Origin of the sequence: Petralouisia muris, assembly GCF_004793545.1 — a bacterium.
Lineage (GTDB): Bacteria > Bacillota > Clostridia > Lachnospirales > Lachnospiraceae > Petralouisia > Petralouisia muris.
Window position 1 is genome coordinate 1 of the sequence record NZ_SRYA01000031.1, and the last position, 56880, is coordinate 56880.

Below are 56880 nucleotides of genomic sequence, written 5' to 3' on the forward strand. Positions count from 1 at the left end.
GGTTTAGAGCGGGGGAAAATCCGGAGATAACATCAAAGGATTACCTATCGCTATTTCTCTTGAAAGAGGAACAGACCGCCGCGTACAGCGTGGAGATTTGGAAGCGTTTCCGTAAATGGGGCGGCATACCCACAGCCATTACGCAGAACGTCAAAGATTTGCTTGCTTCCCGCGAAGTGGAGAATATCTTTGAAAACTCTGATTTTGTCCTCATGCTCAATCAGGCGGCGGGCGACCGGGCTATCCTTGCAAAGCAGCTCAACATTTCCCCGCAGCAGATGAAATATGTCACCCACACCGAAGCGGGCGAGGGGCTTATCTTCTACGGGAACGTGGTGCTGCCCTTTGTAGACCGCTTCCCGAAAGACACCGAGCTTTACCGGGTAATGACGACGAAGCCGGAGGAAGTGGGCGAAGCATGATAAAAAACGAAAAAAATATAAAACCACTGACACATTTAAGCCTGTTTACCGGGATAGGCGGCATAGACATAGCCGCCGAAGCCGCAGGCTTCACAACCGTCTGCCAGTGCGAATGGGCGGATTACCCAACCGCAGTATTGGAAAAGCACTGGCCGGACGTTCCACGTTTCAGAGATATACACACTCTGACAAAGGAGGCTTTCTATGAACGGACAGGAAAAAAAGAACTCACGCTGCTCTCCGGCGGCTTCCCATGCCAGCCCTTTTCCAGTATCGGGCCAAAAAAGGGGTTTGAGGACACCCGCTACCTCTGGCCGGAAATGTGCCGCGTCATTAACGAACTCCGGCCCCATTATGTGCTTGGCGAAAATGTTGCTAACTTCATCAATATGGGGTTCCACAAAACGCTCATTGACCTGGCAAAAGCGGGATATGCTGTTTGGACATTCGTACTTCCTGCTTGTGCCGTCGGCGCATGGCATGAACGCAAGCGAACTTTTATCGTGGGGATTGATGTTTCCTACTCCCCTTGCCGCCGACACAGGCTCAAGGACAAGGACGGAACGGATAAGCATATCCCCAAACGGGGCGTTCCGCCGGAAGAAGCGGGACGGGAGGTACTGGTCGGCGGGGCTTTCGGAAACAATCTATTTTCTGACGCCGGTAACAGACCCGTCCCTGCGCTTCAACCCGGAATGGGTGGAATGGCTGATGGGCTTCCCACAGGGGTGGACGGAAATATCCTCTGGTGCATAGAGCCTACGGATATTCCCCGGCTGTCCCCGAACACAAAGGACAGGTCAAAACGCCTAAAAACGCTTGGGAACGCCGTAGTGCCGGCACAGGTTTACCCAATCTTAAAATATATCGCGGACATGGAAACCGGGAAATGTTCGGAATGGTGCGTCTGGGAAAAGGAGGTGGCAGACCATGAAACAGTATAAATCCAGTGACAAGACCATGCTGAAAATGACCCGCGAGGGGGCTGTCGAGGTAAACGCCGCCACCGGGAAAAAGAAACGTATCAGCAAGCGGATAAGGGACGCGGACTTTGCAAAGACCGAGGCACCGCAGCCGCCGGAACAGGCAGCGCAGCCCCTACCGGGCGGCACAGCTCCCGCGCCCACAGCCGACGCGCCGCCGCTTCCCCATGCGCCGGGGGCAGAACGGGAACAGGACACCGCAGCAGCCGAGCGCGTCTTGGAGCGTATCGACGGGGCGCGTACCAGAAAGGCGAGTAAAAAAGCGGCGAGGAAAGCACAGGCAGAAGCCACAGCAAAAGAAAAATCTTCCCGTTTGCAGTTTACCGACGAGGAACGGGCAACGCCGGAGCTTGAAAAATATATCCGAAAATCGGACAAAGCAGCCGACCGTCTGGACGCAGCAAAGGCGGCTATCCCCAAAGAAAAGAAACTTGTACGGGAGCGCACCTTTGATGAAGCCACCGGGAAAGGCAAGACCCGCCTACATTTTGATGAACGGGAAAAGCCCATAGGAAAGAATAAGCCCCACAATAACCCGCTATCCCGCCCCGCACAGGAAGCGGGTATTTTCGTCCACAACAAGATACATTCCGTTGAAAAGGACAATTCCGGCGTTGAGGGGGCGCACAAATCCGAAGAACTGGCAGAGCGCGGCGTAAAGTACGGGGCGCGGAAAGTCAAGGAGGGCTACCACAGCCACAAGCTGAAACCTTACCGGGCGGCGGCAAAGGCAGAGAAAGCGGCGTTCAAGGCGAATGTGGATTTCCAGTACCATAAATCCCTACATGACAATCCGCAGATTGCGGGCAATCCCCTTTCCCGCTTCATGCAGAAGCAGCAAATCAAGCGGCAGTATGCAAAGGCGGCAAGGAAAGGCGGCGCAAAAACGGCGCAGAAAGCCGCAGAGAACACCCGCAAAGCGGCAAAAAAGACCGCCGAGGAAACAAAAAAGGCAATCGCTTTTGTAGGGCGGCACCCGGCGGGCGTATGTATCGCCATTGCCGCGCTGCTCTTATTCATCATGGTATCGGCGGGGCTTTCCTCTTGCGGCTCCATGTTCTCCGGCTTGATGAACGGCATACTTGGGACTTCCTACACGTCGGAGGACAGCGACCTTGTGGCGACGGAAAATAATTACGCCGCAAAGGAAAACGAGCTTCAGCAGCAGATTGACAATATCGAAAGCACCCACCCCGGCTATGACGAATACCGCTATGACCTTGACAGTATCGGGCATAACCCCCATGAGTTAGCGTCCTACCTCACCGCACTTTTACAGACCTATACCCCGCAGAGCGCACAGGCAGAGCTAAACCGCGTCTTTGCCATGCAGTACACTTTGACGCTGACGGAAGAAACGGAAATCCGCTACCGCACAGAAACAAGCACAGACCCGGAAACCGGGGAAACGACCACCGAGGAAGTACCCTACGAGTACCATATCCTCAACGTGAAGCTGACGAACAAGCCCATTTCCGAGATTGCGGAGGAACTTCTAACGCCACAGCAGCTTGAAATGTACCGCGTCTATCTGGAAACAAGCGGCAACAAACCGCTGATTTTCGGCGGCGGCTCCCCCGATATGGGCGCGTCCGAGGATTTAAGCGGCGTACAGCTTGTAAACGGCACACGCCCCGGCAACACTGCCGTTGTAGACCTTGCGAAGCGGCAAGTCGGCAACGTAGGCGGGCGACCCTTTTGGAGCTGGTACGGATTTAACAGCCGCGTCGAATGGTGCGCCTGTTTTGTTTCATGGTGCTACAATCAAGCCGGGAAAAGCGAGCCGCGCTTTGCCGGGTGCCAGTCACAGGGCGTACCCTGGTTCCAGTCACGCGGGCAATGGGGCGCGAGGGGCTATGAGAATATCGCCCCCGGCGACGCTATCTTTTTCGACTGGGACGGGGACGGGAGCGCAGACCATGTGGGGCTTGTTATCGGGACGGACGGGGAGCGCGTCTATACCGTCGAGGGCAATTCCGGCGACGCCTGCAAGATAAAGAGCTACCCCGTCAATTACTCCTGTATCAAGGGCTACGGGCTGATGAACTGGAACTAAAAACAAACATAACACTGAAAATCTGAAAGGAGAAATTGATTTATGGCTATGAACAAAATTGAACGTATCGACAAGGAGATTGCAAAGACCCGCGAGAAAATCACCGAGTACCAGAACAGGCTGCGGGGGCTTGAAGCGCAGAAAACCGAAGCGGAAAACCTGCAAATCGTACAGCTTGTGCGCTCCATGCGCCTTTCCCCGCATGAGCTTTCCGCTATGCTTTCCGGGGGCGGTATTCCGGGCATGGAAGCCGCGCCGGGTTACCCCGCAGAACCCGCAGACCACGACACCGAAGAAATGGAGGACACCGAGAATGAATAAAAAAATCCTTAGAACCTTGACCGCACTTTGCGCCGCCCTCATGCTGACGGGCGGCTTTTCCGTCACCGCCTTTGCACAGACCCCGGAGGGACAGGACGCTACTGACGACAGCGGCGTTGTCTACGAGGAACCCCAAAAGGAAGAACCCCTTACCCCGGACGGGAACGCGACCCTTGTAGACGATTTCGGCGGCAACAAGCAGCTTATCACCGTAACGACCAAAAACGGCAATTACTTTTATATCCTCATTGACCGGGACGACGAGGGCGAGGATACCGTACATTTCCTTAATCAAGTGGACGAAGCCGACCTTATGGCACTTATGGAGGACGGAAGCACCGAAGCAGCCCCGCCCGTCGTTTGCAGTTGCACCGATAAATGCGAAGCCGGAAAGGTAAATGTGAGCTGCCCCGTCTGCAAGGACAACATAACCGCTTGCAGCGGCAAGGAAGCGGAGCCGGAAACCGAGGAACCGACGGAGCCGCCCAAAGAAAAAGGCAATGCGGGCGGGCTTGTGCTTTTCCTTGTCGTGGCACTTCTTGGCGGCGGGGGCGCGTTCTATTATTTTAAGTTTATGAAGCCGAAGCAGAGCGTCAAGGGCGGCACCGACCTTGAAGATTTCGATTTTGACGACTACGACGAGGACGAGCCGGAGCCGGACGAGGGGGACGGGCTTTGTGATGAAGAACAGGAGGACGAGGAAGCATGACCCTGTTTACCGACAATCCCTTTGAAAAGATGATGATACAAAGACCGGGCGGGCGGCGTGACAATGCGCCGCCCGTTCCCCATTCCCCGGCTTGCGCTTCCTGTCCGTACAAAGGGCAGCTCCCTTGTGTGGGCTACTGTCTGAAACAGGTACAGGAGAAAAAGGCAAGCGAGCCGGAACGCTGAAAGGAAATGTGGAAAAATTCCTTTTTGTATGGTAGAATGTTTACCATATAGCAAAGGAGATGATGAAATGGGAAATAAATTAACAGACGCTTTAATTGCAACAGGAAAGGGAGCTGTATCATTATTCCCCGGAGGTGGTTTTTTAGCCGAATATATAAGTTTGGCACAAGGATATATTGCTGACAAGCGAATGAATGAGTGGAAGTTAAAAGTTGAGGAAGTATTAGAAAAAATACCACGTTCAATAGATGAATTAGCACAAGATGAGGCTTTCTATTCTTGTATTCAAGTTGCTACTATGGGAGCAATGAGAGCATATCAGAAAGAAAAGCAAGAACTTTTTGCTAATGCACTTTATTCTTCTGCAAATAACATAGACATATCAACGGATAAAAAACTTTTTTACTTGTCATTGCTTGACAGCTACACATTAAGCCATATCATGTTACTAAAATACTTTTCACAAAATAATTACAATGAGAATGACAATGTTATTAGGAGAGGTATGGTAACAACTCGTGTAATTGGCGGAACAGAACACCCTATAAAGGGAATTGTTGAGAAAATGCCCTGTTTTGCAGATGATACTATATTTGTAAAGCATATTACAGGACAACTTTGTTCAGACAGTTTAATAAGCATAATAGATTTTGACACACCCGTTTCAAAAGAACGTGCAAGAGCAAAAAGAACTACAAAATATGGAGATGAATTTTTAGTATTTATTCAAGACTATCAATAGACAATCCATTTAAAGAGTAGCCGAAAATGGCTACTCTTTTATTTTACCCCAAAGGAGGATTTTTATTTGATTTTAATTATCGCAGAAAAGCCGAGCGTGGCGCAGACTATCGCCGCCGCGCTTGGCGTTAAGGAAAAGAAAGACGGATATATCGAGGGCGGCGGCTACCTCATTTCATGGTGCGTCGGGCATTTGGTACAACTTGCGGAAGCTGCCGCCTACGGGGAGCAATATAAAAAATGGAGTTTTGAGAGCTTACCCATTCTGCCGGAGGAATGGCAGTACACCGTTGACCCGGACAAGGGGAAGCAATTCAAAACCCTAAAAGAGCTTATGCACCGCGCCGACGTTTCCGAAGTGGTAAATGCGTGTGACGCGGGGCGCGAGGGAGAATTGATTTTCCGCTTTGTCTACGAAGCGGCGGGCTGCAAGAAGCCCATGTGCCGCTTGTGGATTTCCTCAATGGAGGACGGGGCAATCAAGGCGGGCTTTGCTTCCCTCAAAGACGGGCGGGACTATGACGCGCTCTTTGCGTCTGCCCTCTGCCGCGCAAAGGCTGACTGGCTTATCGGCATTAACGCCACCCGGCTTTTCTCCTGCCTGTATGGAAAGACTTTGAACGTGGGGCGCGTCCAGACCCCGACCTTAAAAATGCTTACCGACCGGGACGCGGCTATCTCCCATTTCCAGAAAGAAAAATATTATCATGTGCGCCTTGATTTATCCGGCGCGGAAGCGGCAAGCGAAAGGATTTCAGACAAGGCAGAAGCCGCCGCGCTGAAAGGGGCTTGCGAAACACAAACGGCGGTATGCGTTTCCCTCACCAGAGAGAAGAAAACCGCAGCCCCGCCGAAGCTCTTTGACCTTACCTCTTTGCAGCGGGAAGCGAACCGCATTTTCGGCTACACCGCGAAGCAGACCCTTGACCTTGCACAAGCCCTTTATGAAAAAAGACTGCTTACCTATCCGAGGACGGACAGCAGCTTTCTTACTGACGACATGGGCGGCACCGCAGCGGACATTATCGCGCTGCTCTGCGAAAAGCTCCCCTTTATGGCGGGCGCGGACTTCACGCCGGAGGTTGCAAAGGTATTAGACAGTAAAAAAGTATCAGACCACCACGCAATCATTCCCACTATAGAGCTTGCAAAGGCTGACCCGGACGCGCTGCCGGAAAGCGAGAAAAATATCCTCACCCTTGCGGGAGCGCGTCTGCTTTTTGCCACCGCCGAGCCGCACGTCTATGAAGCGGTTACGGCGGTTTTCTCATGCGCTGATACAGAGTTTACGGCGCGGGGAAAGACGGTACTTTCGGAGGGTTGGAAAGAGCTTGAACGCAGATACCGGGCGACGCTGAAACAAAAGCCCGACCCGGAGGACGGAGAAAATGAGGGCGTGACGCTGCCGGAGCTTTCCGAGGGACAGGGCTTTGAAAACCCCGCCGCAAAGGTAACGGAGCATACCACAACGCCGCCGAAGCCCCACAGCGAAGCGTCGCTTCTCTCTGCTATGGAGCGAGCCGGGAACGGGGACACCGACCCGGACGCGGAACGCCGGGGGCTTGGCACCCCCGCCACCCGCGCCGCCGTCATTGAAAAACTGGTAAAGGGCGGCTTTGCGGAGCGCAAGGGCAAGCAGCTTGTCCCCACGCAGAACGGAGCCGCCCTTATATCAGTGCTGCCGGATATGCTGACTTCCCCGCAGCTTACCGCAGAATGGGAAAACAATCTGACGCAGATAGCAAAGGGAGCCGCAGACCCCGGCGAATTTCTGTCCGGCATTGAAGCTATGGCGCGGGAGCTTGTGCAGACACACGCCGCCGCACTGGACGGGAAAAAGGGCTTGTTCAGAGAGGAAAAGCCATCTATCGGCAAATGCCCCCGTTGCGGTTCCCCCGTCCATGAGGGGAAGAAAAACTATTATTGCAGCAACAAAGAATGTGCCTTTGTCATGTGGAAGAATGACCGCTTTTTCGAGGAACGCAAGACCGCTTTTTCCGCGAAGATTGCCGCCGCGCTCCTTAAATCCGGCAAGGCGAATGTGAAGAAGCTCTACTCCCCGAAAACAGGCAAGACCTACGACGGAACTATCGTTTTAGCCGATACTGGCGGGAAATACGTCAACTACCGTATCGAAGTACAGAAGAACTAAAAACTTGAATAGCAAGCATAGGAAGCGGGTACCCACTTCCGTAAATCCCTGTCCTGCCGCTGACGCGCCGGACGGGGATTTTGCTTGTTGGGAAGTTTCCCAAACCCTCTTTTTGCGGAGGGCTTCACCCTCTGAAAATTTTCATAAATCTTTGGCAGAAATGCGGGTGTACCGTAGTAGGCTATGCAGCCAAAAAATGCAGCTTGTGACGCTGACGCAGAGAAAGGAGGTTTTCATTTATGGCAAGTTTACGGGACACCGTAAAGGACTATCAAGACGAGCTTAGGGACGGTATCGCATGGGTGGCGTTCTGGAAACAGGGACGTTCATGGAACGCGGAATATTTTCATCTTGATATGGACGACACCCTCTACCCGGAGGACAGGAGCCGGTTAGAGGAAATCAAAAGCACCGACCCCGCCGCCGTTATCTTAAACGGCTATTACTGCGGGCATTTAGGCGAGGACATGAGCCTTGACGAGCTGACCGCCGGAGTGCGCTACCACTATGAAAACAGCATGAACGACATTGACGGTTTTATCGGGGCGCATGACGACAGGCTTCCCCCGGAGGTTATCGAGGAAGCGAGGGCAGCCGCCCATGAAGCGGGGCTTCCCTTTTCCGAAAAGCCCTACCGGGACGGGGAGGATTTTAACCCCTATGTATTTGACGGGAGCATGAGCATTGAGGATTTTGAGCTTATGCACCGCATGACTGAAAAAGAAAGGAGCGAACAAATGGCAGAACCGATTTTAAGCGGCTATCTTTCCAATCTTGGAAAGTACACCGAGGGCAGACCCGCGGGCGAATGGGTGACGTTCCCCACGACTGCTGAACATCTGAAAGAAGTCTTTGACCGTATCGGGATTGACTTCAAGCACTATGAGGAATGGCATTTCACAGAATTTCAATCCACTATCCCCGGCTTGACGGAACATTTAAGCGAGTATTCCCACCCCGACGAGCTGAACTATTTAGGAAAGCTCTTGGAAATGCAGTTTGACGACGACCGGGAGAAATTCATTGCAGCCATTGAATACGGCGACCATGCCGACAGTTTACAGGACATCATCAACCTTGCACAAAACCTTGACTGCTACTGGCTTTATCCGTCCGTCCACAACGAAGAAGAATACGGGCATTATCTGGTTGATGAACTGGAAGAACCGGAGCTGTCCGACGAAGTGAAACGGTATTTCATGTATGAGGAATACGGGCGGGACGCTTCCATTAACGACGACGGTATGTTTACCGAAAAGGGCTATATCTACAACAACCGCAACACCTTTACAGAATGGTACGACGGGCGCGACGTTCCACAGGAATACCGGGTAACGCCGCAGCCCCCGCAGCGGTCACGCCCCGACCCGGAAAAGGTAGAAATGGACGCAGCCGCGCCGGGACAGAGAACCGCACAGACCGCAGAGCAGCCACAGGAGCCGCGCCCGGTTATCCCTATCGTGTTGACGAGCGAGAAGCCCGCCGAGAAATTAAAAGAGATTACCGACCGTCTGGAACAGGGTATTACGGAACTCTTTGACAGCGAGCGTTACAAGGAATATCTGAAAGTCATGTCAAAATTCCATAATTACAGCTTCCGAAACACCGTCCTTATCGCCATGCAGAAGCCGGACGCTTCCCTTGTGGCGGGCTTTTCCGCTTGGAAGAACAACTTTGAGCGAAACGTGATGAAAGGGCAAAAGGGAATTAAAATCATTGCCCCGTCGCCCTATAAAATCAAACAGGAAATGCAGAAAATCGACCCGCACACACAGAAGCCCATAATCGGCAAGGACGGAAAGCCCGTCACCGAGGAAAAGGAAGTCACCATACCCGCCTACAAGGTGGTATCAGTCTTTGACGTTTCCCAGACCGAGGGAAAGGAGCTGCCGGATATTGCCGTTGACGAGCTGACGGGCGACGTTGACCGCTACAAGGACTTTTTCGCAGCCCTTGAAAAGACTTCCCCCGTTCCTATTGCCTTTGAGAATATCGGGGGCGGCTCTCATGGCTACTACCACTTGGAGGACAAGCGCATTGCTATCAACGAGGGCATGAGCGAATTGCAGACCTTAAAGACCGCCATTCACGAAATCGCCCATGCGAAGCTGCACGACATTGACCTCAACGCGCCAAAGGACGAGCAGCCCCGCGTTGACCGCCGCACCCGCGAAGTCGAAGCGGAAAGCGTCGCCTATACCGTCTGCCAACATTACGGGCTTGACACGTCGGACTACTCTTTCGGCTACGTCGCCGGGTGGAGCAGCGGGCGGGAGCTGTCCGAGCTGAAAAGCTCCCTTGAAACGATACGCAGCGCAGCCGCCGAGATTATCAATTCAATAGACGAAAATCTTGCGGAGCTGCAAAAGGCACAGGACAAGGAGCAGACCGCCGGACAGGAGCAGCCCACCAGAGAGGAAAAGGCAGCCCCGAAAGAACAGCCGCAGCCGGAAGCCCCGGCAAAGGCAGATACAGCCGGGAAAGAGAAGCCGGAAGCAGCCGCACCGGGAAAATCCGGCGCACAGGAAAAGGCGGGCGCAGCCCCGAAAGAAGCCTTTACCCCGGAAACGATTTACAGAGTGCGCCGAAACCCTTACAGCGACAGCCGGGAAAACAGCTACCTCTTGCAAGCCTATGTGACACAGGAGAACGGGCGGGCGAAAATGGGCGACGTGCTTTATACGGGAACGCCGGAGAAATGCCGCGAGCTTATGGGGCAGCTCAAAAGCGGCGAGCTGACCGAGGGCGACGTGAAGCAGCTCTACGCAAAGGCACAGGAAACGGCGCAGACCGCCGGACAGGACAAAGACACCTTTTCCATTTACCAGATAAAGGGCGGGGACGAAACAAGGGATTTCCGCTTTGAGCCTTACGACCGCCTGCAGGCGGCGGGGAATGTGGTTGACAGGGCGAACTATGAGCTTGTCTATTCCGCACCCCTTGCGCCGGAAACTTCCCTTGAAGATATTTATACCCGCTTCAATATCGACCACCCCAAAGATTTTAGGGGACACAGCCTTTCCGTTTCGGACGTGGTAGTGCTTCATCAGGACGGACAGGACGCGGCGCATTTCGTTGACAGTGTAGGCTTCCGGCAAGTGCCGGAGTTTTTACAGGAGCAGAAACAGCTTACCCCGGACGACTTGGAAACGGGCGAAACCGTCAAGACACCGAGGGGGACGTTCCATGTAACCGCCATGAGCCGGGAGCAGATAGAAGCCGCCGGATATGGCTTTCACCACCAGTCGGACGACGGAAAGTATCTGATTATGGGGAATGGGACGCGGGCGTTTGCCGTTGCCGCAGAACAGGCGCAGCGGGACAATCCCTTGAAAACCGCCGAGCAGACCATAGAGCAGAACGGAAACATGATTGACGGTATCATCAACAACACCCCCACCGTTGACGAACTGGAAGCAAAGGTAAAGGCGGGCGAGCAGATTTCCCTTGTTGACCTGGCTAACGCTGTCAAAGCCGACAAGGAGCGCGGCAAAGGGGCGAAGCCGGAAAAGAAACCCTCTATCCGGGCGCAGCTTAGAGCCGACAAGGAAAAGGCGCAGAAGAAAAACGCAAAGCAGAAGTCACAGGACTTGGAAAGGAGCTGACCCATGCCGGAACAGAGTAAATTTGAAAACGTGGATTTGTTCGCTTCCCTTGAAGCGATTATGAAGCAGAACACAGGCTTTTACCAGAGCGACTTAGACATTGACAAAGAGATTATCGCAAAGGCGGCGGCAAGCCCCAACAGGGAGGACAAGACCCTTTTGTGGTTCTGCCGCCCGTCCGGGACGCACTGTTTCCGGGAGCGCGACGTTTTCCTCAAAGACACCGCGCCCCACAACACATGGCGTTTCTACATGGAGCAGACAAGCGACCGCGTCCTTGCCTATGCAATCGAGCTGACGGGAAAGGAGCGCGGGAAAATTAAGGGCAATCTGTACGAACTGGACTACGCTAAACATTATGAGCGCGTCAAGGAAAATGAGCTGCCCGCCGATACGGTGAAGCTGATTTATGAGCGAGGGGAAAGGGAGATACCCGCCGGACGGTTCTTCAACGGCAACCCAGACCCGCAGCTTGGGAAGTTTGAACGCTTTGAAGCCCTACCCGACGACCCGGACGCGCTGCAATCACTCTTACAGGAAGAACGGCGCAGCCGGGAGCAGCTTCCACCGGGGGACTTCAAGGCGCATATCACAGCCTTGCGGGACGGGCTGATTGAAACGGAAGCGCGGCGCATTGTGCGGGAAATGAAGCGGCACTATGAGCCGAATAGCCCGAACAAGACCCATTTCATGGCAGAGCTTTCCCCGGCGTTCATGCGGCTTGCAGCCACAAAGGACACTGACCGCCTTTTCTCCATGCTGCCCTACAAGACACTTTCCTTTTCCAAAATCGAGGGCAGACATGGGACGTATGCGCTGATTGACAAGGGGGAGAACCGGGACAGGGAGATAAGGAAGCCCCGCCCCTCTATCCGGGCGCAGCTTAAAGCGGACAAGGCAAAGACCGCCCCGAAAAAGGCGGCGGCGAAAACAAAAAATCACGATATGGAGGTATGAGCATGATTAGACTGACTGTTGAAGAAACAAACCTTTTGAGCATTTACAACGAGGGCGGCAAGCGGGCTTTGATTGAGAATGTCAACGCCGCGCTGCCCTACATGGACGCGGATATGCGGGAGCTTGCAAAGCGCACCCTTTCCAAAGTGGACGCTTTGACCGAAGCGGAATTTGCGGAGCTTCCCATTTACGCCGCTGATGAAGTATGAACGGGGTTAAGCGGCTGACGCCGCCCCAGAGCCGGAAAGTCAACGCCCTTGTGCGCCGGACGTGCTGCAACTATGATAACGGGAACTGTATCTTACTGGACGACGGGGACGAGTGCGTATGTCCGCAGCTCATTTCCTATTCGCTTCTCTGCAAGTGGTTCCGGGTTGCGGTGCTTCCCGCCGACAGGCTGCTCTATGCGGAGCTTTACCAGACAGGGGATAAGAAGAAATGTACCGAGTGCGGCGCGTTCTTTGCGTCAACCTCTAACAGTGTCAAATACTGCCCCGTCTGCCGGAAGCGTATCACCCGCAGACAAGCCGCCGAGCGCATGAGGAAAAGACGCGCCCCTGTTACGCAGTAGGTGCGGAAAATCCCTTGATTTACAGGGCTTTCCGGGCGTGAAAATCGGACAGGCGATACTTTATACCTTTACCCCCGAAAATGGCGTTCTACTGCGTAACATTCACGAAAGCAGCACCCATAAAAAGACAGGGCGCGGAAGTCATATACTGGCTTCCGCGCCCTGTTCTTTTTTTGCCTATCTGACATTTCCCTTTTCCATTTCTTCAAGCGGGAACTGCGGGAGGGCTTCTATCAACTTCTTTGTGATAGACTGGCGCATATCTTCGTTGATTTCCTGTTTCGTGCTTCCGTCCGGCTGTCTGACCGCTACCGTCGATAGCCTGTCGATTTCGTCCTTGTAGCACTCCACGACTTTCTCCACCGCCCATTTTTCCCCGGCGACGGCGGCGCGTATGGTTTCATATTCCGGCATTTTCTGGTTTTCCATGCTTCAACGCTCCTGTCTGTATTTGATAGCCTTATCATAGCACAGCGGCGGGGATTTTGCTATCCTTATCCGCGCTCTGTTCCCTTTTCACGTTCCGGCTGCCTGTCTGCCTGTAAAATGCTGTCAATGTTCTGCTTGATAATATCATATTCCCGGACTTTCTTTTTCAGCTTCCCATAGTCGGCGTAAAGGGCTTCTTTCTGCGTTTGGAGGGCTTCATACTCCGCTTGCAGCGCGGCGAGGTTCGGGAGCTTCGCAATGCCCGCCGCTTTCAGCGACCTTGCGGCGGCTTCATGGAGGATAATTGCCTGTTCCTGTCCGGCGCGGTATTTTTCCCTGTTTTTTGCCTTGCGGTATGCGTCATAGACGGGCTTTGTCTTTTGGTAGGTGGAAACATTCTTGATAAGCACCGCCATATCCGCAAGCCGCTTTTCGGCGTTCTTCAATGCGTCTGCCGCCTGTCTGCTTTCCGCTGCCATTTCCTCAATCCGGCTGACTAAATCTGCGTACTGCTCAATCTTATGTTCCGTCAAGAAATTCATTGTTTTAGCTGCCTGTTTCAGATTATGGATTTTCGCCCACTGTTCATAGCCCTTGCTCTGCGCCGCCTTGATACTGTTCTCAATGTCGATAAGCAGCGACACGCCGCGCTGTTCTCTGGGAGCTTTCACCGCTTTTGTCCGTCTGCCCGCTATCCGTTCCCTTATGGCTTCCTCTGTATAGTCTGCGCCGAGGGTTTTAAGGCGGGTGAAGCGTTCCTGTCCGGGGGCGCGGCATGATACATATTTCCCCGGCTTTATCTCATAGCCCGCCGCCTGTAACCGCTGCAACAATTCCTCAAAACTGGAAACTTGGGGGATAAGCGCGTCAAGGGCGGTTTTTAGCTTGCCTTTCCAACTTGTACCCGTCTTTTCTGCCTGGTACTCTGCATAGCTTTTTCCCTTGCTGCCCTTGCCGGGAACAACGACGGACAAGCCATTTTCCCGGCACAGCTTGTCGCTCATGTTCCGTATGCCGTAATAGCTCCTTTTGTTGGAATTGTATTTGTGGTGGTCTACGAAATTTACGGCGCAGAAAATAATGTGATTGTGGACGTGTCCTTTGTCAATGTGCGTCGTGAGTACATATTCATGCTGCCCCTTTGTTACCGCGTCGGCAAGCTGCTTCCCGATTTCGTGGGCTTTCTCATAGTCCACTTCCCCCGGTGCAAAGGACTGTATCAAGTGAAAGGCTAAATTGTTGCCCTTATCCAGTGCTTGCGACAGGGTATAGCCGAACTCAATATCTGCCGTTTCATAGGAGCAGCCGAAAGAGGATATGAGCATTTTCCCGTCCGTCTTGTCCGGGTTTTCGATATAGTCAAGGGCTTTGCTTAGGGTGCTTTTAACAGGCTTAATCTTTGTAACCGCCATATCTCCGCAAGCACCCCCTTTATTTCCTCTATGTCCTCTTGGTATGCGTTCCCCGTCGCGTTTACGCGGCGTGCTATCTGGTTGACGTTGACACCGATTTTCTGTATCTCTACGGTCATTGCCTTTATATCGGCATGGTCTATCTGAATGATATACCCGTCAATGGCAATCTTCCGCAGATATGCCGCCATGTTCCGGGTGGGTACGAGCTTCATTTTTTCCAGTATTAAATCCCGTTCCGCTTCCGTCACTCTGAATTTGATTTGCACCGTTCTTTTGCGTCCGTTCATGTATTCGCTCCTTTCCGTTCCGAGGGTTTGGGACACGTCCCAACAAGCAATTTTCAACCGACGCGCCGCAGCGCGGGAGGGGGAAAATACGGAAGTGGGTACCCGCTTCCTATGCTTGCTACGAATGTTTTTATCCCTTATGCCTTACTACGGAGCTATGCCCGGTTTTGCCAAACTTCCGCAAAAGAAAAACGCTGCAATCCTCAAAAAAAGATTACAACGCTCTCTAAACCTTATTCAATTCTGACGGACACCTCTTATCTGCCCTCTGTTTCGACTTCCGCTATCTCCTTTGCCGTTGCGCTCACAATCCGTATGCCTGTATCGCTCATACCGTCAAGAAGCGCGTCAAGCTGCCGCCGCTGCGTGTTCTTCTCTGGCGGCGTTTCCAAAAGAAACTGGTCTACGGATATATTGTAGCGGAGCATAAGCTCAAAGAAAATCTGTAAACTTGGGTGCTGCCCCTTGTTCTCAATGTTCGCAAGGTAGCGCGGCGAGATAAACATTTCGTCGCTCACTTTCTTGCGGCTCTCCTTGCGCCCTGTCCGCGCCGCCTTTATCGCTGCCCCAAAAGCCTTGAAATCGTATTTCGGTACTGGTCTTTTTGCCATAGTTATTCACCCTGTTACATTTTACTGTTCTCCTTTGCTTTTGAATATGTCTACGCAGTTCTATTAGTTAGCTAAAATAAATCATATTTTTCTGCCTTGCAATTAAATACCGGCTGAATGTATCTTGACAAGCAGACGCAAAAAGAATATAATACATACCAAACGAATGAAATGGAAGGTGGTAGATACATGGCGCGTAATAAATATCCAGAAATAACCGTTGAGAAGATATTAGAAGTGTCACAGCGGTTATTCATGGAAAAGGGGTACGACAATACAACGATTCAAGATATTGTAAATGAACTTGGCGGACTGACGAAAGGAGCAATTTATCATCATTTCAAGTCAAAAGAGGAAATTATTGACGCATTAGGGGGGAAACTCTTTTTTGACAACAATCCATTTGTTACCGTACAAAATCAGAAAAACCTAAATGGTTTAGAAAAAATGCGTGAAGTCATTAAGTTAAACCACGCAGATAATGATAGGACTGAACTTGGAAAACAGAGTATTCCTCTTTTGAAAAATCCCCGCTTGTTGGCTGAACTGGCTGATACAAACAGGAAATTGATTGCCCCTCTTTGGTTGCAGCTTATTCAAGAGGGAATAGAGGACGGCTCTATCCAAACCGAGTATGCAAAAGAACTATCTGAACTTTTGCCATTACTTACAAATTTTTGGTTAATTCCCTCTGTCTATCCTGCAACCCCGGAAGAACTGCTTTCAAAGTTTGCATTTATCAAATATTTGTTAGATAGTATGAACTTGCCGATTATTGATGATGAAATTTTCGGTATGGCACAGAATTACTTTGAACACTTAAACGTAGCCAAGTAGATAAAATTGCCTTGCAAAAGGCAGTTTTATTTTCAAACTATACATTCATTCGTAAGGTATTATTTTTAAGCATATACATACCGTCTTAATGTATGAAAGGAGAATACTATGTCAAACTTAGACCAAAAAATCGAAAATGCTGCAAACAAAATTGAAGTTGTCGCAAATGAAGCATGGAAAAAGCGGTCATTCCGCATTGTATCCAAGTCTATATCTGCTACGGCAGAAATCGGACTGATGATAGGGGCTGCACATTTATCCGAAAAAGGCTATAAATCAGCCGCCACCTGCCTGTTTGGTTTAGGGGCAGTAGGACTTGTCTGCGATTTACTTTTTAACAGAAAATAGGAGGACACCGCTATATGATACGATACTTAAAACAATACAAATTCTTGCTTTTCCTTACCGCATTATTTACTGCAATCAGTTCTCTATCTTATGTATTTATTGCTATCTTATTGCAACAAGTTATGGATATTGTAGATATGGGCGATATGGACGGCTTTATCAGAATACTACTCTTTTCTTTAGCTTACTTTACACTTATGGGAGTATTCATGTACCTGCAATCTTTGTTTAGCAAAAAATTTGTCTGTAAAATTATGAAAGCTGTCCGTTCTAAAACCTTTATAGGAATTGAACGGCACACGATTGAGGACTACTCTAAAAATAATACTGCTGATTATTTATCCGCAATTACGAATGATGTAAAAATGATTGAAGATAACTATTTACTGCCCCTGTTGCAAGTTATCCAGTATACGATTATTTTTATAGCTTCCCTTGCTGTAATGATTTACTTTGACATTATCGTTACAGTCTGCGTGATTATCGCAATCGCTATCATGCTTGTTGTACCCAGTCTATTCGGAGGACTACTCTCCAAACGACAGGATAAATATTCTGATATGCTATCCGATTTTACAAACCATGTAAAAGACCTGTTATCCGGTTTTGAGGTTATCAAGTCTTATCGAATGAAAAAATATGTTCTCTCACGATTTGAAATAAGTAACGAGGACACTATAAAAGCAAAATATTCTGTTGACAAGGCGATTGCGGCAAATGAAGCGGTTTCTATGGTGCTTGCGCTTCTTGTTCAAGTGGTTGTTGTTTTTCTTTCTGCATACTTCATTATCATTGGTCGTATCAGTGCAGGAGCCTTGTTAGGCATGGTACAGGTAAGCAGTAACCTTGCAAATCCATTATTGATTATATTTAGCAATATTCCCAAAATCAAGAGTATAAAACCAATTACACAGAAGCTAAATAACCTTTCAGATTACAAGGAACAGAACACAAATACAAAAAAATCACCCTCTTTCAAAAAAATGATTTATGTAGATGATTTGCATTTTTCCTATGATAAGGAAAACGAAGTCTTAAACGGTATTTCACTATCCATTGATAAAGGAAAAAAATATGCTTTTGTCGGCAAGAGTGGGTGTGGAAAGTCTACATTTATTAAGCTGATTGCCGGATATTACTCTAATTTCAAAGGTGATGTACTATATGACGCAGATAGTCTTTCCGTTTTGGACATTGATAAAATAACTGCGCTATCGTCGGTCATTCATCAGAATGTTTATATGTTTGATGAGAGCATTTTTGACAATATTTGCCTACACGAAGATTTCAGTAAAGAAGAATTGCAATCCGTATTGTCTGATAGTGGTTTATCACAGTTTATTGAGCAAGTACCAAACGGACTTAAATATCACGTTGGAGAAAATGGAGATAACCTTTCCGGCGGACAGAAACAAAGAATTGCCGTAGCAAGAGCCTTAATTCGTAAGAAGCCACTGTTGATTTTAGACGAGGGTACGTCTGCTATTGATATGCAAACTGCGTATGATATTGAAAGCAGGCTATTGGCAATATCTGATTTAACGCTACTTACTATCACTCATAATATGAGCAGCGATATTCTTACACTCTATGACGAAATTGTATTTATGGCAGACGGCAAAATAATTGAACATGGCACATTTGAAGAACTTATTACTAAACACGCTGCATTTTATGACTTCTATCAACTAAAGAAGTAGGTATCTTTAGGGGAAAGTTTCTTTGAACCGTACACAATCCTTAAATACTATTATCTGCTCCCCTAACGGGGAAAGAAAAAAACCGTTAGAGGAGCAGATATTTTTGTATGCCTTTTTACGCAATATCTAATCTATCGGCGGTTTTGAAATATCAAAGCCGCCGTTTCTTTTTATCTTCTCAAGAAATGACGCGGTATCACTGTTGAAAGCGGCGGCTAAAGGAGGTAGCCGCCATGAAGCACATACCATATCGACAAAATCCGACGGTCATTGACACATCAAAAAAAGCCCGACCACCGCCGGGGAAAACTACGTCTATCAATATGAACTGTCTAATCATCTGAATACCGCTTACAATACCCTTACGCCTGTCCGGGCTTTTCGGACAGGCGTATTTTGCTGCTCAAAAAATTTTTTGAAAAAAATCCGAAAATCTTCGGCGTTTTTTTCAAAAGGCAGTATTGCCCCGCGAAAAGGGGGAAGCACCACCAACTTTCCAACGAGAAAGGGGGTGAGAATGTGGAACCTAATCGCAGGGAGTTTATAAAACAGTGCGCTTTCCAGAAGTTTTGTAATACGGTACTGCACAATGAAGCGTGTGACGCTCACAAAGAGCTGCACAGGCATAAGGCAAGGGAGATTACCTTTTCCGACTTGACCTTAGAAGAAGCGCGGCAGCTTCATACCTTTGATGAATATTTCAAAGGGGAAACCGCCTTTGAAAGAGCCGGGAAGAAAATCACGCCGAAGCTGCTTCTTGAAGCAATCCGTACTTTGCCGGAAGAAAAGCGCAAAGCCGTACTCCTGTACTATTTCGAGGGAATGAACGACACCGAGATTGCGGAGCTGTTCGATACGTCGAGAAGCACGATACAGTACAGGCGGACAAGCTCTTTTGAGCTGCTAAAAAAATATCTGGAGGAAAATGCTGATGAATGGGACGAATGGTAACGAACCCGGCTACCCGGAAAAAGCCCTTGTTCCCTATCCTGTCATTTTGGCAGCGACAAAGGGCGACCCGGACGCTATGAAGATTGTCTTGCAGCATTTCAGCGGCTACATAGCCCGCCTCTCCATGCGGAAGCTGTACGACGAGCGCGGGAACGTCTATTTTGGCGTAGACCACGACATTCGGGAACGGCTGCAAGCAAAACTGATGATGGCTGTCCTCACCTTTAAGGCAGAGGAATAAACCGCAGCGGCGGGACGCTTTCTCTCTCCCCCTTTTCCGTTCCGCTGCTGACGCGGCAGCAAAGCCATTCTGAACCTTGACAAAGAAAGCGGCGCAAGATAACGGCGGCGCAGCATAGGGCAAATCGGATACGTTCCTTTTGCGCCGAGCCATACGGTGGGTGCGCCATGACGCTATCCGGGTGAGGTTATCCCCGCCCGGACAGCCGAGCGACCAACACCGCGCCGGAAAGCAAGTGTAGCGGCTTGCGGGCGACGACGCGCAGAATATACAATGATACTTCCTTACAGCCACAGTCCGAGCGTTAAGAGCGTCGCAGGCAATGGGTAGGGCTGCATGAGAACCATGCGGGGGTGCAATTCCCATGAGGTTATGCTGATAACCGTCCGATTAAAGCCTTTGTTTTCTTGAATAGTGGACTTGCTGCTATTCATAGACTGTATTATATGTTTGCGAAAGAAAGGGGGATTTTCTTTGACGCAAAACCAAACGCCCGTTACCACAACGGAGCATAAAATCGGAAAAGTTACTTACCTTGTATGTTCGTCCGCAAGTGAACGCGCAACGGACACACTGGATAAAAAGATAAAGAAGCTCATTCGCAAAGACATGGAGCTGAACCCCGCAAACGCCCGGAAATAGGGCGTTTCTTCACATTTTATACATGACACAGGCAGCGGTATGTGGTATAATATAGACAGTACAAATACCATGCTTGTCTGTCGTCGGAAAGGAGGACAAAATGTTACAGACAGACAAGATTACCGCTTTATATTGCAGATTGAGCCAGGAAGATATGCAAGCCGGGGAAAGCGAGAGCATACAGAACCAAAAACTGATTTTACAAAAGTACGCTGACGAACACCACTTTTTCAACACGCGCTTTTTCGTAGACGACGGATTTTCCGGCGTGAGCTTTGAGCGTGAGGGGCTTCAAGCCATGCTGCATGAGGTTGAAGCCGGGAACGTGGCAACCGTCATAACAAAAGACCTCTCCCGTCTGGGACGTAATTATCTGAAAACCGGGGAGCTGATAGAGATTATCTTTCCCGAATATGAAGTGCGCTACATTGCCATTAACGACGGTGTAGACACAGCGAGGGAAGATAACGAGTTTACCCCTCTGCGGAACTGGTTCAACGAGTTTTACGCCCGCGACACTTCAAAGAAAATCCGGGCAGTCAAACAGGCAAAGGCGCAGAAAGGCGAGCGCGTCAACGGCGAAGCCCCTTACGGCTACCTTATTGACCCGGATAACCGCAATCATCTGATACCCGACCCGGAAACGGCGCACGTTGTAAAACAGATTTTTGCAATGTATGTACGGGGCGACCGTATGTGTGAAATCCAGAACTGGCTGCGGGACAATGAGATATTGACCGTCGGGGAACTGCGCTACCGCAGGACAGGGAGCAAACGCCACCCCCGCCCACAGCTCAACGCATGGTACAACTGGCCCGACAAGACGCTGTACGACATTCTGACAAGGAAAGAGTATTTAGGGCATACCATAACCGGGAAAACCTACAAGGTATCTTATAAGTCGAAAAAGACGAAGAAGAACCCGGAGGAAAAACGGTATTTCTTCCCCAACACTCACGAGCCTTTGATTGATGAAGAAACCTTTGAACTTGCACAGAAGCGGATTGCCACCCGGCAACGCCCGACAAAGGTTGATGAAATTGACCTGTTTTCCGGGCTGCTCTTTTGCGGGGACTGCGGCTACAAAATGTATGCGGTACGCGGAGCCGGGACGCTTGAACGGAAACACGCCTACACTTGCGGCAACTACCGTAACCGGGCAAGAAATGATATGCTCTGCACTACGCATTATATCCGCAAAAGCGTATTAAAAGAACTTGTCCTTGCAGACTTGCAGCGCGTAACGTCTTATGTGAAAGAGCATGAACAGGAATTTATTCAGACCGCCAACGAGTGCAGCGCAAAGGCAGTACAAAAGACACTGACGCAACAACGGAAAGAGCTTGACAAGGCGCAGAACCGTATTAACGAGCTGAACATCTTATTCCGCAAGCTCTACGAGGACAACGCTTTAGGGAAACTTTCAGATGAACAGTTTGCTTTTCTGACTTCCGGCTATGATGAAGAAAAAAAGACGCTGACCCGGAGGATTGCGGAGCTGTCACAGGAAATCGACAACGCCACCGAGCGCAGCGCGGACGTGAAAAGGTTTGTCGCACTGGTACGCAGATACACCGCCATTACCGAACTGACCTACGAAAACGTCCATGAATTTATTGACCGTATTCTTATTCACGAACTGGATAAGGAAACGAACACCCGCAAAATCGAAATCTTTTATAGCTTTGTCGGCAGAGTTGATACAGGCGACAAGCCTACCGAAAGTATCTCCTATTTCAGACAGATAGGAGCCGACGTAAAGAGTTATGCTATCTAACATACAGAGTGGTCTCGGAAAGTAGGTGGATAAATCGACAAACAGGGGTAGCCAAGTAAAAAAATGAGAAGAGAATGATCAGAATGACAGCGTGCCCGACATTGCGGTGAAAAGATACGATGGAGGGCATGGCTTCAAAACCTCCCCTGTGGCAGGTTTTGAAAAGGAGCCGGTAAGATTCCAAAAGCTATATTTATGATTTCAGCTTTGTGCGCTTCTTCAGCCGTGCGTCCAGATGGATGCAGACGCAGATAATCATAGTGAAGAAGGAATATCGCTTCCTTGTGTGGATGCCCATATCATGAAGATGGTAGTCATTCAGCACCCGGTTGTTCACCCTTTCACAGGAAGTGCGGTTATTGTAGATTTCCTTATATTCCTCCGTTCCCCGGGGGACAGGGGTGTAGAGACGGATGTCCCAGTCGGGTTTTGTGTAGACACAGCGGCCGTAAGGCGAGGGAGAACATTTTTCCTTACAGGGGCAGGAACCCACTTTGCCACAGGCGAGGGGACAGCGCCATTTGCGGGAATGCTTCTGTTTACAGTACCCCCAGTTGACCATACGGAACCCGGCCATGCACAGGGGCGTGCCGTCTTCATCGATGGAGATGGAGTCCGGGATGGAATCCGGGCGGCCGCGGTTGGAATTAAGGTCAATAAAAGGCCGGATCTTCCATTTCTGGCAGAGCCCATAAGTGGCATAGTTGTCATGGGCGGAGTCCAGGCAGACGTCCCTGACAGGGATATCCGGGTTGATGGCCCTGAATTCCCGGAGGGAGACGATGGCGCTGACGCTGTCGTGCCGTCTGGCATCCAGGAAACGGATATGGAGCGGCAGGTCGACCCTGGCTTCTGCATTATGGGAGCAGAGCATATAAAGGGTATGGCCGAAATAAAAGACTTCCTCATCACTGTCCCAGCCCCAGTGTGCGTCCGGATCTGAGAAATGGCGTTTACAGGGACAGCCCGGGATGCCCTTTTCCGCACAGCTGCAGACCCTATGCCCATAAGGGGAAGCGTGTGAATGGACGCAGGTGCCGTCGCCGGAAAGCGTGACGCCGTCCTGGGGGATAAGCCCGTCCTTAAGGGAGGGGAGGAGGGCAGCAAGGCGGAAGACCTGCTGGAGCCTTTCCTCATAATGGAAGGGGAATTCCGTGTGGTCCAGGGCGTAAGCCGCCAGCTTATCCGTGATGCCGGAATGCTTATTGGGAAGCTTCTTCCCTTTGCCGGGCTTTTTGGAAGGCTTTCCATTTTTATCTTTAGGGAAAAAGTCCTTCCTGCCGGTCCGCTGGGAGGCTTTGGGCTGCGTCCAGAGCCTGTCCATGAGGTCAAAATAAGAGCCCAGCGGGGGAAGGGAATCCGGGGTACAGCCGATGAGCGCGGCGAGGAGGCTGTCCGTTGTGAGTTCTACAACCCAGGCGGTAAGGCTGGTGAAGCCCTGCAGGGCCATGAGGATAAGGGAACGGATGATCTGCACCTGGTTTTTGGCGGGCCTTCCGACAGGGGGATAGAAAGCGGAAAGATATCCCATTACCGGATCCAGGTCCAGCAGGCGGAGCTTATCCCGGACAGGGCCGAATGCGAGCTGGAGCCTTGTGCGCTGGGAAGAATCAAGGTGTACTTTTGTCTCATGCAGGAAATTCAGGTACTCCTGATGGGACTGCCAGTGAATCAACATATGTGTGTCCTCCTTTGGTCTGGTGAAAAGTGGATAGTTCTCCTTAACCAAAGGGCCGCGTTCATTGATTATGCATTTCAATCAATGAACGCGGCCGCACAAACTGGCAGATTTGTCAATAGGTATTTGAAAAATTTCTGATAAAAATATAGAAAAAATGTTAAAAATCCACTGAAAAGTGGAGGTGAAGAAAAAACGGAGTGCTCTGGAAATACAGTGTTTTCAAGGGCTGCGAGTTTCCGAGAGTACTCATACATCAAAAAGAGGTAAGATAACACCCTCTGCAAAAAAGGTATCGTTATCTTACCTCAACAAAATTAGAGCCTGAATAACCGTCGTCAACACGTTCCGACACTACTTCAATATCTTCCTTGTCCTTCAGGAAATCACGGATAAGATTTTTCTGGTTTGAAATGCTGTTGCTCTCTGCTTTCGCAGCGCTGGAAACATCGCCATCTTCCTTAGATAACCTAACGTAGATGGCTGCATGGTAGATTTTCTTAATCTTGTTACTCATGTTACCACTCCTTTTGATTTTCTAAGTCAGAAAACCCGAAGGGAGTGCCTGTTTAGTCCCAAGTTAGAAATAATGAAATTTAGTCCTAACGCTATTGTAGCACACCCTCCGGATTATTTCCACCAGATTCTGAAAAAAATTTATCAGACGGACAAAAGCATATTTTCAAATGCTTCATTGAAAGATATGCCTCCCGTAAACCGCACCTTGACTTTCATGCTGCCGACACGCACCAGATAGGGATTGCCGACTTTTTTAAGATACTGCTGTTTTCTTTGTTCCAGCGGCAATCCCCTGTCAATCTGAATCACGCTTATGTCTGTCAGTTCCTCAAGTTCCACATCCGCAAAGTCTGTATCGAGCATTTTTCTGTATTCTTCTGCCGTCATTCCATTACCTCCCAATAAAAATGCTGCCTGCTATTTCTGGCAGCTATGTATGCCGGACCGCTGATCCGGCTGTGAAAGGTTTTCAAAATATCCTACCACCTGCTTGCTTCAAGCCGCTTTTCAAAAATTCTGTATATCTCCCTGTCTGCCCATTCCACATATTCCCTGATGTCGATCAGCTCCTTCAACTCATAAATTTGCAAGCGCATGAGCTGTTCTATCCGTTCAGGAGTATTTTCTCCCTGACCTGTCAGTTTTTCAGACAGCTTTTCCCTGATTTCTTCCTGTACAGCCTGCGGCATTGCGGATATATAGTAAGGCGGAAGATATGGCACACCTCTCTGCATGGCTGCATCTTCATATTGATAGCTTTTTTCAAAGTCAAGCAAAAATTTCCGTATCTGGACTCTGGCTTTTCCCCTGTTTTCTTCACTGACAAGTTCCGTCAGCCCGTCAAAGAACTGAACCAGTTCGCATTTTGTAAAGCCCATGTTTGCATACTCCTTTCGTACTGCAATCCTGCATTCATCATTCTATCTGAATGACATACCCTGCCCATGACGGACAAATATGTAAACAGCCAGGCATCCGCCCGGCTTTGAAATATCTTACCTTTACACTTATCACTGTCATCTTCTGTTATCGTTGTCATTCTAACGAATACGCCCGTATTTTCTGCCTTTTTTAGAAACAATCGTTCCCAAAACAACAAGTACGGATAAAGCCAGACATACGCCCGCTGCTACAAAAATTTTAACTCTGCACATATTTACCACCTTTTCCTTATTCGTTGTATCTGTCAAACACCCCCACCTGCACCTGTACCCCCTCTGTAATCCGGTCAAGTGTTTCTTCATCAACCTTTCCCATGTGTTCAATGATGCGGTCAAAGTTCAGCGCTGTCACCTGTTCGCATAGTGCGATGCTGTGCTGGTCCAGTCCGTCCGTCTTATATGACGATATGAATACATGGGTGGGCAGGTTCCGTTTCTTGTAAATCTTCGTAGACAGCGGAACTACTGTAATGACAGTGCTGTGCCTGTTTGCCCTGTTGTTGCTGACTACCACCACGGGGCGCATACCGCCCTGCATACTTCCCTGATACTGTACGCCCAAATCTACATACAGTATATCGCCTCTCCTTATCTTCATAAGCAGCCTCTGCCCCCGCCCCATATCGGTCTTTCCTTATCAGCAGGACGCTTTGTTGTATCATAGATATGGTACTGCATGGTAGAAAGCTCAAAAAAGCCGACACCGATGTTGGCAGCGTCATACATAAATTCTTCCAGATCGGACTCGTCCGCTGTTATATCAGCCATGTTCTCCACGACAACCGTATCATACTGCCCGGTAATTAGACGGGTAATCAGCATATTCACCGCATCCCTGTCAATATTCCTGTTCGGTCCCTTGTTGACGATAGTTTCATTCATCAACGCTATCCCTGCCATGCTGCACTTCTGTCGGTTCTCCTGAATGATCCTGCGGATATTGCTTTCTGACTTGTTGGAGTTCATAAACATGACTGCCTGATGCACCAATACGCCGACAGCGATACTTTTCACATTACTGCACATGATAATCACCTATACTTTCTTCTATTTTCGTTGACTGAAACAAAAGAGAAGTTTTTGCCGGCTTTATCCTCTCATACAGGAAAGCCTTGTCTGCTGTTACTCAATAACTGCAAGGCTTGCCTGTATCAGAGGATAACGTGGCATTTCTGCCACATTAACCCTCTGTTTCATCTGAAAATATCAGATTACGCTCTCGCTTGTCCCCGAAACGGGTAACATACACTGGGACGGCTCCATCCCACACTGCGCCTCCGTCATGCCCAGCCAGACGGAATCCACAGGCAGCCACTCCCGAAAAATGCTTTTCGCTGAAATTCCAGTGCCGTTCTATCTCATTACCTCTGACTGCCATGCCAGTAGGCACAATCCTCTGCTCCATACCTTCACGGGCAACAATGTTATCCATTGCAGGTACATCTTCGCACGAAACGGGATTCTGCCACCCCTTTATCCCTGCATAAGCATAGACGGATAAAAAGGCGAAAATAAAATCAGGTGTATGCGTGTCCTATTGAATTGTTTTGGCTTTTTCAAACCTGCAACTATCATAACTGAAAGGGAGTGGTTTTCAGAGTGCCAGTATCCGCTATTTGTAGCCGATATACGCCACCTTGACTATCAGACAGAAAACAAAAAAGACCAGACTCCAGATATAATCTGTTGTCTGATCTCTTTAAAGTTGTTAATCATTCTTAATTATCATACAGCGTATTAAAGTTATGCTTCTACTACGACAGCATTATATTAAGATGGCTACACTTATTGACTTATAATTTGATTATCATATGCACTTACAGCATCTTGTCTTTTCAAGTATTCTTTATTAATCCGCTGAGTTTCATCCTTTCTATCCAATATATCCTGCTGTATACGTTTTGCCTCTTGACGCTTTTGTAAATATTCTTCCAAAAGTTCTTTCTGTCGCTCTTTTCTTTCATTACTCCTTTTGTAAAAACTATCTTGTGATCGAATACCAAATTCAGAATCTGCGGAAACCGGCCAAGCGTCACCCCTGCATTGTTCTAGCGTATCACCAACTGTCAACATGACAGATGCATTCCTTGAACCATACGAACCCCCTAAATCACGCTTAATCCAACTCAAAACCTGCTCCTTATATTCAGGATCATCTTTCATTCTCTTAAAAGCAGCCTCAGAAACATTGACCGCTGCATTACTAACTGTCGCATGCATAGTAATTTCTGATAACTCCTGATAGAATTCCTTCTTAAATGCTTCCAGTTCTTCTTCAGGAGTCATTGCTTTAGTTTGTTCAACATCGCTTGCCCCAGTAACAGACAATTTTTGTGCAAAAGTCTTTTCTTCCCTTTCAGTTCGATTTGATCCTGTACTTGTTGGTACAATCTCTCTTTGATAATAGTTGTTTTGTACTCCTAACGTCATAACACTATTCTCCTTTCTCAGAAATAATAATTTTTGCAATATCATTAAAAGTGTTAAACTTTCGTTCTCCAATCGCACTTTCTGGTACTCTTATTCCAAATTTTTCTTCCACAGTTTCCATAAATATAATCATTTGATAAGGCTCTATACCAAATCGCTCTGATAAAAGAGGATAATCTCTCGCCTCATCAGGCAGTGTATTTATGTCTATACCAAATAATTCTACTAATATTTCTGCCAATAAAGTCTTTATTTGATTTTCCATATTTACTTCCTTTACAACTTTCATAAAACTTCCATTTCAACATTTCCATTTAGAGTATCAATAATATATTGTCCCATACTATCCATTTCCGTTTCAATATATATTTTATCCTGTTCACTTAAAACTTTTTGTAATTCACTCTTTACATTTTTAATGTCATCCATATTTCTTCCTAAATACTCTATTGCTAATGGACGATTTATGGTAAATACATCTTGAATGTTACTACTTAAGTAAAAACAATCTATATCCAGCATAAATCTATACTTGACAATTTGCTTCAGCTCATAAATATATTTATCAGAAACATTGCTGCCATATAAACACATAATTACAAAATCTGGATTTATTGCATTTAATATTTGAAATGCATGAATCCCAAAATGTCCGGGTTGTACTTTACTGATAGGCATTATTTCCCCAGGCACTCCAGTGATAATCAAGTCAGGTTTGCATTTTTTCTCAATCTTTTTAATAAAACGATTATATAAAATAATTTTATATTCAACTGGTATATCTATGTTCATAAAGGCGGGAAAACTATACACATTATGTAAAAATACACTATTGCACCTAGAGGATACTAAAACCACATTATATCCTTGATTTTCAAAATATTGTTTCACTGCTAATTGTGCTAAAAACTTATCTGTTCTTTCACCAATCCCCATTACACATACTAAGGGAGTATTTATTTCAGATAATTCAAAAGAGCTATCATCAAGTTCAATATTTTGATCCTTTTGTGTCAAATCAATATATTTTCCTGAATATGTTTCAACCAATCCTGCTATCCTATTATATATTTCCGTATTGACATGTCTGGATAGCAGTATTTGCTTATGGTGTTTTAGCATTTCTTCTACAATTTCTAATACATAATCTTCTTGTATATCATTTATAGAATCTATGATCCAAATTGCATCAATTATCCGATAGTCATTCTCTGATAATGATTCCTGCACTTTAAATTCAGAAAACTGATTTTTCTCTACTGCCCACCCTTTGGGAGTTAATAGAATCATTGGCTCTATGTTTTCTATCATAGATTTATATTTTAAATACGGTTGCATCTCCTTATCATATGGAAATGCTACTACTCGTAATATTTCATTCAAATTTATTTCCCCCTCTCTTAACTAAAATGATAGCCATGCTCCCTTAAAGTACAATACTCTTTTAATTGTAATTCACAAGACAACTTCATTCTTTCGCATCGCTCCAGCCGCTTTTGGGATGACAAAGAATTTCCATCCTCCATACCTGCTGCACATAAATTGCAAAAATCTCCTGCCCAACAAGTCCTGCAATTATCGGCAGTTAACTTTCCAATGTTTACTAAATCATTAATTTTAGAAATATTAAAGCCATTATCCAAATCTCCTAAAACAAATGCCTCACAGCTTTCATTCACACGTTCACAAGGATAAAACTTTTCATCAACGTTAACAAATAGTCTAGTGGCACCTGCAATACACGGTCCTGACGGATGATATACTTTACCTCTATTTCCTTTTGCAATAATTTTCTTATGAATATTCTCTTTCATTGCTGCAATTTGTGTTTCAGTCAATTTGGATACATATTTCTTATCCAATCGTCCAATCAAATGCAAGTAAGCCTTAAACATTTCATATCTGTAGTTCATATCAAATGCTTCTGTATAGTGAATTGCATTCTTGGAACTATTTTGATTTAATGTTGTAGATCCCACTAGCGCAGACGTAATAAAATCATATGTAAAGAAATTACTACTGCATTGGTAATCGTTCTTCTCATCCAATACTGCATTAAAGCTTACATTGTTCATATAGAACGGATATTTTTCTTTTATATAGTCAATATTTTTCATTATTACATCGAAAGTTCCTTTGCCGCTTTCTGCGAAAACACGGCTATTATCTTGGATTGACTGTGGTCCATCCAAACTAATTGTTAAATTAATATTATTCTCGCACAAAAACCTTATGATTTTATCATTTAACAACGTTGCATTTGTTGTCATGTTGTATCTAACTTTTTTACCACTAAATGCTTTATTAGCATAGTCTATAATTTCACTTATAAGTTCTACTTCAAGTAATGGTTCTCCACCATAAAAACTAATTATTGCTGTTTCGATATTTCCATTATGCTTTCGATAAAAATCAACTGCCTTTTTTGCAGTTTCAATTGACATTCTTTTTTTAGTATGAACTCTATTAATATACGTGCCAGAATATACACAATATTTACATCTTAAATTACAATTTTGTGTTACCTGTAAAATCAACTGGTGGACATTATTTTCCATGTAATCTTCTATGTGATCTGCTGCAGCATGTTTAATTTCCGCATCTACGTTGCAGGATTCTAAGAATCCCTGACTTTTTAACTTATTTATTTTATCTAATGTCGCACTATCTATTTGCGAAAATATAATCTTTCCCGTAATAAGTTTTTCAAGATTCAAATACAAATTACTATCTACACGAATTATTGATGCCGTATTAACATCGAAAATATAGTATGCTTTCACAGTTTTAAACAATTTTATAAATGGTAATTCGCTCATTCTACATTCACTCCTTTGTAAGTAGGTGCAGAAATGTAACAATATACTTCTGCACCCACCCATTGCATTTAATTCAGGCTTCCGCCAAACAGATTACAATGCCCACCCACCGGATATTGCAGTTGTTAATCCTTTGGAGTAATTCTGCAAATATACAGTGTTTGTTGCTGTGGTTGTTGTACAATTGTAGCATGGAATAGATGAGCAAAGCGAATTACAGCTGCAAGCAAATGCCACCAATGTACCATCCTGAATTTTAGCTTTTTTGCCTAAACTCTTTTTCATACCCTTTTCCTCCTTTCTCGTGAATTTGTAGTGAAACCACGGACAAAGGCTCCCTACCGTTTAAATATAGCATTAGCAAAATAATTTTCAATACGCCTTGCAGAAAGTGACCTGATTTTGCAGAAAACGGACACTTTGAACTACTATACATTCAAACAAAAAGAGCCAGACTCCAGATTTAATCTGATTGTCTGACTCTCTGTATACCATTATTCAGCTATTACAGGACATCAATATTTCTTCGCCCTTTATAGTGCATTCAAATTATCCAAAAACTTCTCGTAAAACACACGTTCCTTTGCCACAAACTCAGGATGCGCTGGTGGAGATATTGGATTATAAATTCTCTCCAAAATTTTTTTAACCATAGCTTTTGCTGACTCAACAGTATTTCCCAAGAAATCGGAACTAAGCTGTTCTTTACCTTGTTCAACATGGATAACCAATGCTGTTGATATTCGGTTCATTGGAAATGGATCAATTCCTGTATCTTTAAGAGTTTTGTCATATGCTTGCATGACTTCTTCTGAACAGGGCAGCTTGAACGTATCCTCTTGTTGCTTTTCATATGTATCAGTGTTGTCTATTTTTTTGCGCATTACTTCTGAAAAGCATTGATTTTCCTGCTTCTTAGCCGGATTTACCCCCACCAAATTTGTTGAATTATAATTTGTATCAATCCTCATGACTTGCACCTACTTAATATTAATCCATGTTGACATAGTATTCCACGGTGAGTTGTAAGAGGTTGCCTGATATTTAAATTGACCTGATGCGTTCATTCCACTCAAATCCCATAAATACAACCATCCATCCACAATCCTGTCATTGTTGAAATCCAACGATGCATAGTCAATTGCCTTAACCTGCGTTCCACAATAAGTAGCATAATCCCTTCCTTCACCATTCTTTTGAGTCACAACATACATTTCGGCGCCGCCATGATCCACCAGTGTTGTATACTGATTTCTGGGAATATCTTCATAGCCACCTTGCGTTGAGCGTACCTGAATAACCCCTACATACGAAACTGGTGCCGCAGGTCCTCTTGCAACAGTTCCTTTATTGTCAGATGCTTCAAACTCTGCCTTCATATCCTGAATACGCTCATCCAAGTCACCATTCTCATACATCTGCTGTAATCTTCCCGTACCTTCAAAAGTAATTGTTACCTCGTCAGAAACTACTACATTATCCGGCAACTCCTCTGCAGCCATTACCGGAATGGTGAATACATTGAGTATTGTCAAGCAAGACAACACCATTGCCAAGATACTTTTTTTGAATCTCATATTATATGCGTGAAAGATGCATAATGCACACAAAGATATTCTTATGAATGTTTGTATATTGTCTTCATATCAAGGTAATCAATTTTTCTTGTGATTTTTCTGAATTTGCTCAATTATAGTTAACAATTATCTCTCGAAATAAATTGCAATATAGGCATATTGTTAGGGAATTTCATTTCCCTAACAATATCCAGATTAGATTCCATACAGTCTAATTCATTCATAACTGTTTTGTTATTTATGAAATCCATACTCAAAATCCGAAACACCATCAGTTCCTCTTTTGTATAAATGTATATAACCAAATTTAAAAGACTGCCTAAATTCCTTAAAATTCAGACTGTCTTTCAAATATAATTCATTCTCAATATTTACTTTTTTTCTAAAAAATCATACGCACTCAAAATCTTATTATATTTCGCATACCCTGAGAGGTTATTAGCGTTATACTGCATATCCATCAGTTCCTTTATAATATCTGCGAAATTCTTCTTTGTATCAGACACACTGCTGTCGGTGAACATTCCCGTCTTATATACATCATTGTCCAGCTTACCCTCATCCACCAAATAAGAATTTAATGCAAGCATTTCCTTTTCTGTTGCATTTGATATATTCACTTTTGAGGGATCAATTATCTGTTCACTTTCCTTTCCATCGGCTGATGTTGTCACTACTCGTAACAGCGGACTGTCTTTCGTGTATGAATCCGCTTTATACACTGTCACATTTGAGCCATCTGGTAAAGCTCTCGAAGTCAATCCACCAATTTTCAGGTTAAAAGTTCCAGCATACGAAGAAGCTGTTGTTGAATTTTGGACCGAATTTTGTTTTTTAGCAGACTGCCTTTTTATACCTGCCAATCCACTTCGCATAGCTGAGTTTGTCGTATTCAAACCACCTATATTCATTTTATTATTTCCTCCAGTTTATAAAAATGTTTTTTATATAATAAATTATGGGGTAATATTCGTTACATTACTTATGATACCGTAAACTGTGCATTAGCACTTACTGTATTATGCGGGAAATTGATCGACGTAGTCGAATATGTAAATGTATGTGTTCCAACTACTGCCGGTCCGCAATTCCAATACTGCCGGAAAGCATATACAACATTTCCTGTTCCAGTAATTAAATCCTCATCTTCCAGCGTAGCACTTCTGCCGTCCCACTTTGCGATTTCGTTATGACCGTAGCCGACAACATATACTACAACAATAACATCGCCGCTATTATCTATATAGGCGCCTTCAATCTTGACACTTGACACTGTTGGAGCAGGTCCTCTTGCCGTCACCCCGTCGTGAGTATACTCAACATTATCAAGTTTAATGTCTGTACCCTTATCATTACCCTTCTCTGCTGCAAACGCAGTCATAGAAAACATCATTACAAATGCCAGTGTAAGTGCCAAAGCCCTTCTTATCTTTTTTAACATAATATCAATCCTTCTTTCTTTAAAATAGTTTCATATTACCCCATAATTATTAGCAAGTTTTGACTTTAAGTTGACTGTATTCATTTTTCCTCCTTTGCTTATAAGTATATAGCGAAAATTTTTTATATCAATATACCTTGCAGAAAGTGGACTGATTTTGCAGAAAACGGACACAAAATATTGAAGTAATTTCATAATAAATTATGAACTTATACTATTACCAGCTTTACCAGACCTTAATGTTAAAACTGCTCTATCTAAATTGATATATCATCCTCCTTCTATCCTCTCGCAATTTTCAACGACAAAACTGTAATAAATTCCTCCGGGCTTGGCAAACGCCCTGATCCAAACAAGCTATTCCACTTATATCTTGTTTCCTTATTCAAAAAACCAATCATAATAGCTCTCTCCATTTCCTCTCTGATCTCACTTTCACTTTTTCCTTCTCTTTTAGCAATCTTCTTAATTGCTTTTTTGGCAGCTCTCTCACTCATTTCTTTCTCCTTTCGGTACTATAACTTCTTATCCATAAGTTCCTATAACTGATATGTTAATTTTAACTAATGTATACTTAATTAGTCAAATATTTTGTGTCTACATATTATGACGCTATTCGACAAAGGAGGTGCAAAATTGAATCCAAACGGATGTATTAAAATCCACTTAGGTGAACTGCTTAAAAAGTCTGGTTTAAGTAAAAACAAATTTTGTCAAAAGGCAGAAATTCAACGCTCTCAGCTAAATGGATATATGAATAATACCATTACCCGACTAGATACGGAAGTGCTTGTGCGAATATGTCGCACACTAAATTGCTCCATTGCAGATTTATTAGAGTACATTCCGCCAGATATTCAGTAATAAAAACAGTCTGAAATCACTAACACTATTTCAGACTGTTTTTATACACCATTCTACTATTCATATCCTTTATTATTCGAGTAGTGTTCTATTATACTAACCTACTTTTTCACGTTCTTGCCGAACAAATTCCTCAAAAAGCTCATTAAAAGTGTTAATTGCAGCAGATTCCTTTTTCCAAATCAAATAGGTAAAAGAAATTGGGGGTGTTATATCTTTTGGTTCTACTAATTTAATTTGGGATTGTTTCAATCCTTTTACAATATAAACAGGCAAATATGATACTCCCTGATCTGCTTTTATTAAATCTTCCGTAGAGCGTACAGAAGCTATGCTCACAAAATTAGCATCAGGATATAGCTTAATAATAGACTTTTCTAAATCCTCCCAATATGTAGGGTGATTATTCGTCAATATTCTATATTTCCGAAAATACTCTATTTCTGATGACAAATTACTGTTCTCACTTATATTTGGCACAGCAAGTTGTATTTTTCCCTCACATACATTTTTGTATTGAACCTTTTTAACAAAAGGTTCTTTCCTATCTATTCCAATATCATACTGTCCATCCATTATTGCCTGCGGTATATTATCCTCTGATACCGTTGTAGAAATATTTATATTAGGCTCCTTCTGAAAAAAAATAGGTAAAAATTTTGGAATCAAATAATTATCAATATATGTGGTAACAACAACCTTCAATGTAGTTTTGTAGCTGGATTTCATATTTTTGATAGCATAAAGTCCGTTTTCATACGTAGTTATGGTTTCTCTGGCAATCTTACAAAAAAATTGTCCTGCTTCTGTTAATGTTATATTACGACCAGATGTTTCAACCAGTTCAACATCCAAAAGCGCTTCAAGGTTTTTAACATGATTGTATACTGATGTTTGGGTTATAAATAATTCATCAGCAGCCTTTCGATAGTTTTGATATTTGGCAACAACCAGAAAAGTATAATACCATTCAAGATTCATATATAACCTCCTTTTTTTAATTTTTCCTTAACATATCGACGTATTATACCACAATAAACAATAAATTTCTATTGCAGAAATAATATTAAATTTTCTTATACCTAATCGTAATATCAACTTTTTCTTAACAATACGTTAAGATATTTGAAATTTTCTTTTGTCAGAATATGTAATATTATATACCAGACAAAAGAGAGGAGGACACTGTAATGGTAAAATTTCAGGACAACACAGTTCGAGACGGAATGCAGCAACACAATGTAAATAAAAACTTCCGAACCAAACTTAGCATTTTTGAACTCATAGGACAATCAAATGTTGATTCAGTTGAAATTGGTATGTGCGCATCAGAAGATGATTACATGATGATTTGCGAAGAAGCAAAAAAGTTAAGTAAACATCAGGAAGTAGTTGTGCTGACAAGACTTGTAAAACAGGATAATATTACTATCAGTTATATTGGAAAAGACGTAGAATTGAAAATCAGTGAAGATCGCCAAAAAGAAGTGCGGCAGCAGCTTTGCAAAATTGCGGGTGGAAAGGCGGTCATAGAAGAATGACAGAATGTTTAACACTAATGCAAGAGCTGTTTTTGCCACTGCTCCATCTCCTCATCATACAAAAATACATGAAAATATTTTGGGGACCGGGGAAACAGCATTTAAAAAGTTATATAGAATGGGGCATGTATTATGTTTTTCTCACTATAAACAATATTGGCATTGCTTTCCCACCCCATCTGCTGTTGCTTGGAAATGTTCTGCTGGTATTTTTGATTGGTTCTTCTACCCGTAAGAGAAGCTTAACGCAACGGTGTATATTTTCCATATTGATATGTACTGTATGGATGCTGGTGGAAGTTATCATTATGATGATATTAAGAACTGTCAGTTTTAACACAGGAACGCTTCAAGATGCCGGGAGCTTCATTTCTAAAATGTGTATGCTACTTTTATCAGTTGTTATAAGCCACTGTATCAAAAATAATCATTACTCTGAAATTCCGCTGCGTTATTTTTTGATTATTCTTCTGATACCATTCAGCAGCATTTATATCATGCACCATATCTTTCTAATTGCAGATATTCATAGCGAATATGCTATATTTTCTGCCACTGCCAGCTTTTTGTTTCTCGTTGTAAACTATGTTTTCTTTGAAGTCTATGATTGGATAAGCCGGGATGCCGAGCTGCGGCAACAAAACCGCCTGTATGCACAGCAACTTGATCTTTGCCGTCAGCAGGCGGAAGAACGTGAAAGTCTCTATCTTGAAATTCGTAGAATCCGGCATGATTTGAAAAAGCATCTTTCAGGACTGCTCGGAATGGTTCAGGCAAAACAGATAAACGAAACAGAGAAATACATATTGCAACTGCTAGATGTTGGTGTTGGAGATCGTCTGGCAGAAGTTTCCCGCAGTGGTAATATAGTTGTAGATTCCTTAATAAACCACGCATACACCTTAGCACAAAAAAATAATATTCAGTTTAATATCAATGTTCTAATCCCCGCATCACTCCCGTTTGAGAGCGGACATTTAGCCATAATTTTAGGGAACTTAATGGAAAACGCATTGGACGCCTGCCGGGAGATAAAAAATGAGAAGAAATTCATATACCTTGATATTTCTTATGCAAAGGAAGTTTTTCAGCTAATCATAAGGAACAATTATAAGACAAAGCGTAAAAAGGATAATATTGGTCACTATTTCACTACCAAAAGCAATACTATATATCATGGTCTTGGACTTTCATCAATAAGCCATGCCATCGAAAATTATCAGGGACAAATGGAAATAACAGACAATGACAATGTATTTCAAGTCATAGTTGTCATGTACGGTTCATACTCCGAGCGTAACAGATAACATATTATTGCTTTTCAATATCTAAAAAAGGAGTTATTATGGAACATTTAGCAACAAAGTTAGCGCATTATATACTTGAGAAAGGAATTATTACTGAGGATTTAATCGAGATCTACCAATATGGTTTTCAGTGCTTTTTAGAGCTATCTGTGAGTACCATATGCAGCATCATCATCGCCCTGTTTCTTGGTATGCTGCCGGAATGTATCTTCTTTTTCCTGCTTTTTATTCCTATGCGCTCATTTGGCGGCGGTGTACATATGAAAACATATTTTGCCTGTTTTATAGGCTCCTGTCTCATACTCACCTCTACCCTGTTGGCAGTAAAATATTTAACAATGCCACTTCTTATTGCTTTTGCGCTATACATATTTGCTGCCATTCTAATTCTGATCATAGGACCTATTGACCATCCAAATCGGGAAGTAGATGCACAGGATAACCGCACTTTCATTAAAAGAACCCATTTTACTATGCTTATCAGCTTTTTATTGGCTTTGTTCTTCGTTTTCACTCAAAACACAAGATATATGTTTCTTCAAGCAATCGTATTTACTTTTATATTCTCTACTTCCCTGATCGGACGATTGATATACAGGCAGCCTTAACTTTCTTCTTGCAAGACAGCCTGTATTTTATCCTGCCAGCTTAACATGACCTGCTTATACTGCTCTTTCAAACAATCTGGCACTTCATAATCAAGTTGGCAAATATTATCATAATCCTTCCGTGGCAATAGATCTTTATTATCATAAAACCACTGCCAGCGCCAATTACGCAGCAGACTTTCAGCCATGCACTCCGGCGAAGAAAAAATTTCATCAACTATCATTGACAAGTTCTGTTCTTCCTCTTTGTTTAATAAACCGATTAAAGACACATAACCCACCTGATATATATACGCAATATGGTAATTTTTAGATTTTTCGAGAATATCCGAAAAAATACTTATTAACTCTTTATATTTATCCATTTCACACTCTCCTTAGTTCATTGCCGCAATGTGTATAAGCCACATTTCCCAAAAGTTTCAAAATCTTTCCGAATTTATATAAACAGTTTAACCACTGTGTAAACCTATATGCATAAAATGTCTTTTGCACTCATTTTATAATAACAAAAAAATATTTCCATTACATTACCTTTGCAGAAAATGGCTTTATATTGCAGAAAACGGAAAAGAAAGAACTAAAAACCTTCTTCCACTTTCTGCACCCATTCCTTTACTTTTTCAACAACATCCTGCTTTCTCTCAAAATGCAGATAATGCCCGCCATCCAGCCGCAGCACTTCACTCTTATCCGTTTCTGTAATGACTTCTTTATGCAGCGTTTCCCATGATTCCATCAGCTCACAATTATCCCCTGAAACGAATTGTAATACCGGGATATTTTCAGGAAACGTCATATTCCTTACAGACTCCAGATTATCTTCCATATGTTTTATTTCATTCATAATATCTTTGCCATATGCGAAATCCATAGATAAAATACGGAATACTTCTAATTCTCTTTCAGAATATGGATAGGTAGTATCTGCATAAATTGCATTTTCCGGACGTGCTATTGAGCATAGCCGGGTAATTCCCAATACATTCGTTGCTTTTTGAAAATACGCCACGAGCTTGTTCAGCGTTACCATGCTAATAGGGAGTGGTTCTTCATCAGACTGTTTGGGAACAGACGGATCAATTCCTATAAATCCCTGTACTTCCTGCGGATAAGCATTTGCCCAGTATAATGAATACAGACCAGAAAGCGAGTGCGGCATCAAATAATACTGATCACAGCCTAACTTTTGGGTACATTCATGCAGTTCTTCCACAACAACACCAATTTCCCGTTCTGTTCCAACGCTATCTGAAAGCCCATATCCAAACGGTTCTATGGTAATAACCCGGAAATCCTCTGACAGTTCTTCCGCCAATGGGAGAAATTCCAGAATCGGTGAAGCAGATCCCCATCCGGGCAGTAATATGATTGTTGTTTCATTACCCTCTCCTTTTACATCTACCACCATACTATGTCCGTCCACTTCAATAGCTTTTCCATATGCAGCTTCGATTTTGGACTGCTCTGCTTTCTTGCAGAAAAAGTTCCAAACCAACAATACTGCAGCAACTCCCAATAAAATCAGGAATATCCATTTCATAATCCTTAATACTTTTTTTCTCATGTTGTTCTCCTTTTCTTTTTTATATCTGTCTTTATTACCTTTGGTCAAAATAAGCATACAGCCAATCTCTGAAAACACAATCTTCTTTATCCTGTCATTATTGACCGAATATCCGGCTTCGTTGCTTTCTTCGATTAACTCTGAAGCATTATCAATGCATATCACTTATTCTAATCTTCATTACTTCCATATCCCTCTTTAATCAGAAACTTTTTAAGCACCTCTCTTCCACGCCGCAGTCTGGTTTTTACTGTTTGGGGATTCATCTGAAGCTCCTGTGCAATCTCATCCACTTTTTTGTACTGGTAATAGTAAGCTACAAAAATTTTCCAGTCCGACGGCTTTAATTGTTTTAAAATTTTTGCTATGATTCTCTGCTGCTCTCTTTGGACGATAAGCTGTTCTATGCTATTGTCAATTATCAGAATATCATCCATTAACTGTAAATTCTGCACTTTGGCGGCTCTTAGCCAGTCTTTGGCTTTATTCCTTGCAATGACTGCTATGTATGCTTTGATGCTGCTGTATGCTTCATAGTTAATTCTTTCAGCCGTATTCCATAGTGCAATAAATGTGTCTGCGACCACCTCCTCCACATCTTCTTTTGTTCCCTTTGAGCTTAATAGGTTCCTGACAATGGCAGTGATATAAGCACTATACAGATCGATTATTTCCTCAAATGCCTTTTCATCTCTGTTCCGAAGTTTCCTTAGTATGCTCTTTTCGTCCATTCCCCCAAATCCTATCTGCTCAAATTTTTCATCAATACGATACTTGTAAAAATTGGGTTTCACTTTCAGACGAAAAAACAAAAAATCTTTTCATTACTGTCAAAAATTTCATACTACAATACATCTTGCAAAAAGGCGCATAGAATCCCCCATACACCTTTTTCGTCTTTCCTACATTTGCTATAAGAGCCTGTCCAGACCAAACGACATTTCTTCAAGCATATGTACTAAATATTCCTGCTGTTTTCCACTTTTACTGTTTAAGACATTTAGAATACGTTCTGTTATGGGAATTTCATTTAGATTTTCATATAAGAGATATGAGAGAGGAACAGTCAATGCATCTGCAATTCTCATAAAGTTTTCTAACGACATTGTTCTGCTCCCATGTTCGATCCGCTTTATAGAATCAACTGAAAGCTCCGCTTTCTCTGCCAGTTCAAATTGTGTTAAATTTTGTTTTTTACGGTATAATTTCACATTATCGGCAATAATATATTTTATATCATTCATTTTCTGATTCTCCATTCTTTTAATTTATTTGTGAAATGAAGAATCTGTAGGTGGTCCTCTTTTCGACTTTCGTATGTATATGTCTTGATAAATCAGCAATTTTCGACAGTGGTAAAAAAAAGAGTACACTGCACCGACCTGCCATGTCGATTTGTGTACTCGTAAGCTGCCGTATTTACTTTTGAGGAATATATTGCACTGGATCACCCATCGCATATATCCCTTAAATACAAATCTATGTAAAAAATTTATCATCCAATATAAATTTCCCTACTGCAAAACTGCAGGGAACTAACAAAAGGTAAGGAAAAAAATACGCATGATAAAATAGAATTAATATTCATCATGCGTATCTGTATTTTTTTCGATAACAACTTGCTAATATACTTGTTCTGCTCTATTAACTATAATTTATTCTCACTGATATTGATGCTGTTGATGCAATTCCTAATGTTTCTATCCATACAACCCAAGTTCCAGACAAATTTTTACCATTAAAGTTATCTACGCCTATAACACCAGTTGTATCAATAACACTCCAAAACAGAGTTCCGTCAGGAGCTTGCAGATATAATTTAAATGGATCACCTCCTGCACGGACATTTAAAATAATAGAAGAAATATTGCCACTCGCAGAACCTGTTGAAATATTTTGATGTCCAGATTCGGAGCCAAATGTTGAATTTAGCCGTATCGTTGGACCAACAAAATAATTTGACGAATATATTGACATGTTATACTCCTCTACTGTCACATAAGGCTCTTTTGATACTTCTTCTGCCCATACGGGCATAACAGAAATTATGCACAAACCTATACACAAAATAATTGATAACACCTTTTTCATATACAATCCTCTTATAAGACTTTTTTTGATTAGCTGTTTACAAAAACTGTCAGCAATAACTATCACTTCATTTATATCTAATTTAGCTTATTAGTTCTTCATTACGGGTATGCTTTAGCACATGCCTATTAGTTATATTCTACTCTTATCCCTACCCCAAATTATTTATCCAAACATTTACCTATCTCTTCCACAATATCCCTTAAATAATTGAATCTTCTTTCAATCACAACATTATTTGAAAATTTAATTGAAAATTCTTCTTCTATTTTAAGCAAGAAAAAATATGCCTCTGCTGGAAGTAATGCGATTTTTTCTCCAAATATGCTCTCTGATAGAGGATTTTCGCATTGAGTCAGATCACGGAATAGATATTCTCTGAATATATTAAACACCTTTTCTTCAATATATTTCTGCATATTACCACTCCTTACACCAATTCTGCTTCACTGTATTCCTGTAGCTTATTAAGTACCAGTTCCGCAATCTTCTGTCCGTCAATTCCATTCATTATATTAAAGATTGGTATGTTGCTATCAACGTAAGAATCAATTAGTTTAGCCACCTCATTATAAGTTACCTTGTAATATTGTAGAACCCTACTCTGTTCCGATTCATTGATATCAACTTGAAAAGTCGATATATTAAACGCATCTACATCTATACCATACTTATAACGAATGCCCGTTGCTAAATTTTCAAAATATTCTGCATTGTAATTCTCATATAAGCAACTCATAACCAATACATCTGGTCTTATTGCCTGCATTACTTCAAACATGGTAATTCCAAAATATCCCGGAAACTTCTCATTATAAGGCATTATCCCTCCTGGTACGCCAACAATTATTATATCCGGTTGTTCCTGCTTTTCTATATCCTTTATGAATTTATTAAAACGATATATTTTTTCTGTTTCATTCAAATCAGAATACATAAAATCAGGAAAAGAATGAATGCCAAAAAGTTCTCCATATTGCTTTGATCCTATATGACTTACCTTATAACCCTGCTTTCTAAAGTATTGATTCACTTCTAATTGTATCTTAAATTTGTGGGTAAGCTCATTTAAACCAGCGATTGCCACAATAGGCGTACTTATTTGCAGCAACTTCCATCTGTGCTTAATAATCGGCTGCTTATCAGATAAATAAGTTATCTGCGCCGACTTGTTAGAACACATTTCCTTTACCTTATCACTAACTTCGGTTGCAAAAATAATCTCTTTATCATGATTAATCGCATCTTCTGCATAAATCAACACTGCCTGTTCTATTTCCGCATTGGTGCAATCGGCAACTATCAAAACACCTTGAAATTCCTGTTCGTAATTTATGGTTTCAAGAATATTAACTCCTATATCCTTTCCACCATCCACTATTCCTGCATCTTTCCCATTTACTCCCCAACCAGACGGTGCTAAGACTCCTATTATTTCATAATCTATAAGCATGTCCCTATATCTTAAGATTTCACAACAATTATAATTATATGGAAAAAGCAATACTTTTTTCATTAGTCTGTTTCCTCCAATTCTTCAAAATCCATTTTCAATTCTTTCAATATACAATATTCCCTAAAATTTGTTTCTACAGCACTCCTAATCGAATCACATCGAGACAGCCGTTTCTCTGTTGATAATTTGTCTTTATCTTCCGCATAAACCGCACATGAAGTGCAAAATCGAAATGCCCAACATTTTTTGCACACATTCTCTGAAATCTTTCCAACATTTAACAAAGTTTTTGCCTTATCTATATCTATTCCATCTTCTACATTACCAATAATCATCATCGCTGAATCTTCATTCGTTCTTTCGCATGGATAAAAGTTTCCGTCAGCGTTTACAAATAACCTTTGTAACCCCGGAACACAGGGACCGCCCGGATGTCCAATTTTATAGCCAGACTCGTCTCCCTTTAACATATCTGCAATATTATTCTTTATTCCACCCAAATAACCAGTTACCAATGGAGAAATATCTTCTTTAATATCCCTGTAGTAATCGAAAATCACCTTAAATTGCTCATAAGAACGATTCATATAATATTCTGGTGTTTTTGCTATTTCTTCTGTATAATTAACATCATTTTTTTGCGAAGCATTTACCTCAATGCCCTTTACCCTTTCATCTTTCATAAAAAAATCATTGGAAATACTATATCCGTCTACCGGGTCCATAACCATATTAAAATGAACCCGCTGCAAAAAATCTGGAAACTCTTTTCTTAACCAGCCAATGTTTTCAATAACCTTGTCAAAAGTTCCCTTTCCTGATTCTGCATAGACTCTGTTTTTATCTTGTATTTCTTTAGATCCATCCAGACTTATTGTTAAATAGAAATGATTATCAATAAAAAATTGAATAATATCCCTATTAAGAATAGTTGCATTTGTTGTTAAATTATATTCAACTGGCTTTCCCAATGAACATCCGTTGATATATGAAACACATTTACGGATTAGTTCTATCTCCAGAGTTGGCTCACCGCCATAAAAACCAAATCGTAATTTCGGCATTTGTGAACTATGTAAAATATAATAATCAATTGCTTTTTTTGCTGTTTCAAAGGACATTCTCTTATTATTATGCTTTCGGTTAATATAGCTTCCAGAGTACACACAATATTTACATCGCAAATTACAATTTTGCGTTACTTGCAGTGTAAGCATATGTAAGCTGTTATCTAATGCACTCTCTATATTCCTTGTCATAGGATGCTCTATTTTTTCAATATATTGTGAACTCAAATAGCCTTCACTCAGCAATTCCTTAATTGTATTATTGTCCCCTTTATAATCGCTCTGTTCCTCTATACTTAACTCTTTAATTTCATTATAGGTATCTCTATTCACTTTCAATATGACATTCTTTGGAACATCATATACATAATATTTTCCACAAACTCTAAACAAATGGCAGTTTAATTTCTTTATCGTACTTTCCATTATTCCTCCCATATGTTACAAAGGACTGCTTATTCAGCAGCCCCTCGTACACTTACTCCCTGACATACAATCAGCCAATCAGCATTAATGTTCCATCGTTCTGGCTCTTAGTTCCATTATAGAGCATTGAATCAACGGAAGCAGCCGCACATGCCTTGCATACACAAAATGCTCCTCCACATGCATACGCCTGAACAGTATTAGTGTTACCTGTTCTCTTCTTTCCCAATTTCTTCATGTATCTCACCTCCTACTCTACAATATTTATGTCATTGAAAAATAACATATCATGTTAAACAGTGATATCCATCTGTACTCTTTTTTCTTCTGTAACTTTTCTGACATACCCATCTACTCCAGTGCTGGATACATCCCCTGCTGAGACAGCTTCCGTGGATTTGGCAGCTTTTCTCTTTTCCAATAACTTTTCCGCTGTTTCTGCCTTAATTATCCTTTTCTCTTTCAGCTTCTCTTCTTCTTTCTTTTTTGCTCGTTTCTCCTCTAATTGCTTCTGCACCTTTTCTTTATATACAGTGCCGGGATTTTCCATTGTGTCCTTACTCCTGCCGACCATCCAATATGACACTTTTCCATTCTTGTCAATGACAACACCTGCCCCAAGAATTCCATCATTGTTTTCTTGTGCAAACTTTTCTATCCGCTCTGCATTTCCACTCATACCTGAAACAACTTTTTCATACTTCGCCGCTGTCTGCGGATCAGTTGCCATCCTCTCCACAACACTAGCTGAAATAGCCACATTATTATAACCACGGCTACCTAACATATAGGCATCTGACTGTTTTTCGCTATTGAAATCTGCTACCGTAATATTTACATCCGAATATTTCTGTTTCAAGTCACTCAGATAGCTTTGAGCCGTCCCGCTCAGCCCACTGCTTCCTTTTGTACTGTAACTTGTTCTGTTTGCCGCATATGTATTTGTATAGTCATTCACTCCTGCTATTGCCATAGTATCATCCTCCCTTGATATAATTTCAGTCTTTTTCTTAATGATAGCAGATTTTTAAGCAAATACAATTATCCTTGCAGAAAGTGGACTGTTTTTGCAGAAAATGGCACAAAAAAATCCTTTCAGACGAACTATACCGCTGAAAAGATTTTTTATACTCACTCTGCTTTCTCCATCATAATATCTAATTCATCATTTTTACCTATCAATTCATCATATGTCCCAGTATCATCAACCACTCCCTCCTTCAGCACGACAATCTGATCCACCTTGCTCAATATCTCTTTCTTATGTGTTATTACTATCACTGTTTTTTCTTTCAGCTTCGTATTCAGCAGTCCATTGATCTGCTGTTCTGAATAAGCATCCGTGTTTGAAGTGGCTTCATCAAATATTACAATCGGCTTGTCATGTATCAATGCCCTAGCAAGAGCTATCTTCTGTTTCTGCCCACCGGAAAGCATTGCTCCGTTCTGTCCTACTACATAATCCAAAGAAACCTCATTTATAAAATCTTCAAGTCCACTATCCATACAAGCAGCTTCTATCCTTGAATCGTCCACATGCTTATACAAACAGATATTATTTCTTATCGTGTCATTAAAAAGGTATATCTGCTGGCTTACCACGGATACCATATTTCTGTATGCCCACAATGGCAGTTCTGAAACATTCTCTGCTCCAAGCAATATTTTTCCACTTGTTGGCTCATACATTCTGGTAAGAAGATTGATGATTGTTGTCTTTCCCGAACCATTGCGCCCGATTATAGCGGTCTTACTGCCTTTTGCGAACAAAATATCTATACTCTTTAAAATACACTTATCTTTTTCATATGCAAAAGAAACCTGCTTCAATTTCAAATCATTAAAACGCATATCTAAGGTCTTTCCGCTATCCGACTCTTCCTCTAAATCCATAAACGCATAATATCTTTTAGTTGACGGAATAATCCCTGATAAAAGGTATCCTATATTAAGGATTGCAGAAATCGGTCCTGTTACATAAGCGCTATATGTAATGAAAGCAAACACACTACCCACCGAAAGTTTCAAGTCAAACACCAAATTTGCGCCCAATATATATAACAGTGTGGAAAGGAACTGTACCATAATGCTGTCTACGATCATATTCCATTGGCTTAACATATTCATTTGCTTTTGCTTTTCTATAATTTCATTCTGATTATGTGTAAATTCCTCATGTTTTTTATCAAAGATATTAAATAGTTTAACTTCCCGTACCCCTCCGACAGTATCTCCAAACCACTTCGCATATTTTTGATTTCTTATTATGAACTCGTCCATAATCTGCTTTTGTTTCTTAGCAAAATATTTCATCACAACACACTTGATCGGTATAAATAGAAGCACCAGTATTGTCATTCTGAAATCTATGATAAATAATCCAATAATGCCGCCTGCCATGCTAAACGCCTGCGTAATCACAAAAAAAACGCTGCTGTCAGCAATAGATGTCATCTGGTTAATATCCGTGTTAATATTATTAAGAGTCTCCGCATAATTGGTATTATTGAAATAATTAACCCGCAGCTTCATAAGATGTGAAAAAGACTGTTCTGAAAGAAAATACTGTATCTTTGCTGAAATGTCTACACGTTTCTTTTCCTTAATTATATCTATAAGGGAATTTATAGTGTATATTACCATAGATGCCAAAACCAGCTCGATTAGCAAATTCTTATTACCACCAATAAAGCCATCATCCATGATCCGTTGGCTGATTAGCGGCACACAAAGATTCAATCCTGTAGAAATAAACAGACAGCAGACAATCACAATGATTGTTTTTCTGTATCTGTTCAACAACAGAAGTAATCTCTTTACAGCAACTTTATTATCCATCTTCATCCTCCGTCAGTTTCGTTTCTATAATATGATATATTTCCTCAACATCTTTACTGTCAATCAGTCCTGATATTTTTTTCTCAGCCTTTTCTTCCTCAAAAGAAAACTTAGCCAAGATACTTTCTCCCTCCCGGCAAAGACTAATCTCTACATCGCAATCAGGATATACTTTCAAAAATTTCTCTCTATCTTCCAATGGAACCCACCATATAACCAAATCGCTTTGTTTATAAAAAACCTGACTCTCTATAAAATTTTTCCATACTTCATGATTTCCAACAGGCTCCGGCATATACTCTAACCCATACAGCACACACTCCGGCTCCATTCCTATCGTATATGCATTATAACCACCATTTGCAAAAGACTTCCTTAATTCAGTAAGTATATAAGAAGTATCTATCGCAGCTTCGATTTCCAATATTACTACCGGAACCTCAAGACCATTTCCATGATAATGATTGTTCAATATCTGCTGCTGCCTGGTTTCCCTGCTCCAAAAAAATCCCTGTACATCTATATTATGAATTTCCTCTTTTCCGAGGTATACCAAATTCTTATTTTTTATATCCAGTTCTTTCAAATCAGTCATAGAAAAAGCTACTACAGTATCTACTTCTTCCTGTATGTAGTTAAACTCTCCTGAAACTGTCTCAAAGTAATACTTTGCCCTGTTCGTTTTCTTACGACCTGTTATATATGCCTTATAAATCCAATCTGGTTCATATACACCCTCAAGCATTTCAATATGGCTATGCTCTTTCGCATATTTCTTTAATCTTTTTATACTAAATGTGCTATCAGTTTTTAACCTATTTGCAATTAAAGCACATACATATGGTGCTGCATAACTATTACTCAATGATGTTCTTATTTCATTATCAAATATTTTAACTATATGTTCCGATGGCACAACAGTATCAATGCCCATTTGCATATAATCTTTTGAATAGTTTAACGGACTACCCATAGTTGCCACACCGATCACATTAGTAAAAGCAGCCGGATATGACACAAAACCCGAATTAGCTGTTGCTGCTATAATAATCATACCATTGACAGCATATTCATTGATCAAGATTCTTAGCTTTTCACAATCCCTAAAATCTACCGTTCCCAAACTTAAATTAACCAGACTTATTTGATTGTTATAGCACCACTCCAATGCCGGATAAATACTTTTAATTGCGCCTCTACCATTCTCGTCCAAAATTCTTATGCTAATTAAACGGCAGTGTGGACAGTATTCCTCCAATATCATTGCACAATTTGTTCCATGTTGGAATTGCTGCTGATCTATATCTTTTGTATCAGCTATGCAAATACCATTTTCATTAATGGTAATACTTTTTTCCAACTTCCTTTTTAAGAAAAACTCGTTAATACCATTATCTATAATTGCAATCCTGATATCCTGATCCATGACATACCTCTTAAAATCTGTTTCACTCTGCTTAAAATGATTTAGCAAAATCTTCTCATATATCTCATAAAACAAACAGACTGCGCACTAATTACTTAGTGCAGCAGCCCTCAAATTTTTTCATTGTGCCTATACTAACTGTTACACGATAATGATGTAATGATGTTGCCGTTTAATCCTTTTTCCTTTTCGGTCTTTTAGGCTGATGCCAGATTCCCGCACACGCAGATGTACCACTAAGTACATTCTTCACCTCACTCCGGGCAATCTTTTCTATTACCCCCAAAGTTTTGATTGCAAACTTTTCTGCATTTTTCATTTTACCTTTACCTCCTGTTTTAAAATTTTTGCTACACACATCAAGGATGAACATAAAATAATCGCTACTGACATATAACTTACATATAGCTGATTAATATTCAAAGCAACCAGTATGGCAATCACCACTGTCTCCATCAAAACAAGTAATCTTGCTGTCTTTTTCATTTCTCGCAATTCGTCCTTATTTAAATCAATATTGGGGTGATTTATCGTTCCAATAATCTCAATAACAAACACAGCGGGAAATAACATCACATACAAAGCCAAAGGTTTTTCTGAAAGTGCCACTGCAACCTGAATAACGCCAATGTAAATTAGAATTGTCATAAGATAGCACTGCCAAAATTTGCCAGCATGATATCCTCCAGTCCGTTTCCTCAGTGAAAGAAAAAACACAAGAAAAATAATTGTTGGTATAAACTGTTTAAAAATAATACCAATAACCAACATGGTTCCGACAGCTATTATGTGTTCTACTATCATTATCAAAGCATACACATAATATTTACTGTTGGCTTCGTCTATTATCTTTCTTGATTCCATCTGACTTACTAATTTCAGCACCATCTTTTCTATCATTCTATGTTCTTCTCCTTTTTATTAACTATAAAGAATTTTCCAATTAAAACAATATGCTTTGCAGAAAACGGACATTTTTTGCAGAAAACGGACATTTTAAAATCATCCGACGTTTGTTAAATGACTTATTAAGATGCGTTTTTATCAATTAGGAATAATAATAGAAAAATAAAACTCTTGATCGCAATCTTCTATAATATATGATCCATCATACTTCTCAATAACTTCTATAATATTTCCAATTCCTACTCCGTGTTCCTCTATATGTAACATTTTTGTGGACTTTATTTCTCCATTCTCATAAAGTATAGGATTGTTAAATGTATTTCTAACTCCGATTTTTATCATGCCATCTTCATTAACAATCTTCAATTTCAGTATTCTTCTGTTTCTGTCACACTTTTTACACGCCTCGATCGCATTATTTAGCAAATTAGATAATATCGTAACGATATCCTCATCATCAATCTGTAACTTTGATAAATCATTTACCCGCAGTACAAAGACAATTCCATTTGCTTCTGTTTCCTGATATTTTGTATTTAAAATTGCATTGACTATTACATTATTAGTATCAATGGCATCCAGTTCTCTGTCCAGTCTGCAACATATTCCTTTTACATACTCTTCCAATTTTGAATACTGTTTATTTCCCAACAATGATTCTATACATCCAATCTGGTTCTTGTATTCATGTGTCTTTTTTTTCTGCCTGTCAAAGTTCTCTGATATTGATCGATACATCTCTACCTGATTTTTGACTTTAATCTGAAAAATTCTATTTTCATATAATTGTGTTTCTCTCTCCATAATATCTTTAATCAAATAAAATACTACTATATTCATTCCAACCATACCAAATGCACTTATTAATAATAACATAGCCTGCTCTGGTGTTTCCACATATCGAAAAACAGAAAGCATAGAGACTATTATTACTATAGAAAAAACAGGAAAAAACAAAAATTTTAAATATTCCTGATCAGCAAGAATCTCTGTAGATTTCCCTCCTAACTTTTTACTTATAATGAGAACACAAAAAAATAAAATTGCTTTTCCAAGCAGAATAACTAAAACATTTCCCAAACTATATTGTTTTATTACCATGTCATTACCCGGACACAATTCATTCATAATAGAATATGCCAAATAATCTATGGATAATAAAATCGCCTGATAAAGTATCGCCAACATAAATGACTTTTGAACATTGACTTTTATATGCCAAAACATAAAAATAGCAAATGTCGATACCACCACAATCTGCTTTACCATAAACAAATCTGACAATCCTCTTGCACCCCCAAATATAGTGCCTGCCAACAAAATCAATTGGATACTGTTAATACATCCCTTATAACGTACTTTTCCAAATATTTCATAAAATATTTTACAACAAAGCACCTCAAAAAATATGATGAATATTTCTGCCAATAAATCAGACATCTAAACTTCTCCCTGATATGATATAAACTGTTCCCTGACGTATGTATATCTTACCTTTGGTATGACCAGTTCAACCCCATTTGTCAATACTACCTTATATCTTATAACGTTTTTTATATACTTAATATTCACAAGATAACTCTGATGTATCCTTACAAATTTATTAGCTGCCAGTCTATCTTCCAATGCATTCAGCGTTTCATACATGGTATAAATCTTCATATCATCTTCCATAACATGAAACTCAAGTTTATGCAGCCTGCTTTCGATATACAACAATCTTTCCAGAGACACTTCTTTTGTACCTTCTTTAAAATCAAATTTCTTTATTGCAACTGTATAGTTAAGTTTGTCCATAATGGCATCCATACATTCATTCACTGTACTCTGAAAGTTTGCATTGCTCTTTAACAAATACCGAACGGCATCCAAACGATACCCTTCTAAAGAATAATTCACATATACAGTCACAAATACAATAAATACTTCCCGGCTTACCTCTCTGATTTTTTCAGCCGTCATGATACCATCAATCTTCTCCATATTAATATCTAAAAATACAGCGGTATACCGTACTACCTCAATTCCCAATTTTACCAATGCCTCACCAGAACTATATGTATCTATTTCAAAAACAAGTCCTTTTTCCATCATATAACCAGAGATTAGTCCTTTTAATTCCTCTGCAAAAACACTTTCATCATCACATATAGCAATTCTGAACATCTAATTTGTTTCCCCCCTTTCTCAGATAATTTATTAGTAGTCCGTTCTTAATATTTCATCCCCCGTCTACTCTGTATTTCGACACGTCTTGTTAATTCCCTTAATTCTTTTTTACATTTACAGTATGGAAAAACAAGATACATACTCTCAAATCTTTAATTCCACTTGTCATTTTATGTTCCTTTAGTACGTTAGTCAATCAAATTGCAGAAAATGACCATATTATGCAGAATTTGACACAGGCACAATAAAATAATAGAAATTTCATATTTGCTTTTAAAATAATTTCTCAAATTTGAACCTGTTTTAGTCCATTTCAGGTTTGTATTTTTCAGAAAAGGTGTTATACTAAGGTTGTTTCCATTTCAACCCTAAGAACGAAGGAGCAATGATATAGATATGAAAATTCAAGACCTAAACATTTCTGCCTCCTCCAAGTCAGCCCTAAAAAGTATAGGCTTGACAATGGTTTCAGAACTGGCAGGACAAAACTATATTACTTTGGTAAATAAATTCCCCAAGAATTTTAACATCAAACCCTTAATTAACGAACTGAACCCTTTAGGTTATCTGCTTCCACCAAGCAATGAAATATCAGTGTATGATGTTCCTATGTCAAAGCGCCTGCAGAACGCTCTTATACGAAATGGTGTAATGTATCTTTCGCAGCTTTCTTCCTATCCCAAAGAAGAAATTCTGCATTTCCGAAACTTAGGAGAAAAAACAGTTATAGAATTGGAACAAATCTGTCAGGAGTATAATATTGAAATACGATCCATATTATCTATCAAAGAACATTTTAATAAATACCAGTTCCCATCAAAAATTTACCCCATGCTGTTCCAAAACAATATATCCTGTTTAGATGACTTTAAACATATGACAGCTCATGATTTATACCAAATATGCAAAGAAGATTATTGTCTTGCCATGCAGATCTATTATATTTTAACGGATAACGGAATTAAATTTGACAACTGGCAGGATAAATATATTTTTGAGATTCTGCCAGAAAAAAATGCTGCTCTGTTATGGAAAAAGCATAAAATCAGTATGCTTTCACAAATGCCTGCCTGCAATGAATGTATGCTAAAGCAAAGCCTTTCATCCTCAAATTCATTTGCGGCAGCAATGAAAGAATTGTTATCAATCGGATAAATATGTAATGTATAATAAAATGACAGGTCACACCGATCTGTCATTTTTATTTTAGCAATTCATCATACGTTGTTTCCAATACGTTTCTAATTGCTCTAAGCTGCGATGCCTGTATATGCTGTATTGCCCTTTCTATCTTCACTAATGCTTCTCTGGTTACGGGTACATTTTGTAATTGCATCAATGCTACCATTTCAGTCTGCCGTATCCCTTTTTCTTTTCTGATACGCCTGATATTCTGCCCAATAAATATTTCGTCCTGCTTTATTTTCTGCTCCATATCGCCACCATACCCATGAACCCATTTCAGTCCTTTCCGAACATTGTATTCAATAAGGTTATTGAGAAGGGACTGATTCTAGTCCATTTTATGTAATTTTCATTACAGAAAACAGATTTCCATTGCAGAAAATGACCTTCTATTGCAGAAAATGGCATTTGAATGATTTTTAGCATATGCTATACTTAAATAAAAAGTATTTAAGGAGGTTTGCATATGCGTATAGGACAGACAAACATAAATATATCAAAGCTATTCTCACAAGGAACAGTTTTTTCTCAGCCCAAAACAAGCCACAGAAATAATTCCGGCATAAATACTATCGATGATTTACGTTCCGGTCATTTTAAAAACTCTTATGGAGTTGAAGGCATGGGCATTACAGGAAAAAGTGACTGGAGAAGAGTTATTAATGTATCTGACGAAATGAAGAATCATGTCTTAGAGGATGTAAAAAAAGCGTTTTATAAATATGGAGGAATGTCAGGTAGCAATGTTGCTGAACATGACGCATATTATGATAAAATACATTCTTATGTAAAGACCTTAAACGCATCAGATCGTCGTGCAGCTCCGTGGACATTAAGCCAACTTCACTTAGAACTCGCTGGAAGGGTAACTCAGGCGGTAAAAGAAAAAGATTCTTCATGGACGGCTGGAAAACCTATTTCACATGAAATACTTGATGAAATCTTTTCAGATGATACTTTATTACAGGATTGCGTAAATGCAATAGGCGGAAACCAAAGGTTAGATACCAAAATATAAACATAAAATCTTGCACACTTATTTACTAATTAAAAAGGGAGATCTAATCTCCCTTTTCTTTGTACAGCCACCTAATTTTTTTAATACTGATAATTTACTCTCATTCGAGCCGTTGCTGTAGAAACTGTTCCGACAGTTACAATTGATATTTTCCATGTTCCCTTCGCATACAATCCATTAAAATCGGGAATTCTAATTTCACCGCTTCTTGAAACATATGTTTCCGAATAATATCCATTGGGATCTTCAATAATCAGATAGAAGCCTGAACTCCCACTACTTACAGTAACATTTACCACTATACCAGTTACTTTTGCATTTTCATTTATTGAACCAGATGAAATGTTAAAAGCCCCCGATTGCAGTCCATTCACTGAGTTCATTCTTCCTGTCGATCCTGAAAAATAATTTGTTGTATATGCTGCAATATCATTGCTAACAACTACATCCCTTGACGTTGTATCTATTTCAGCAGCCGATACAGACATAGGCGTAATCAACATTGCACAAAGTGCAAAACACAGTATCATCGAAAAAATTTTCTTCATGGCAATCCTCCTCGCTATATACAAACAAAGTGGCTGTACTTCATTTGCATATTAACAATTTTTTTATTCTAAAACAACCCTCCTGCAGAAAACATCCTTTTTTTGCAGAAAATGACCAACAAAATAGAATGTTCTCTTGAATCAGTCCTGTGTTCAATTCAAGAAGGCTAAAATCAGTCCTGTTTATGTAACTTCATCAAGAAAATTCGCTTTATATACAATACTTCTGCACTGTTAAAAAATTATCTTTTCAGCTTTGACATATAAAAAGGCTATGCAATATCTGTTTTCTGCTAAAAATTGTCATTTTCTGCTTTATGTATTGCCAATTTGTCTTTATTACGAGTAAAATAGAATGAATAAAGGAGTGAAAGTTTATGGATTTGCATATAGATGATTTAAAAATTTCTGACTGTACTAAAAATATCCTTCATGAACTGGGCTTTACTATGGTTTCCGATCTGGAAGGTCATGACTATATTTCTTTGATACAAAAGTTCCCCTTGCAACGTCATCGTGTCTATTCCATTATTCAGGAACTTAATACTGCCGGATATTTACTACCCCCGGAAAATGCAATATCAATTTATGATGTCCCAATGTCCCAAAGGCTTCTACATATTCTTGAGAGAAATTATATCCTGTATTTATCGCAATTATCACTATGCTCTAAAGAGGAACATGCCCGTATGCGTAATCTCGGAGAACAAACAATGATTGAGTTGGAAGAAATATGTAAAGCTCATGGTATAGAATTGCGTTCCATACATGAAATTAAAGAAAATCTGGCTCCATACCATTTGCCTTTTAATTCAGCACAATACGAGGGACTCTATAGATATAAGATTACTTCTTTTGATGATTTGAAAAAAATAACCACTCACGATTTATATATGATATGCCAGCAAGACTACAATGATACTATGAAGATGTATTATATCCTAAAAGATAAAGGAATTATTTTTCAGACGTGGGAAGATCAGTATCTGTTTGAGATTATGCCAAGAAAAGATGCTCAAACATTAGGCAGAAAGTACCGTATTTACACTGTTTCGCAGCTATGCTCTTGTGCTGAAATATTCATTGATAGTATGCCTCCGTCAATATTGCTTAGTGTAAAAGCGATATTAGAAAACAATCAAATCTAATCTTGTACATAGTAATGAAACAATATCCCTTTCAGAAAGTGTCCTGTTTTCTCAGAAAATGACCGATAATGCAAAAAATCCTCTTGAATCAAACTTTAGTTCAATTCAAGAGGACTTTTCTCTATCAGTTCTTACTGTCACTTATAAACACATTCTTTGCAGTGTCTTGATAAACATATGCCGCCATTTATTTTTTACTGCCAAGCAAGCATACCACGTAATCCGTACTGCATCTGAGGAATCTGTTGTTTCTTTATAGCCTTAAAGTAATCCATATATTTCCTCAAGATGTTCGTTTCATATAGTGCAGCATCATAAGAACCTAATTTGTACAGATCAGATATACACTTATTAAAATCCTCGACATAATTTTCTTTTTGGAAATAATCATGATGTCCTGATGACAAAGCCGTTGGTACACAACTATCTGTCTTTGTATGTGCTGCTAATGCAGCCATTTCCAAGTAGGATGCATGATTTAAGTCTATGTCGTTGACATATATCTTTTCTTCAAACTGCCTTCCGTACTCATCGTTCCCCTTTGCAATTACTATCGGATTTTCGTCAGTTGAGTCTTCTGCATAGTTTAATGCATACTGCCTTCCCAAATTGTCTGCACCAAATCCCAATTCTCCTATATGAATAACGCTAGGCGGCGTCAATTGTTTATGCACATTCTCTGCAAATGTATTTTGAATATTCTGTCTGCGACATGATGCTGTCTGATAACCGTATGTATATGCAGAATTAGAACTAATACTTAGCACAATATCACCTCCTCATACATTTTTTTCAGGCACATCCTATTTCAGTTCAAACGGGTAGTTGATCGATACAACTTTATGCGGGTAATTAGTAGATGTAAATTTGCTATAAAAAACATAACTTCCTGCTACTGGTTTTACCCCACAATCATACAAATAATAGAAACCATCTGCCCCTGTTCCTGAAATAATAAACGGCTCACTGGCAACATAATCAATTTCTCTTCCGTTGAATGTTGTATATCCTCTTCCGTACCCATATACTTTCAAAAGAATACACAGATTCCCGTTTGAATTTAATACTCCAATGTCGGCAATTTCCAAACGAGTTACCTGTGGTGCTGGTCCATCACCGGGCCAAACCTGAAGATCTACTCCACCGCTCAACCTATCTGCTTCTGATGAAACATTACCCAATGATGTCATTTCCTCGGCAAAAGGATTCTTGCCACTCTGCTCATCAGTTTCTGCCGCAAATGCTGCTGTACTCATTCCCATCAACATGGTTAAAGCCAATGCAAAAGCTACTACTTTTTTGATTTTCTTAAACATAATCCAGTTCCTCCTATTTCAATATCATTTTGTTGTTAAATACAGACAATCCTA

Annotated in this window: 66 protein-coding genes and 2 pseudogenes; 26 read left to right on the forward strand and 42 right to left on the reverse strand. The window is 41.7% G+C overall.

Annotated elements, in window-relative coordinates; genetic code table 11:
* The 12 genes and pseudogenes from E5329_RS15310 to E5329_RS15365 all read left to right on the forward strand — a co-directional run.
* Positions 1-422, forward strand: a pseudogene (locus E5329_RS15310) (VirB4-like conjugal transfer ATPase, CD1110 family); the annotation flags it as partial.
* Positions 419-1366, forward strand: a complete 948-nt coding sequence (gene dcm, locus E5329_RS15315; RefSeq protein WP_135990370.1) for a DNA (cytosine-5-)-methyltransferase — start codon at positions 419-421, stop codon at positions 1364-1366. The pseudogene E5329_RS15310 and the gene dcm, both read left to right, overlap by 4 nt.
* 25 nt (positions 1367-1391) lie before the next feature.
* A complete protein-coding gene (locus E5329_RS15320) occupies positions 1392-3461 on the forward strand; it encodes a C40 family peptidase (protein ID WP_135990427.1) in 2070 nt (689 codons plus the stop codon).
* Between the two features lie 42 nt (positions 3462-3503).
* Positions 3504-3782, forward strand: a complete 279-nt coding sequence (locus E5329_RS15325; RefSeq protein WP_002569175.1) for a DUF4315 family protein — start codon at positions 3504-3506, stop codon at positions 3780-3782.
* On the forward strand, positions 3775-4491 hold the full coding sequence (locus E5329_RS15330) for a DUF4366 domain-containing protein (RefSeq protein ID WP_135990371.1): 717 nt from the start codon (positions 3775-3777) through the stop codon (positions 4489-4491). The genes E5329_RS15325 and E5329_RS15330 overlap by 8 nt, the downstream gene beginning before the upstream one ends.
* Positions 4488-4676 (forward strand): hypothetical protein, encoded by a 189-nt coding sequence (locus E5329_RS15335; RefSeq protein ID WP_004607959.1) that lies wholly within the window; start codon positions 4488-4490, stop codon positions 4674-4676. The genes E5329_RS15330 and E5329_RS15335 overlap by 4 nt, the downstream gene beginning before the upstream one ends.
* Before the next feature lie 67 nt (positions 4677-4743).
* Positions 4744-5418, forward strand: coding sequence for a hypothetical protein (locus tag E5329_RS15340; protein ID WP_135990372.1), 675 nt, complete (start codon positions 4744-4746; stop codon positions 5416-5418).
* A gap of 66 nt (positions 5419-5484) precedes the next feature.
* The gene (locus E5329_RS15345) at positions 5485-7569 is read left to right on the forward strand and encodes a DNA topoisomerase 3 (RefSeq protein ID WP_135990373.1); all 2085 of its coding nucleotides are present in this window, start codon (positions 5485-5487) and stop codon (positions 7567-7569) included.
* Positions 7570-7808: 239 nt separating this feature from the next.
* A complete protein-coding gene (locus E5329_RS15350; RefSeq protein WP_135990374.1) occupies positions 7809-11174 on the forward strand; it encodes an antirestriction protein ArdA in 3366 nt (1121 codons plus the stop codon).
* A 3-nt stretch (positions 11175-11177) separates the two neighbouring features.
* The gene (locus tag E5329_RS15355) at positions 11178-12131 is read left to right on the forward strand and encodes a hypothetical protein (RefSeq protein ID WP_016289905.1); all 954 of its coding nucleotides are present in this window, start codon (positions 11178-11180) and stop codon (positions 12129-12131) included.
* Entirely contained in the window at positions 12128-12340 is a 213-nt protein-coding gene (locus E5329_RS15360; RefSeq protein ID WP_004607965.1) for a transposon-transfer assisting family protein, read from the forward strand. Before E5329_RS15355 ends, E5329_RS15360 begins: the two co-directional genes overlap by 4 nt.
* Entirely contained in the window at positions 12337-12702 is a 366-nt protein-coding gene (locus E5329_RS15365) for a cysteine-rich VLP domain-containing protein (RefSeq protein WP_002585089.1), read from the forward strand. Before E5329_RS15360 ends, E5329_RS15365 begins: the two co-directional genes overlap by 4 nt.
* A gap of 177 nt (positions 12703-12879) precedes the next feature.
* Here the strand turns inward: E5329_RS15365 and E5329_RS15370 are convergent, their stop codons facing one another.
* From E5329_RS15370 to E5329_RS15385, 4 genes are all read right to left on the reverse strand, one after another.
* Entirely contained in the window at positions 12880-13131 is a 252-nt protein-coding gene (locus E5329_RS15370; protein ID WP_002585088.1) for a helix-turn-helix domain-containing protein, read from the reverse strand.
* Between the two features lie 65 nt (positions 13132-13196).
* The gene (locus E5329_RS15375; RefSeq protein ID WP_135990375.1) at positions 13197-14543 is read right to left on the reverse strand and encodes a relaxase/mobilization nuclease domain-containing protein; all 1347 of its coding nucleotides are present in this window, start codon (positions 14541-14543) and stop codon (positions 13197-13199) included.
* Positions 14504-14833 (reverse strand): plasmid mobilization protein, encoded by a 330-nt coding sequence (locus tag E5329_RS15380; protein WP_135990376.1) that lies wholly within the window; start codon positions 14831-14833, stop codon positions 14504-14506. The genes E5329_RS15375 and E5329_RS15380 overlap by 40 nt, the downstream gene beginning before the upstream one ends.
* 257 nt (positions 14834-15090) lie before the next feature.
* On the reverse strand, positions 15091-15444 hold the full coding sequence (locus tag E5329_RS15385; protein WP_004607969.1) for a helix-turn-helix transcriptional regulator: 354 nt from the start codon (positions 15442-15444) through the stop codon (positions 15091-15093).
* 189 nt (positions 15445-15633) lie between these two features.
* Here E5329_RS15385 and E5329_RS15390 point away from each other — a divergent pair, with 189 nt between their 5' ends.
* The 7 genes from E5329_RS15390 (at position 15634) to E5329_RS15435 (ending at position 21940) form a co-directional block, all read left to right on the forward strand.
* Positions 15634-16281 (forward strand): TetR/AcrR family transcriptional regulator, encoded by a 648-nt coding sequence (locus tag E5329_RS15390; protein WP_135990377.1) that lies wholly within the window; start codon positions 15634-15636, stop codon positions 16279-16281.
* A 108-nt stretch (positions 16282-16389) separates the two neighbouring features.
* Entirely contained in the window at positions 16390-16629 is a 240-nt protein-coding gene (locus E5329_RS15395) for a hypothetical protein (RefSeq protein WP_135990378.1), read from the forward strand.
* A gap of 14 nt (positions 16630-16643) precedes the next feature.
* Entirely contained in the window at positions 16644-18329 is a 1686-nt protein-coding gene (locus tag E5329_RS15400; RefSeq protein ID WP_135990379.1) for an ABC transporter ATP-binding protein, read from the forward strand.
* A 519-nt stretch (positions 18330-18848) separates the two neighbouring features.
* Positions 18849-19280 carry an RNA polymerase sigma factor gene (locus E5329_RS15410; protein ID WP_135990380.1) on the forward strand — a complete coding sequence of 144 codons (432 nt, stop codon included), beginning with the start codon at positions 18849-18851 and terminating at the stop codon, positions 19278-19280.
* On the forward strand, positions 19261-19521 hold the full coding sequence (locus E5329_RS15415) for a helix-turn-helix domain-containing protein (RefSeq protein ID WP_002590583.1): 261 nt from the start codon (positions 19261-19263) through the stop codon (positions 19519-19521). The genes E5329_RS15410 and E5329_RS15415 overlap by 20 nt, the downstream gene beginning before the upstream one ends.
* A gap of 474 nt (positions 19522-19995) precedes the next feature.
* Positions 19996-20163, forward strand: a complete 168-nt coding sequence (locus tag E5329_RS15430) for a transposon-encoded TnpW family protein (RefSeq protein WP_022621154.1) — start codon at positions 19996-19998, stop codon at positions 20161-20163.
* Positions 20164-20263: 100 nt separating this feature from the next.
* Entirely contained in the window at positions 20264-21940 is a 1677-nt protein-coding gene (locus tag E5329_RS15435) for a recombinase family protein (RefSeq protein WP_135990381.1), read from the forward strand.
* A 193-nt stretch (positions 21941-22133) separates the two neighbouring features.
* Here the strand turns inward: E5329_RS15435 and E5329_RS15440 are convergent, their stop codons facing one another.
* The 17 genes and pseudogenes from E5329_RS15440 to E5329_RS15520 all read right to left on the reverse strand — a co-directional run bounded on the left by E5329_RS15440 (position 22134) and on the right by E5329_RS15520 (position 33842).
* Complete coding sequence (locus tag E5329_RS15440; protein WP_135990382.1) at positions 22134-23618, reverse strand: hypothetical protein; 1485 nt, start codon at positions 23616-23618, stop codon at positions 22134-22136.
* Positions 23619-23931: 313 nt separating this feature from the next.
* Positions 23932-24135: pseudogene (locus E5329_RS15445) on the reverse strand (recombinase family protein); the annotation flags it as partial.
* A 143-nt stretch (positions 24136-24278) separates the two neighbouring features.
* Positions 24279-24524 (reverse strand): DUF6870 family protein, encoded by a 246-nt coding sequence (locus E5329_RS15450; protein WP_135990383.1) that lies wholly within the window; start codon positions 24522-24524, stop codon positions 24279-24281.
* Positions 24525-24616: 92 nt separating this feature from the next.
* Positions 24617-25015: a hypothetical protein gene (locus E5329_RS15455; RefSeq protein ID WP_135990384.1), complete on the reverse strand. Its 399-nt coding sequence runs from the start codon at positions 25013-25015 to the stop codon at positions 24617-24619.
* Positions 25016-25307: 292 nt separating this feature from the next.
* Positions 25308-25676 (reverse strand): type II toxin-antitoxin system PemK/MazF family toxin, encoded by a 369-nt coding sequence (locus tag E5329_RS15460; protein ID WP_135990385.1) that lies wholly within the window; start codon positions 25674-25676, stop codon positions 25308-25310.
* Complete coding sequence (locus tag E5329_RS15465) at positions 25673-26104, reverse strand: hypothetical protein (protein WP_135990386.1); 432 nt, start codon at positions 26102-26104, stop codon at positions 25673-25675. Before E5329_RS15465 ends, E5329_RS15460 begins: the two co-directional genes overlap by 4 nt.
* Before the next feature lie 154 nt (positions 26105-26258).
* The gene (locus E5329_RS15470; RefSeq protein WP_135990387.1) at positions 26259-26510 is read right to left on the reverse strand and encodes a hypothetical protein; all 252 of its coding nucleotides are present in this window, start codon (positions 26508-26510) and stop codon (positions 26259-26261) included.
* Between the two features lie 353 nt (positions 26511-26863).
* Positions 26864-27508 (reverse strand): hypothetical protein, encoded by a 645-nt coding sequence (locus E5329_RS15475; protein WP_275443328.1) that lies wholly within the window; start codon positions 27506-27508, stop codon positions 26864-26866.
* A 4-nt stretch (positions 27509-27512) separates the two neighbouring features.
* Positions 27513-27797, reverse strand: coding sequence for a hypothetical protein (locus E5329_RS15480; protein WP_135990388.1), 285 nt, complete (start codon positions 27795-27797; stop codon positions 27513-27515).
* The gene (locus E5329_RS15485) at positions 27794-28891 is read right to left on the reverse strand and encodes a TIGR04066 family peptide maturation system protein (RefSeq protein ID WP_135990389.1); all 1098 of its coding nucleotides are present in this window, start codon (positions 28889-28891) and stop codon (positions 27794-27796) included. Before E5329_RS15485 ends, E5329_RS15480 begins: the two co-directional genes overlap by 4 nt.
* Before the next feature lie 17 nt (positions 28892-28908).
* Positions 28909-30327, reverse strand: coding sequence for a Cys-rich peptide radical SAM maturase CcpM (ccpM, locus tag E5329_RS15490; protein ID WP_168356645.1), 1419 nt, complete (start codon positions 30325-30327; stop codon positions 28909-28911).
* A 93-nt stretch (positions 30328-30420) separates the two neighbouring features.
* Positions 30421-30612 carry a CLI_3235 family bacteriocin precursor gene (locus tag E5329_RS15495; RefSeq protein WP_135990391.1) on the reverse strand — a complete coding sequence of 64 codons (192 nt, stop codon included), beginning with the start codon at positions 30610-30612 and terminating at the stop codon, positions 30421-30423.
* 248 nt (positions 30613-30860) lie between these two features.
* On the reverse strand, positions 30861-31298 hold the full coding sequence (locus tag E5329_RS15500) for a hypothetical protein (protein ID WP_135990392.1): 438 nt from the start codon (positions 31296-31298) through the stop codon (positions 30861-30863).
* A gap of 9 nt (positions 31299-31307) precedes the next feature.
* The gene (locus tag E5329_RS15505; protein ID WP_168356646.1) at positions 31308-31862 is read right to left on the reverse strand and encodes a DUF4879 domain-containing protein; all 555 of its coding nucleotides are present in this window, start codon (positions 31860-31862) and stop codon (positions 31308-31310) included.
* Between the two features lie 413 nt (positions 31863-32275).
* Positions 32276-32815 (reverse strand): hypothetical protein, encoded by a 540-nt coding sequence (locus tag E5329_RS15510; protein ID WP_135990394.1) that lies wholly within the window; start codon positions 32813-32815, stop codon positions 32276-32278.
* A gap of 71 nt (positions 32816-32886) precedes the next feature.
* Positions 32887-33345 carry a DUF4879 domain-containing protein gene (locus E5329_RS15515; protein ID WP_135990395.1) on the reverse strand — a complete coding sequence of 153 codons (459 nt, stop codon included), beginning with the start codon at positions 33343-33345 and terminating at the stop codon, positions 32887-32889.
* A gap of 281 nt (positions 33346-33626) precedes the next feature.
* Positions 33627-33842, reverse strand: a complete 216-nt coding sequence (locus E5329_RS15520; protein ID WP_135990396.1) for a hypothetical protein — start codon at positions 33840-33842, stop codon at positions 33627-33629.
* 139 nt (positions 33843-33981) lie between these two features.
* Here E5329_RS15520 and E5329_RS15525 point away from each other — a divergent pair, with 139 nt between their 5' ends.
* Complete coding sequence (locus tag E5329_RS15525; protein WP_275443329.1) at positions 33982-34209, forward strand: helix-turn-helix domain-containing protein; 228 nt, start codon at positions 33982-33984, stop codon at positions 34207-34209.
* 96 nt (positions 34210-34305) lie between these two features.
* On the opposite strand, the gene E5329_RS15530 is transcribed toward E5329_RS15525, so the two are convergent.
* Positions 34306-35190, reverse strand: a complete 885-nt coding sequence (locus E5329_RS15530) for a LysR family transcriptional regulator (protein WP_135990398.1) — start codon at positions 35188-35190, stop codon at positions 34306-34308.
* 209 nt (positions 35191-35399) lie between these two features.
* Here E5329_RS15530 and E5329_RS15535 point away from each other — a divergent pair, with 209 nt between their 5' ends.
* The 3 genes from E5329_RS15535 to E5329_RS15545 are packed head-to-tail and all read left to right on the forward strand — an operon-like array spanning position 35400 to position 37665.
* Positions 35400-35750 (forward strand): hypothetical protein, encoded by a 351-nt coding sequence (locus E5329_RS15535; protein ID WP_135990399.1) that lies wholly within the window; start codon positions 35400-35402, stop codon positions 35748-35750.
* The gene (locus E5329_RS15540) at positions 35747-37057 is read left to right on the forward strand and encodes a sensor histidine kinase (RefSeq protein WP_135990400.1); all 1311 of its coding nucleotides are present in this window, start codon (positions 35747-35749) and stop codon (positions 37055-37057) included. Before E5329_RS15535 ends, E5329_RS15540 begins: the two co-directional genes overlap by 4 nt.
* A 38-nt stretch (positions 37058-37095) precedes the next feature.
* Positions 37096-37665: an accessory gene regulator ArgB-like protein gene (locus E5329_RS15545; RefSeq protein WP_135990401.1), complete on the forward strand. Its 570-nt coding sequence runs from the start codon at positions 37096-37098 to the stop codon at positions 37663-37665.
* Here E5329_RS15545 and E5329_RS15550 read toward each other — a convergent pair.
* The 16 genes from E5329_RS15550 to E5329_RS15625 form a co-directional block, all read right to left on the reverse strand.
* Complete coding sequence (locus E5329_RS15550) at positions 37662-38030, reverse strand: hypothetical protein (protein WP_135990402.1); 369 nt, start codon at positions 38028-38030, stop codon at positions 37662-37664. The two genes, E5329_RS15545 and E5329_RS15550, sit on opposite strands and share 4 nt — an antisense overlap.
* 215 nt (positions 38031-38245) lie before the next feature.
* The gene (locus tag E5329_RS15555; protein WP_135990403.1) at positions 38246-39232 is read right to left on the reverse strand and encodes an alpha/beta fold hydrolase; all 987 of its coding nucleotides are present in this window, start codon (positions 39230-39232) and stop codon (positions 38246-38248) included.
* A gap of 170 nt (positions 39233-39402) precedes the next feature.
* Positions 39403-39963 carry an RNA polymerase sigma factor gene (locus E5329_RS15560; RefSeq protein WP_135990404.1) on the reverse strand — a complete coding sequence of 187 codons (561 nt, stop codon included), beginning with the start codon at positions 39961-39963 and terminating at the stop codon, positions 39403-39405.
* A 180-nt stretch (positions 39964-40143) separates the two neighbouring features.
* Positions 40144-40476 carry a helix-turn-helix domain-containing protein gene (locus E5329_RS15565; RefSeq protein ID WP_135990405.1) on the reverse strand — a complete coding sequence of 111 codons (333 nt, stop codon included), beginning with the start codon at positions 40474-40476 and terminating at the stop codon, positions 40144-40146.
* 400 nt (positions 40477-40876) lie between these two features.
* Positions 40877-41323, reverse strand: coding sequence for a hypothetical protein (locus E5329_RS15570; protein WP_135990406.1), 447 nt, complete (start codon positions 41321-41323; stop codon positions 40877-40879).
* Between the two features lie 161 nt (positions 41324-41484).
* On the reverse strand, positions 41485-41742 hold the full coding sequence (locus E5329_RS15575; RefSeq protein WP_135990407.1) for a hypothetical protein: 258 nt from the start codon (positions 41740-41742) through the stop codon (positions 41485-41487).
* Positions 41743-41753: 11 nt separating this feature from the next.
* Positions 41754-42839, reverse strand: a complete 1086-nt coding sequence (locus E5329_RS15580; protein WP_135990408.1) for a TIGR04066 family peptide maturation system protein — start codon at positions 42837-42839, stop codon at positions 41754-41756.
* Positions 42839-44272, reverse strand: a complete 1434-nt coding sequence (gene ccpM / locus E5329_RS15585; RefSeq protein WP_168356647.1) for a Cys-rich peptide radical SAM maturase CcpM — start codon at positions 44270-44272, stop codon at positions 42839-42841. Before ccpM (E5329_RS15585) ends, E5329_RS15580 begins: the two co-directional genes overlap by 1 nt.
* Before the next feature lie 70 nt (positions 44273-44342).
* Positions 44343-44510, reverse strand: a complete 168-nt coding sequence (locus E5329_RS15590) for a CLI_3235 family bacteriocin precursor (protein WP_135990410.1) — start codon at positions 44508-44510, stop codon at positions 44343-44345.
* 54 nt (positions 44511-44564) lie between these two features.
* A complete protein-coding gene (locus E5329_RS15595; RefSeq protein WP_135990411.1) occupies positions 44565-45245 on the reverse strand; it encodes a DUF6033 family protein in 681 nt (226 codons plus the stop codon).
* Between the two features lie 158 nt (positions 45246-45403).
* Entirely contained in the window at positions 45404-47110 is a 1707-nt protein-coding gene (locus tag E5329_RS15600) for an ABC transporter ATP-binding protein (protein WP_135990412.1), read from the reverse strand.
* Positions 47103-48536: a S8 family serine peptidase gene (locus E5329_RS15605; protein WP_135990413.1), complete on the reverse strand. Its 1434-nt coding sequence runs from the start codon at positions 48534-48536 to the stop codon at positions 47103-47105. The genes E5329_RS15600 and E5329_RS15605 overlap by 8 nt, the downstream gene beginning before the upstream one ends.
* Before the next feature lie 172 nt (positions 48537-48708).
* Positions 48709-48855, reverse strand: coding sequence for a cyclic lactone autoinducer peptide (locus E5329_RS15610; RefSeq protein ID WP_135990414.1), 147 nt, complete (start codon positions 48853-48855; stop codon positions 48709-48711).
* Complete coding sequence (locus E5329_RS15615) at positions 48852-49436, reverse strand: accessory gene regulator B family protein (protein WP_135990415.1); 585 nt, start codon at positions 49434-49436, stop codon at positions 48852-48854. The genes E5329_RS15610 and E5329_RS15615 overlap by 4 nt, the downstream gene beginning before the upstream one ends.
* Positions 49437-49580: 144 nt before the next feature.
* A complete protein-coding gene (locus E5329_RS15620; RefSeq protein WP_135990416.1) occupies positions 49581-50882 on the reverse strand; it encodes a sensor histidine kinase in 1302 nt (433 codons plus the stop codon).
* Positions 50883-51608 carry a LytR/AlgR family response regulator transcription factor gene (locus tag E5329_RS15625; RefSeq protein ID WP_135990417.1) on the reverse strand — a complete coding sequence of 242 codons (726 nt, stop codon included), beginning with the start codon at positions 51606-51608 and terminating at the stop codon, positions 50883-50885.
* 399 nt (positions 51609-52007) lie between these two features.
* Here E5329_RS15625 and E5329_RS15630 point away from each other — a divergent pair, with 399 nt between their 5' ends.
* Positions 52008-52766: a DNA-directed RNA polymerase subunit alpha C-terminal domain-containing protein gene (locus E5329_RS15630; protein WP_135990418.1), complete on the forward strand. Its 759-nt coding sequence runs from the start codon at positions 52008-52010 to the stop codon at positions 52764-52766.
* Between the two features lie 46 nt (positions 52767-52812).
* Here the strand turns inward: E5329_RS15630 and E5329_RS15635 are convergent, their stop codons facing one another.
* Positions 52813-53046 (reverse strand): helix-turn-helix domain-containing protein, encoded by a 234-nt coding sequence (locus tag E5329_RS15635; protein ID WP_135990419.1) that lies wholly within the window; start codon positions 53044-53046, stop codon positions 52813-52815.
* A gap of 216 nt (positions 53047-53262) precedes the next feature.
* On the opposite strand from E5329_RS15635, the gene E5329_RS15640 reads away from it, so the two are divergent.
* On the forward strand, positions 53263-53814 hold the full coding sequence (locus E5329_RS15640) for a DUF3879 family protein (protein ID WP_135990420.1): 552 nt from the start codon (positions 53263-53265) through the stop codon (positions 53812-53814).
* An 80-nt stretch (positions 53815-53894) separates the two neighbouring features.
* Here E5329_RS15640 and E5329_RS15645 read toward each other — a convergent pair whose 3' ends face one another.
* Positions 53895-54362, reverse strand: coding sequence for a hypothetical protein (locus E5329_RS15645; protein ID WP_004055684.1), 468 nt, complete (start codon positions 54360-54362; stop codon positions 53895-53897).
* Between the two features lie 377 nt (positions 54363-54739).
* Here E5329_RS15645 and E5329_RS15650 point away from each other — a divergent pair, with 377 nt between their 5' ends.
* On the forward strand, positions 54740-55510 hold the full coding sequence (locus E5329_RS15650) for a hypothetical protein (protein ID WP_135990421.1): 771 nt from the start codon (positions 54740-54742) through the stop codon (positions 55508-55510).
* 194 nt (positions 55511-55704) lie between these two features.
* On the opposite strand, the gene E5329_RS15655 is transcribed toward E5329_RS15650, so the two are convergent.
* Positions 55705-56277 (reverse strand): hypothetical protein, encoded by a 573-nt coding sequence (locus tag E5329_RS15655; RefSeq protein WP_135990422.1) that lies wholly within the window; start codon positions 56275-56277, stop codon positions 55705-55707.
* Positions 56278-56313: 36 nt separating this feature from the next.
* On the reverse strand, positions 56314-56826 hold the full coding sequence (locus tag E5329_RS15660; protein ID WP_135990423.1) for a hypothetical protein: 513 nt from the start codon (positions 56824-56826) through the stop codon (positions 56314-56316).
* Positions 56827-56880 lie beyond the last annotated feature (54 nt).

Excerpts from the sequence above, each read along its gene's own strand:
- dcm (WP_135990370.1), top strand. The coding sequence starts at position 419 with ATGATAAAAAACGAAAAAAATATAAAACCACTGACACATTTAAGCCTG.
- E5329_RS15320 (WP_135990427.1), top strand. The coding sequence starts at position 1,392 with ATGACCCGCGAGGGGGCTGTCGAGGTAAACGCCGCCACCGGGAAAAAG.
- E5329_RS15325 (WP_002569175.1), top strand. The coding sequence starts at position 3,504 with ATGGCTATGAACAAAATTGAACGTATCGACAAGGAGATTGCAAAGACC.
- E5329_RS15330 (WP_135990371.1), top strand. The coding sequence starts at position 3,775 with ATGAATAAAAAAATCCTTAGAACCTTGACCGCACTTTGCGCCGCCCTC.
- E5329_RS15335 (WP_004607959.1), top strand. The coding sequence starts at position 4,488 with ATGACCCTGTTTACCGACAATCCCTTTGAAAAGATGATGATACAAAGA.
- E5329_RS15340 (WP_135990372.1), top strand. The coding sequence starts at position 4,744 with ATGGGAAATAAATTAACAGACGCTTTAATTGCAACAGGAAAGGGAGCT.
- E5329_RS15350 (WP_135990374.1), top strand. The coding sequence starts at position 7,809 with ATGGCAAGTTTACGGGACACCGTAAAGGACTATCAAGACGAGCTTAGG.
- E5329_RS15355 (WP_016289905.1), top strand. The coding sequence starts at position 11,178 with ATGCCGGAACAGAGTAAATTTGAAAACGTGGATTTGTTCGCTTCCCTT.
- E5329_RS15360 (WP_004607965.1), top strand. The coding sequence starts at position 12,128 with ATGAGCATGATTAGACTGACTGTTGAAGAAACAAACCTTTTGAGCATT.
- E5329_RS15365 (WP_002585089.1), top strand. The coding sequence starts at position 12,337 with ATGAACGGGGTTAAGCGGCTGACGCCGCCCCAGAGCCGGAAAGTCAAC.
- E5329_RS15370 (WP_002585088.1), bottom strand. The coding sequence starts at position 13,131 with ATGGAAAACCAGAAAATGCCGGAATATGAAACCATACGCGCCGCCGTC.
- E5329_RS15375 (WP_135990375.1), bottom strand. The coding sequence starts at position 14,543 with ATGGCGGTTACAAAGATTAAGCCTGTTAAAAGCACCCTAAGCAAAGCC.
- E5329_RS15380 (WP_135990376.1), bottom strand. The coding sequence starts at position 14,833 with ATGAACGGACGCAAAAGAACGGTGCAAATCAAATTCAGAGTGACGGAA.
- E5329_RS15385 (WP_004607969.1), bottom strand. The coding sequence starts at position 15,444 with ATGGCAAAAAGACCAGTACCGAAATACGATTTCAAGGCTTTTGGGGCA.
- E5329_RS15390 (WP_135990377.1), top strand. The coding sequence starts at position 15,634 with ATGGCGCGTAATAAATATCCAGAAATAACCGTTGAGAAGATATTAGAA.
- E5329_RS15395 (WP_135990378.1), top strand. The coding sequence starts at position 16,390 with ATGTCAAACTTAGACCAAAAAATCGAAAATGCTGCAAACAAAATTGAA.
- E5329_RS15400 (WP_135990379.1), top strand. The coding sequence starts at position 16,644 with ATGATACGATACTTAAAACAATACAAATTCTTGCTTTTCCTTACCGCA.
- E5329_RS15415 (WP_002590583.1), top strand. The coding sequence starts at position 19,261 with ATGAATGGGACGAATGGTAACGAACCCGGCTACCCGGAAAAAGCCCTT.
- E5329_RS15435 (WP_135990381.1), top strand. The coding sequence starts at position 20,264 with ATGTTACAGACAGACAAGATTACCGCTTTATATTGCAGATTGAGCCAG.
- E5329_RS15440 (WP_135990382.1), bottom strand. The coding sequence starts at position 23,618 with ATGTTGATTCACTGGCAGTCCCATCAGGAGTACCTGAATTTCCTGCAT.
- E5329_RS15450 (WP_135990383.1), bottom strand. The coding sequence starts at position 24,524 with ATGACGGCAGAAGAATACAGAAAAATGCTCGATACAGACTTTGCGGAT.
- E5329_RS15455 (WP_135990384.1), bottom strand. The coding sequence starts at position 25,015 with ATGGGCTTTACAAAATGCGAACTGGTTCAGTTCTTTGACGGGCTGACG.
- E5329_RS15460 (WP_135990385.1), bottom strand. The coding sequence starts at position 25,676 with ATGAAGATAAGGAGAGGCGATATACTGTATGTAGATTTGGGCGTACAG.
- E5329_RS15465 (WP_135990386.1), bottom strand. The coding sequence starts at position 26,104 with ATGTGCAGTAATGTGAAAAGTATCGCTGTCGGCGTATTGGTGCATCAG.
- E5329_RS15470 (WP_135990387.1), bottom strand. The coding sequence starts at position 26,510 with ATGGATAACATTGTTGCCCGTGAAGGTATGGAGCAGAGGATTGTGCCT.
- E5329_RS15475 (WP_275443328.1), bottom strand. The coding sequence starts at position 27,508 with ATGACGTTAGGAGTACAAAACAACTATTATCAAAGAGAGATTGTACCA.
- E5329_RS15480 (WP_135990388.1), bottom strand. The coding sequence starts at position 27,797 with ATGAAAGTTGTAAAGGAAGTAAATATGGAAAATCAAATAAAGACTTTA.
- ccpM (WP_168356645.1), bottom strand. The coding sequence starts at position 30,327 with ATGAGCGAATTACCATTTATAAAATTGTTTAAAACTGTGAAAGCATAC.
- E5329_RS15495 (WP_135990391.1), bottom strand. The coding sequence starts at position 30,612 with ATGAAAAAGAGTTTAGGCAAAAAAGCTAAAATTCAGGATGGTACATTG.
- E5329_RS15500 (WP_135990392.1), bottom strand. The coding sequence starts at position 31,298 with ATGAGGATTGATACAAATTATAATTCAACAAATTTGGTGGGGGTAAAT.
- E5329_RS15510 (WP_135990394.1), bottom strand. The coding sequence starts at position 32,815 with ATGAATATAGGTGGTTTGAATACGACAAACTCAGCTATGCGAAGTGGA.
- E5329_RS15515 (WP_135990395.1), bottom strand. The coding sequence starts at position 33,345 with ATGTTAAAAAAGATAAGAAGGGCTTTGGCACTTACACTGGCATTTGTA.
- E5329_RS15520 (WP_135990396.1), bottom strand. The coding sequence starts at position 33,842 with ATGAGTGAGAGAGCTGCCAAAAAAGCAATTAAGAAGATTGCTAAAAGA.
- E5329_RS15530 (WP_135990398.1), bottom strand. The coding sequence starts at position 35,190 with ATGAATCTTGAATGGTATTATACTTTTCTGGTTGTTGCCAAATATCAA.
- E5329_RS15535 (WP_135990399.1), top strand. The coding sequence starts at position 35,400 with ATGGTAAAATTTCAGGACAACACAGTTCGAGACGGAATGCAGCAACAC.
- E5329_RS15540 (WP_135990400.1), top strand. The coding sequence starts at position 35,747 with ATGACAGAATGTTTAACACTAATGCAAGAGCTGTTTTTGCCACTGCTC.
- E5329_RS15545 (WP_135990401.1), top strand. The coding sequence starts at position 37,096 with ATGGAACATTTAGCAACAAAGTTAGCGCATTATATACTTGAGAAAGGA.
- E5329_RS15550 (WP_135990402.1), bottom strand. The coding sequence starts at position 38,030 with ATGGATAAATATAAAGAGTTAATAAGTATTTTTTCGGATATTCTCGAA.
- E5329_RS15555 (WP_135990403.1), bottom strand. The coding sequence starts at position 39,232 with ATGAGAAAAAAAGTATTAAGGATTATGAAATGGATATTCCTGATTTTA.
- E5329_RS15560 (WP_135990404.1), bottom strand. The coding sequence starts at position 39,963 with ATGGACGAAAAGAGCATACTAAGGAAACTTCGGAACAGAGATGAAAAG.
- E5329_RS15565 (WP_135990405.1), bottom strand. The coding sequence starts at position 40,476 with ATGAATGATATAAAATATATTATTGCCGATAATGTGAAATTATACCGT.
- E5329_RS15570 (WP_135990406.1), bottom strand. The coding sequence starts at position 41,323 with ATGAAAAAGGTGTTATCAATTATTTTGTGTATAGGTTTGTGCATAATT.
- E5329_RS15575 (WP_135990407.1), bottom strand. The coding sequence starts at position 41,742 with ATGCAGAAATATATTGAAGAAAAGGTGTTTAATATATTCAGAGAATAT.
- E5329_RS15580 (WP_135990408.1), bottom strand. The coding sequence starts at position 42,839 with ATGAAAAAAGTATTGCTTTTTCCATATAATTATAATTGTTGTGAAATC.
- ccpM (WP_168356647.1), bottom strand. The coding sequence starts at position 44,272 with ATGGAAAGTACGATAAAGAAATTAAACTGCCATTTGTTTAGAGTTTGT.
- E5329_RS15590 (WP_135990410.1), bottom strand. The coding sequence starts at position 44,510 with ATGAAGAAATTGGGAAAGAAGAGAACAGGTAACACTAATACTGTTCAG.
- E5329_RS15595 (WP_135990411.1), bottom strand. The coding sequence starts at position 45,245 with ATGGCAATAGCAGGAGTGAATGACTATACAAATACATATGCGGCAAAC.
- E5329_RS15600 (WP_135990412.1), bottom strand. The coding sequence starts at position 47,110 with ATGGATAATAAAGTTGCTGTAAAGAGATTACTTCTGTTGTTGAACAGA.
- E5329_RS15605 (WP_135990413.1), bottom strand. The coding sequence starts at position 48,536 with ATGGATCAGGATATCAGGATTGCAATTATAGATAATGGTATTAACGAG.
- E5329_RS15610 (WP_135990414.1), bottom strand. The coding sequence starts at position 48,855 with ATGAAAAATGCAGAAAAGTTTGCAATCAAAACTTTGGGGGTAATAGAA.
- E5329_RS15615 (WP_135990415.1), bottom strand. The coding sequence starts at position 49,436 with ATGATAGAAAAGATGGTGCTGAAATTAGTAAGTCAGATGGAATCAAGA.
- E5329_RS15620 (WP_135990416.1), bottom strand. The coding sequence starts at position 50,882 with ATGTCTGATTTATTGGCAGAAATATTCATCATATTTTTTGAGGTGCTT.
- E5329_RS15625 (WP_135990417.1), bottom strand. The coding sequence starts at position 51,608 with ATGTTCAGAATTGCTATATGTGATGATGAAAGTGTTTTTGCAGAGGAA.
- E5329_RS15630 (WP_135990418.1), top strand. The coding sequence starts at position 52,008 with ATGAAAATTCAAGACCTAAACATTTCTGCCTCCTCCAAGTCAGCCCTA.
- E5329_RS15635 (WP_135990419.1), bottom strand. The coding sequence starts at position 53,046 with ATGGAGCAGAAAATAAAGCAGGACGAAATATTTATTGGGCAGAATATC.
- E5329_RS15640 (WP_135990420.1), top strand. The coding sequence starts at position 53,263 with ATGCGTATAGGACAGACAAACATAAATATATCAAAGCTATTCTCACAA.
- E5329_RS15645 (WP_004055684.1), bottom strand. The coding sequence starts at position 54,362 with ATGAAGAAAATTTTTTCGATGATACTGTGTTTTGCACTTTGTGCAATG.
- E5329_RS15650 (WP_135990421.1), top strand. The coding sequence starts at position 54,740 with ATGGATTTGCATATAGATGATTTAAAAATTTCTGACTGTACTAAAAAT.
- E5329_RS15660 (WP_135990423.1), bottom strand. The coding sequence starts at position 56,826 with ATGTTTAAGAAAATCAAAAAAGTAGTAGCTTTTGCATTGGCTTTAACC.